The organism is Oscillibacter hominis (genome assembly GCF_014334055.1).
GTDB lineage: Bacteria > Bacillota > Clostridia > Oscillospirales > Oscillospiraceae > Oscillibacter > Oscillibacter hominis.
This window is the reverse complement of the sequence record NZ_CP060490.1, coordinates 2,217,473-2,275,143: the sequence shown is the minus strand read 5'-3', so window position 1 is coordinate 2,275,143 and position 57,671 is coordinate 2,217,473. Positions and strand designations below refer to the sequence as shown.

Below are 57,671 nucleotides of genomic sequence, written 5' to 3'. Positions count from 1 at the left end.
TAAGGAGGAGAGAAAATGACACAGGAAAAAGTGGCCCTGGCGCTGTTGGTGGAGAACAACACCGGCGTGCTGGCCCGGGTGGCCATGATGTTCGGCCGCCGCGGCTACAACATTGACTCTCTCACCGTTTCGGAGACCAACGACCCGGGCATCTCCCGCATCACCATCGCCACCCACGGCGAGGAGAAGGTCATCGACCAGATCGTGCTCCAGACCAAAAAGCTCATTGAGGTCCGCTCCATCCGGGTGGAGGACACCTCAGCCGCCATTCAGCGGGAGCTGCTGCTGGTGAAGCTGCGCACCACGGAGAACCAGCGCAGCCGCATCAAGGAGATCTGCGAGATTTACGAGGCGAAGATTGTGGATTTGACCCGGGACAGCCTGATCGTGGAGCTGACGGGCAAGCCAGGCAAGATCGACGCGTTTTTGGAGGTGCTGTCGCCCTATGACATCATCGAGCAGTGCCGCACCGGCATGACCACCATTGGCCGCGGCTCTGCGGTGATGCCCTACGACCACACGGAGAACCACCGGGCGTAAGCGCTGTATGATTCAAAAATCCATCCCTCTTCTTGAAGAGTGGAATTTGTAAAGGAGAAGAATTATGATCAACAAGTACTATGACAAGGACTGCAACTTAGGCGTGCTGGACGGGAAGACCGTGGCCGTCATCGGCTTCGGCTCCCAGGGCCATGCCCATTCGGAGAACCTGGCTGAGAGCGGCGTGAACGTGGTGGTGGGATTGCGCAAGGGCTCCTCCCACTGGGAAAAGGCCGCCGCCTTCGCCGCCAAGTGCCCCAATTTCAAGGTGATGGAAGTGGAAGAGGCGGCCAAGGCCGGCGATGTGGTGATGATGCTGGTGCCCGATGAGCTGTGCGCCGACATCTACAACAAGCAGGTGGCCCCCTACATCACCGAGGGCAAGACCCTGGCCTTTGCCCATGGCTTCAACATCCACTTCAAGACCATCGTGCCCCCCGCCAATGTGGACGTCATCATGGTCGCCCCCAAGGGCCCGGGCCACACCGTCCGCAGCCAGTATGTGGAGGGCAAGGGCGTGCCCAGCCTGATCTGCGTGGAGCAGGACTATACCGGCAAGGCAAAGGACACGGCCCTGGCCTACGCCTCCGGCATCGGCGCCGGCCGCGCCGGCATTCTGGAGACCACCTTCAAGGAGGAGACCGAGACCGACCTCTTCGGCGAGCAGGCCGTGCTCTGCGGCGGCGTCTGCGAACTGATCCACGCGGCCTTCGACACGCTGGTGGAAGCCGGCTACGAGCCCGAGATGGCTTACTTTGAGACCTGCCACGAGATGAAGCTGATCATCGACCTCATCAACGAGGGCGGCTTCTCTAAGATGCGCTACTCCATCTCCAACACCGCTGAATACGGCGACTACCGCACCGGCAAGCGGCTGATCACCGAAGAGACCCGCAAGGAGATGAAGAATGTCCTGCGGGAGATCCAGGACGGCACCTTTGCCTCTGAGTTCCTCACCGAGATGAGCCCCAACGGCGGCCGCAGAACCCGCTTCCTGGCCCAGCGTCGCATGGCCGCCGCCCATCCCATTGAGAAGGTGGGCGCCGAGCTGCGCAAGATGATGAGCTGGCTGAAGAAGTAATCTATGAGAAGCGATAATGTGACAAGAGGCGTGGAGCGGTCCCCCAACCGGTCCCTCTTCTACGCCTTGGGCTATACGAAAGAGGAGCTGGAGCGCCCCCTGGTGGGCGTGGTCAGTTCCTACAATGAGATCGTCCCCGGCCATATGCACCTTGATAAGATCACCGAGGCGGTGAAGGCCGGCGTGCGCATGGCCGGCGGCACCCCGGTGGTGTTCCCCGCCATCGCCGTGTGCGACGGCATCGCCATGGGCCACGTGGGCATGAAATACTCCTTGGTGACCCGGGATTTGATCGCCGACTCCACCGAGGCCATGGCCCTGGCCCACCAGTTCGATGCGCTGGTGATGGTGCCCAACTGCGATAAGAACGTGCCCGGCCTCCTCATGGCCGCGGCCCGGCTGAACGTGCCCACCATCTTCTGCTCCGGCGGGCCCATGCTCTCCGGCCGCTTGCAGGATGGGCGGCGCACCTGCCTGAGCCATATGTTTGAGGCGGTGGGCGCCTATAAGGCCGGAAAGATCGACGAGTCCGGCGTGGAGGATTACGAGCTCAACGCCTGCCCCTCCTGCGGCTCCTGCTCCGGCATGTATACCGCCAACTCCATGAACTGCCTGACGGAGGGCCTGGGCCTTGCCCTGCGGGGCAACGGCACGATTCCGGCCCCCTACTCCGCGCGGCTGCGGCTGGCAAAGCACGCGGGCATGCAGGTGATGGAGCTGCTGCGCCAGAACCTCCGTCCCCGGGACATCATGACCGAGGCGGCCTTCCACAACGCGGAGACGCTGGATATGGCCCTGGGCTGCTCCACCAACTCCATGCTGCACCTGCCGGCCATTGCCCACGAGTGCGGCATCGAGCTGGACCTGGAGTACGCCAACGACATCTCCCGCCGCACCCCCAACCTCTGCCACCTCGCCCCTGCCGGCGACACCTTCATGGAGGATTTGGACCGTGCCGGCGGCGTGTGGGCCGTCATGGCAGAGCTCAACAAGAAGGGCCTTTTGGACACCTCCGTGATGACCGTCACCGGAAAGACCCTGGCGGAGAACCTGGAGGGCGTGGAAAACTTAGACCCAGAGCTGATCCGGCCCATCGACAACCCCTACTCCTCCTACGGCGGCATCGCCGTGCTCAAGGGCTCCCTGGCCCCGGAGGGCTGTGTGGTCAAGCAGTCCGCCGTGGCGGAGGAGATGATGGCCCACCAGGGCCCCGCCCGGGTGTTTGATTCGGAGGAAGAGGCCATTGAGGCCATCTACCAGGGCAGGATCGTTTCCGGCGACGTGGTGGTCATCCGCTACGAGGGCCCCAAGGGCGGCCCCGGCATGCGGGAGATGCTCAACCCCACCTCCGCCATCGCGGGCATGGGCCTGGACAAGGAAGTGGCCCTCATCACCGACGGCCGGTTCTCCGGCGCCACCCGTGGCGCCTCCATCGGCCACGTGTGCCCCGAGGCGGCCCAGGGCGGTCCCATCGCCCTTGTGGAAGAGGGGGACCTGATCCGCATCGATATCCCCAACTGCAGGATTGAGCTGCTGGTGGATGAGGAGACCCTGGCCCGCAGAAGGGCTGCCTGGGTCTGCCCGGAGCCCAAGATCAAGACCGGGTATCTCGCCCGCTATGCCAAGCTTGTGTCCTCCGCGGCCCGTGGCGCGGTGCTGGAATAAGGGCGCTATTTGGCATTTGCCTCTGCCGCCGGACCGGCGAAAGACGCCGAAGGCATGGGCAGAAAACTTACATTGCTGTCATTCTTCTCCTCATTTGGGAGCCGGAGGCGCTTTGCGTTTCCGGCTCCCGCCCTTATGGCAAGAAAAAGCGCTCCGCACAATCTTGTGCGGAGCGCTTTTTCTTTACAGGTGGAGCACCCGGTCGCGGATTTCCTGGGTGCGGCCCTGGTTCCAGAACTGGGTGCCGATGTAGCCGCAGGTGCGCCGGGCCACATTCATCTTGGTCTGGTCCGTGTTGCCGCACTTGGGGCATTTCCACAGCAGCTTCCCGTCCTCCTCCACGATCTGGATTTCGCCGTCCCAGCCGCAGACCTGGCAGTAGTCGCTCTTGGTGTTCAGTTCGGCGTACATGATGTGCTCGTAGATGAACTTCATCACCTGGAGCACCGCCTCCAGGTTCTGCTGCATGTCCGGCACCTCCACATAGCTGATGGCCCCGCCGGTAGACAGGTGCTGGAACTGGGCCTCAAAGGCCAGCTTGTCAAAGGCGTTGATCTCCTCGGAGACATGGACGTGGTAGCTGTTGGTGATATAGCCCTTGTCGGTGATGCCGGGGATGACGCCGAAGCGGCGCTGGAGGCACTTGGCGAATTTGTAGGTGGTGGATTCCAGGGGCGTGCCGTAGATGCCGAAGCCGATGGTGGTCTCCTCCTTCCACCTGGCACAGGCCTCGTTCATATGCTCCATTACCCGCAGGGCAAAGGGCGTGGCAGTGGGGTCGGTGGGGCTCTTGCCGGTCATGTACTTCACGCACTCATAGAGCCCGGCATACCCAAGGGAGATGGTGGAGTAGCCGCCCACCAGGAGCTTGTCGATGGTCTCACCCTTTTTCAGCCGGGCGCAGGCGCCATACTGCCACAGGATGGGCGCCACATCGGAGAGGGTGCCCTTGAGCCGGTTGTGGCGGCACATCAGGGCCCGGTAGCAGAGTTCCAGCCGCTCGTCAAAAATCTGCCAGAACTTCTCCTGGTTTCCGCCGGAGGAGAGGGCCACATCCACCAGGTTCAGCGTCACCACGCCCTGGTTGAAGCGGCCATAGAACTGATACTCACCCCTCTCGTTTTTCCAGGGGGACAGGTTGGACCGGCAGCCCATCACCGGGAAGCAGTTGCCCTCCTTGAACTCCTTCATCTTCTTCTCGGAGATGTAGTCTGGCACCATGCGCTTGGCGGTGCACTTGGCGGCCAGGCGGGTCAGATAGTAGTAAGGGGAGTCGTCGCGGATGTTGTCCTCCTCCAGGACGTAGATCAGCTTGGGGAAGGCCGGCGTGACCCAGACGCCCTCCTCATTTTTCACGCCCTGGCAGCGCTGCTCCAGAGTTTCCTCGATGATCATGGCCAGGTCCTTTTTCTCCTGTTCGCTTTTGGCCTCGCCCAGGTACATGAACACAGTGACAAAGGGCGCCTGGCCGTTGGTGGTGAGCAGCGTCAGCACCTGGTACTGGATGGTCTGCACGCCCCGGCGCACCTCATCCCGCAGCCGCACCTCCACCAGCTTGGAGAGGGTCTCCTCCGAGGGGGCCGCGCCGATGATCTCCATCTCCTGCTCCACGATCCTGCGGATTTTCTCACGGCTGACCTGGACAAAGGGCGCCAGATGGGCCAGGGAGATGGACTGCCCGCCGTACTGGTTGGAGGCCACCTGGGCAATGATCTGGGTGGCGATGTTGCAGGCGGTGGAGAAGCTGTGGGGCCGCTCAATCATGGTGCCGGTGATGACGGTGCCGTTTTGCAGCATGTCCTCCAGGTTCACCAGGTCGCAGTTATGCATGTGCTGGGCATAGTAGTCCGTGTCGTGAAAGTGGATGATGCCCTCCCGGTGGGCCTCCACGATGTCGCCGGGCAGCAGGATGCGCTCGGAGATGTCCCGGGAGACCTCGCCGGCCATATAGTCCCGCTGGGTGGAGTTGACCACCGGGTTCTTGTTGGAGTTCTCCTGCTTGGCCTCCTCGTTGCAGCATTCGATGAGGCTGAGGATTTTGTCGTCGGTGGTGTTGCTGCGGCGGACCAGGGAGCGGGTGTACCGGTAGGTGATGTAGCGCTTGGCCACCTCAAAGGCGCCGTGGGCCATGATCTGATGCTCCACCAGGTCCTGGATCTCCTCCACTGAGGGCGAGCGGTTCATCTTCTCACAGTTGAGCGCCACAGACTCGGCGATGCGCTGAATCTGCACCGGCGTCATCCGGGCCTCTTCCTCCACAACGGCGTTGGCCTTGGTGATGGCGGCGATGATCTTGTCAATGTCAAAGGCGACCTCTGTGCCGTTTCTCTTCAGTACTTTCATAAGCGGATTCTCCCTCTGATTCCATTCTCACCGTTACAACATGTAGTGTGATCTTGCGATGCTTTCCCAGTATATACCGCAAGATGCTGTATGGCAAGTGCCAATTGCAACAGGGCGTGGAATGGCGGGCGGCCGCAGGCCCAAAACGGAGCAAAAAAGTGCACCGGCGGAACCGTTCCGCCGGTGCATGGGACATTAACGGGCCAAAAGCTTCGCATTTAATTTTTGATAGATCCGCTCCCGGAACCAGGGCTCGGAAGACATCTCCACGGCCTTTTGCAGGGGGAACCAGCTCACGGCGCTGTTTTCGTCGATCTTGGAGACAACTTGCTCCTCCGGGTCCGCCTCCAACAGATAGGTGACGTTGAGGTGCAGGTGGGAGGATACGTACCGGCCCCGCTTCTCGTGGCCGTCCACGGTGAGGGACTCCAGGGAAAAGGGCTCCTTTGAGACCGGCCGCACCGTGCGCACGCCGCTCTCCTCCCGGACCTCCCGCACCGCCACCGCCAGCAGGTCCCGTTCGCCGTCGGCGTGGCCGCCCAGCCAGGACCAGGAGCGGTAGATGTTGTGGTAGGCCATCAGCACCTGGGTCCGGTCGGGACTGACCACCCAGGCGGAGGCCGTCATGTGGTAGGCGTCGTTTTCACGGGAGAAAACAGTCTCATCCGTCCGCAGCAGCCGCAGCAGCAGCAAGCGGTCCCGCTCCTCCTGCTCGTTCCAGGGCTGGAAGCGCTCTAATTCGCCAATCAGGTCGTTCATGGGATCGTTCCTTTCTCTTTCGTGTTTAAGGGTAGAGTGCCTGGGCCAGCTGGTCCAGGCACTGCTGGACCAGGAGGCGCTCTTTCTCCGTGGAGGCCAGGTGGCCCAGGCGGCACTGGCGGGCGATCTCCACATGCAGGGGGGAGGCGGGGTCAAAGGGCGGTATGGCCAGCTTTTCCACCACGTGGGCGGAGATGCTGGTGGGGTTCATGTAACCCTCCACGCACCGGCGCACCGCCGTAAAGCTGAGCACGCCGCAGAGGTAGTAGGCCTCTTCCTCACATTCCACCGGGAGATACATCAGCTTTTCGTTGGGCAGGGGGATGGTGTGCCCCAGGTAGGGGTCGTCCCAGGGGGAGAGCACCGCGCAGAAAAAGCGCTTGGAGATGTACCGCCAGGCCACCTTGTAGGGGGAAAACGTGTAGGCACCCACCCGCAAAATGGCATGAAACTGGCGCTGCTGAATGAATTTTTCCCACCCGGCAAAGCCCCTGCGCTGATCCAGCACCTCCCGAAAGCGGCACAGATACGCCCAGGTCAGCGGGGAGCGGGCCCGGAGCGTCTCTCCATCCACCGGCATCTGGCGGGTCTGGGCCGTGTGGGGGCACAGGAGATAGGAGGAGGGGCGGACGCTCCACTGGTGAAGGTCGCTGCCCCGCACCAGGGGGTAGAGATGGTCCGGCTCTATCTCCGCGGTCACCTCCGCCGCCTGCCGCTTGCCTTGGCCGCTCAGATTGCGGACCAGCACTCCGCCCGGGGAGCGGCCCAGGATGCGCAGGCAGTAGACGCCGTTGGCCCCGCCAGTGAATACGCCGGAGCGGGCCCGGTAGGGGTTGGAGCCCAGGAGGCCCCTGAGCGAGTCCGCCTCCTCTGCCCGGACAATGATCCAGCCGGAGCAGGGGTCGGCGGCCTCACTGGGCCGGGCCAGGGCCTGCGTGCGTTCAGCGGCGGCGGACACCTCCGCCGCGGTGGCACCAGGGCGGTGCATCAGCCGGTTCACCTGCCCGCCCCAGAGAAAACAGGGCACGTCGTAGCGCTGGGGCCGCCCGGTCTCAAGGTAGGCGGCTGCCGCCGCCACCGCCACGTCCCGGAAGGGCTGAAGGGCGGAAAAGTCGTCTAAGCGCACCACGCAAAAAGGCGTGTCTCCCGCCTGAAAGCGGCGGAAGGAGGCGCCGTTTCGCTGGGACTTGAACAGGGCCTGGCGCAGCACCACAGCCGCCGCGCCGCCTGGGATCACCAGGCGGTCGAGACAGAGGCAGAGCATCAGCGCGGAGATGTCCTCGTTGGCAAAGCTTTTCTCGATCTTCCGGTGGGGAAAAAGGCCGTAGCGCCGCCACAGGGGCAGCGCCCGCTGCCGCTCCGCCGGAGAGAGGTACTCCCAGCTGACCCAGGGGAAGTTCCCGATCAGCAGGTTCGCGGGAGCCAGGGCGGCGGAGAGCACCCTATTTAGAAGCATCCGCGCCCGTACCCGGTCCGCCGTATCCTCCGGCGGGGGGAGGCCGCACAGGCGGCAGACGTCCTCCAAAGGGGCGTCCAGCCCACGCCGCGAAACCTCATCGACGGCCTCGCGGCTCAGCTGGAGCCGTCCGCCGGCACCGTCCTCCACCACAAGCACATTGCCTTCCCATTGGGGCAGCGCCAGCAGGTCGCAGTGGAGCACGGAGCGGGGGTTGCCACCGGCAAAGAGCAGGGCGGTTCTGGCGCCCAACACCGCGAAGGCGTTGATGTCGAGGCCTGTTAAATCGCAGCCTGGCGCGGCCCTGAGGGCGGCAAGGAGAAAAACGCCGCCCCCGCAGGTGGGGTCCAGGACGCGGCGGGGGCTGGGCCAGCGGCGGAGGGCTTCCTCCACCATCAGCTCCGCCATCCAGGGCGGTGTGTAGAACTCCCCCAGGGCGTGGCGGATGGGCTGGGGCAGCAGCTGCTGATAAAGCGCCTGGATGGCCTCCGGCCGCTCCGGGGCTTTGGAGCCGGGCAGCCCCTCCAAAAGGCCCCTCAGACCGGTGCAGGCGTCCGAGAGCTCCGCGTCCCAGCGGGCAAGGAGCCAGCAGCACCAGTCCTCCTCGTCGCAGCAGCCCCGGCCCAGCCGCCGGAAGCAGGAGCCGTCCAACAATTGCCGCCAGGGATACCGGGCGCCCGGGGCAAGGAAGTCCAGGGCCAACAGCCGGACAATCACACCGTAAGCGGTCAGAATGCCCTGGAGCAGATGGGTCAGTCCGCCGCCGCAGGAGACGCCGTAGGGACGGCCCAGGGCATCCGGGTCCACCCGGTTGTTCCGGCACAGCACCGGCCCGAGATCGCCGTAGAGGGCGGAAAGTTCCTGCTCCCACAGTGCCGTCAGGGGCCGCTCCGGTCCGGGCTGGTCCAGATGGCGGCAGAACACGCCCACCGCGCGGCGGATGGGCGCCCAGTGTGGACTGCTCTCCCGCCGAAGGGAGTTCACAAGAAAGCTGATCCGGTCCATAGGCCCTCCCCATCTTGAGAATACAGCTATTGTACAGCAGACGGGGCGGCGAATCAAGGGACGCGGGAAAAGCCGGGCGCATCTTGCCAGGATACGCCCGGCCCGCCTGGGGGAAAGATTCAGGATGTTTGGTCCGGCGTGTTCAAAACCTGGAATGTGGCGATCATGGCGTCAAACCGGGTGCCGTGCCCCTCCGTAGCCTCTGTATAAAGATAGGAGCAGATGCGGTAGGTCCCGCCCTTTCCGTCGTCCACAAGATGGCAGTCCACCTGCTCTGCATCCCATGCCGTCCCATTGCCGGCGTGGAGGAACAGGCCCTCCAACAGTTGGGACGGAGCGATGTCGGAGACGGTCTCGTAGGTGTCCCGCAACTCCGCCCGCAGGGCCTCCGCGTCCTCCTGAGGGGTCACGCCCTCCCAATGGGTGAGTTCGAGCCGGCACGGGGGAAGAAGGGACAGCGCCTCCTCCCGCTGGGCGATCCACAGGTCGATCTGCTCCTGGGCTTCCGGAGGGCTCAGGGCATCCAACTGGCTGGCCAGGTCCCGCTCCGCATCCTCCCGGGTAAAGGTGATGGGTATGGGGCGGATGACATAGCGCTCACCCTCCCAGCTTGCGGTATAGCGGGATTCATCCGAATAGAGCACAAAGCCGGGATGAGATGCGCTGTCCTCTGCCTGAGGCGTATGGAGGGGGTGTTCCTCCATACCCTCCGGAAGGACAGGGAGCTCCTTTGGGGGAAACAGCGTTTCCCAGAGGGCGGAGAGGTTCTCCCCTATCGAGCGGGCCAGGGCTCTGCCGGACGGTGTGAAGGACAGAAAGGACAGGATGAGAGCCACAGAGGCGGCTGCGGCCAACAGCCGGACCGGGCGCCGTCTTCGCGCTTTTTCCATACTCAGCTCATGCATCACGCCCTTTTTCACCGTCTCCTGGCGCTGGAGCGCGCGGTCGGTATACAAGGACAGACCTTGTTTCAGTTCAAGATCGGTCATGGCGTTCCTCCTCTTTCAACTGTTGGGCCAGTGCTTCTTTTGCATAGTGGATGCGGGATTTTACAGTGCCCACAGGCTTTTTCAGAATCTCGCTGATCTCCCGTTCACTCAGATCCAGTAAAAACCGCAGGACCAAAACGCTTCGGTGCTCTGGGGAGAGACGGTCCAGCGCTTCGGCAATGGCCAGGGACCGGTCGGAGCCCTCGGCAAACGAGGGGGTTGGAAAATCGGCGTCCAGTGCCGTCACCCCTAAGTTTTTCCGCAGGATGCGGCGGCTTTCATTGATGACGATGCGGAAAAACCAGGGCCGGAACCGGTCCGGGTCCGTGCATTGATGCCCTTTTCGGTAGGCCCGGAGAAAAGCCTCCTGGACAGCGTCTTCCGCAAGGTCCTGTCTGCGGGTGATGGCGGCGCTGAGCCGCAGTGCCGCCGGGGCAAACTGGTCATAGAGATAAGAAAAGGCCCGGTGGTCCCCCTTCAGGGCATCGGAGATGTAGTCTTCCACGGTGTGCCTCCTTTCAGATGCGCGCTTCTGCTCTTTATACCCCCGCGGAAAGAGGAAGGTTCACTCCAATATGAAAAAATCAAAACGCGTCGTGATGTGAATTCACACCACGACGCGCCTATGGAGCGGATCAGCCCAACATCACGTCAAGCAGCATCATCATCAGAAATCCAGCCATGACGCTGATGGTGCCGCTGTGGGAATGCTCCCCCAGATGAGCCTCTGGAATCAGCTCCTCCACCACCACATAGAGCATGGCCCCGGCGGCGAAGGAGAGGATCACAGGCATGAGGCCGGTGATGCTGCTGGCAACGAGAACGGTGATGAGGCCAAAGATGGGCTCCACCACGCCGGAGGCTGCGCCGCAGGCAAAGGACTTGGGCGCGCTCACCCCCTGGGACTTGAGGGGCAGGGATACTGCGGCGCCCTCCGGAAAGTTCTGAAGCCCCATGCCCAGCGCCAGCGCCAGCGCGCCGGAGAGGCTCCCGGCATCCTGGGCGGCAACGGAAAACGCCAGACCCACCGCCATGCCCTCGGGGATGTTGTGGAGCGTCACGGCCAGGACGATCATGGTGGTGCGCCTCCAGCGGGAGGGAAGCCCCTCCGCTTCATCGCTTCCAATGTGCAGGTGGGGCAGCAGCATATCTAACAGCATCAAAAATGCGCCGCCCAGCAAAAACCCGCCGCCCACGTGCAGCAAAACGTTCTGCCCCGCTGATTCGGCCATCTCCATGGCCGGAATCAGCAGCGACCAGACGGCCGCAGCGATCATCACTCCGGCGGCAAAGCCAAGGAAGACCTTCTGGGTGACAGGCCGCATCTCCTTTCGGAAGAAAAAGACCATGGCCGCGCCCAACACGGTGGCAAGACAGGTAAAGCCTGTGCCGATGGCGGCAAAATACAATTCTTTTTGCAGCATAGATGCTCTCCTTTATAAGACGCTTCCCATGGGAAAAACGGTTTCGAATCCCAAAACGGCCGCGTGAAAAATCGCCCAATCCCATGTGATTCATGCTGTGCAGCTCTAAAAAGAGTATACCGTAAATTTATAGTAAGTCAATGCCACGACACAATAAGCCCAAAAGTGAGAGGAACAGATTGCTTTTGATAACATTTCCACATATTTGGAGAATTTTTTAAAAATTCGCGAAAATCAGACAAAATTTGCGCTCGGAAAAAGGTAACATAAGACCAGCGAGGCGAGAGATGAGAAGGCAAATATAGAAAGGAATAAAAGAGACATGGATACGATCCCGAAAGAATACCTCATTTTGTTTAACGCGATCACCGCCGCAGAAGAAACTTTGCAAAAACTGCGCGAGGAACTCATTCACGCCCAACAGATTTCAGAGGAACTGTACATAGAGAAGCCTGAGCGTAAGGCAAACAGCGCTCCGCAAAAAAATGATTGAGGCAAAGAGGCTGTCCCCTGCAAAACCTGAGCAGGAGACAGCCTCTTTCTTGACACAGGGGGTATCCTGTGATATTTTTTAGAATAAGTGTTTTGACGCTTGCAGCCCCAGGGCAGCAACGATATCAGGAGGTAGCATCATGAAAACGGAAGAACTCTCCAGGATCTGCACGCAGGTGCGGCGGGATATTATCAATATGACCGCCAACGCCGGCAGCGGCCATCCCGGCGGCTCGCTGTCCGCGGTGGAGCTGATGGTGGCCACATTTTTTGAAAAAATGCGGGTGGACCCCAAAGACCCCCGCAATCCCGACCGGGACCGCTTTGTGCTGAGCAAGGGCCATGCGGCGCCCTGCTATTACGGGGTCCTTGCGGAAAAGGGCTTCATCAGCCGCGATGAATTCCAAAATTTCCGCCAGCTGCACAGCATCCTCCAGGGCCATCCGGACGCCAAGAAAGTGCCGGGCGTGGACGCCTCCACCGGTTCTCTTGGCCAGGGTGCCTCCATCGCAGTGGGCATGGCCCTGGGCGCCAAGCATCAGGGCAAGGACATCCAGGTCTATACCATCCTGGGCGACGGCGAGTGCCAGGAGGGCCAGGTATGGGAGGCCTTTATGGCCGCGGCCCACTATCAGTTAGACAACCTGACAGTGATGCTGGATAACAACGGACTGCAGATCGACGGCTCCAACGACCAGGTCATGAGCTTGGGCGATCTGGCCGCCAAGATGCGCGCCTTTGGCTTCACGGTGATCGAGCTTTCCGACGGCAACGACATCGCCGCCGTGGTGGAGGCGCTGAATGCCCCCGCCGAGCCCGGAAAGCCCAAGTGCATTCTGGCCCACACGATCAAGGGCAAGGGCGTCTCCTTCATGGAGGGCCAGGTGGGCTGGCACGGCAAGGCGCCCAACGAAGAGCAGCGCCGGCAGGCACTGAAAGAACTGGAGGACTGAAGAAATGGCTGAAAAAATCGCAACCCGCGCCGCCTATGGCGACGCTCTTGTGGAGCTGGGCGCGAAAAACGACAAGGTGGTGGTGCTGGACGCCGACCTGGCCCACGCCACCATGACACTGAAATTTGCCCAGGCCTATCCCGACCGGTTCTTCAATGCCGGCATTGCCGAGGCCAATATGGTGGACATGGCCGCCGGCCTTTCCACCATGGGGCTGGTACCCTTCTGCTCCACCTTTGCCATGTTCGGCGCCGGCCGGGCCTATGAGCAGGTCCGCAACTCCATCGCATACCCCAAATTCAATGTGAAGCTGTGCATGTCCCACGCCGGAGTGTCCGTGGGTGAGGACGGCGGCAGCCACCAGTGTATTGAGGACCTGGCCCTGATGCGGGTGATCCCCGGCATGACCGTCATCGTCCCCGCCGACGCCAAGGAGGCCCGCAAGGCGGTGATGGCCCTGGCGGAATTCAACGGCCCCGCCTATCTGCGCCTGGCCCGGCTGGCCAGCCCTGTGTTTGAGGAGGACTACCCCTTTGAGATCGGCAAGGCCAATGTGCTGCGTGAAGGCGGCGATGTGGCGGTGTTTGCCTGCGGCCTGATGGTGTCGGAGGCCCTGGAGGCCGCCAAGCTCTTGGAGGCGGACGGCATCCGCGCCTCCGTCATCAACGTCCACACCATCAAGCCCATTGACGCCGAGTGCGTGACCCGGTATGCGGAGCGGTGCGGCAAGGTGGTCACCGTGGAGGAGCACAGCGTGATCGGCGGCCTGGGCGACGCTGTGGCCGACGTGCTGATGGGCAAGGTGAACTGCACCTTCCGCAAGATCGGTGTGGAGGATCAATTCGGCCAGTCCGGCAAGGCGGCCGACGTGCTGCGGGAGTATGGCCTGACCGCGGACAAAATCGCGGCGCAGATCAAGTCGTCGCTGTAAAGATGTGCAACCGCTGCGGCGGCGCGGGAATCCCCGCGCCGCCGCTTTTTTGCCCGCTCGGGCCGGGATTTTGAGAGTGGGGATCAGTCCGCTGCCCTGCACATGGCTGCAAGCTGCTGAAACCGCTGCTGGGACGCAGTACCGCTGATCTTCTCCTTCGGCGGAAAGCCCTTGTCAAATGCTGCGACAGCCGCATCCTCCACTGCGTAGATGGGATCCTCCACATACCGGCCCGCCGCACCTGAGAGAGCGCCGTCCCACAGCTCGCAGTACTGAAGGGCCGCAGCGTACAGGTTGTCCGCCGTGCGGATATTCAGCCGCTCCGCCGGTAGAAAGCCCTGCCGGGAATAGTAGTCCGGATCCCCGCAGAGGAGGATGGCCCGGTATCCAAGGCGGCGGGCGGCGTCCTTGGTCCGCTGGATCAGCCTGGTTCCGATGCCCTGGCGCTGGTAGCCGGGCAAAACGGCGATGGGCCCCAGGGTCAGCACCTCGTATTCGCGTCCGTCGTCCCCAAAGATGGCAGCCTTCAGGGAGACAACAGCCCCTACGATTCTGCCCTCCTGCACGGCGACAAGGGCCAGCTCAGGCAAAAATGCCGGGCATTCCCGCATGATATGCAGCAAATAGTGTTCACAGCAGCCGGGGGCGTAGTGATTCCAAAATGCCTCCCGGGTCACCTCCTCCGTCTCGCGGTAATCTGAGGGCTGCTCGGGTCTGATGTTAAGTTCCATATAAGTCCTTTCTGCTGACTGATTTGTTTGGCGTTTACCGGGAAATCCGGGGCGGTTCTACCCCAAGGGAGGTTGTACCGTACCCATTGATGGGGTAGAATGGTGCTGGAAGCCGAACGCAGGTCAGCTGACCGTGCAAGCTGCCGTGAGCATCCCACGGCGCCTGTCTTCATAATAGCGTGTTTGAGGCGCGTTTTCACCTGTTTTTTCCCTGTTCATGAAAAAGTTCCAAGGAATTGAAAAAGGAGTGGATTCCATGAAAAAGACCATCGGCATCATCGGCGGCATGGGCCCGCTGGCCACGGCCGACCTGTTCCGCAAGATTGTCCTGATGACCGATGCGGCCAGCGACAACGACCACATCCGCATCTTCATCGACGACAACACGGCCATCCCCGACCGCACGTTGGCCATCCTCTCCGGCGGAGCGGATCCGGTGGAGGCCATGGCCGACTCCATCCGCAAGTTGGAGCAGTGCGGCGCCGACTGCCTCATTATGCCCTGCAACACCGCCCACTATTTCCTGCCCCGGCTGCGCCCGCTGACGGGAATCCCTTTTCTGAGCATGTTGGAGGCCACGGCAAAAGCCTGCGCCGCTGCGTTTCCCGGAAAGACCGCCGGCGTGCTGGCCACCCGGGGGACTCTCAGCTCCGGCGTATATGAGCGTGCCCTCCAGTCAGAGGGGGTGGACTACCTGCTGCCGGAGGAGGAAGACCGGGACCGGCTGATGCAGGTGATCTACAAGGGCGTCAAAAAGGGCGCGCCCATAGAGAGCGTGCGCGGGCCCATGGAGGAGGTTCTGAATCACATGTCCGGAGCGGACTACTTCATCCTGGGCTGCACAGAACTGCCCATCGCCGCCGAGGGACTTGCGCTGCCTCAGCGCTTTGTGGATCCCACGGCGGAGCTGGCAAAGGCGGCGATCCGCTTCTGCGGCTATCAGGTTAAGGACCCGGTTCAGTAAAGTGTCCTCACGAAACTGCACCCTGCGGCCGTAAGGGAGATCGGCCGACAAGAACTCTGCGCAATCACCGGGCAGGCTGCCGGCGGTAAAACCAGGGGTGCTGGTTCGTTGGAATACAGCTGGCTGAGCCCTACCCATCAAAGAGGGCGGCGGAGTATGCTCCGCCGCCCTCTTTGTGGAAAAACCCTACTGGGGGGATTCAAATTTCTCGTATTCTTTCAGCCGTGCGGCATACTTGCTGTCCAGGGAGTTCTGCTCGCCCGCCTGCTCCTTGTAGGAGCGGACGTTGAGCGCGGCGGTGGCCACGGGGGTGATGGTGCCGGCCCCGGCCACGCAGCCTCCGGGGCAGCCCATGCCCTCCAGGAGGTAGCCGTCCCGTTTGCCGGCTTTGGCCAGCATCAGCATCTTCCGGCACTCCCGAAGGCCGTCACCATAGTCGATCTTCACCTCTCGGCCCGGATCGATCCGGTTGATGGCGTCCTTCACAGCCTGGGCCACACCGCCGCCCACGGCAAAGCCGCGGCCGGAGCCAGTGCCGTCGGTGAACTCCTCGTCAGGATCGCCCGCAATCTCCTTGAAGTCGATATCCTTGGCGTCGAACATGCCCCGAAGCTCCTCAAAGGTCAGCACAAAATCCACATAGGAGCGGACGCTCTGGCGGGAGGCCTCCAACTTTTTGGCCGCGCAGGGGCCCACAAAGACGATCTTGGCATTGGGCTTGCGGCGTTTGACCAGCCGGGCGGTGAGCACCATGGGCGTCAGGGCCATGGAGATGTAATCCTTAAACTCCGGGAACAGCTTTTTGGCCATCACGCTCCACGCCGGGCAGCAGGAGGTGCCCATGAAGGGCTGGTTGGCGGGGACGTTCTCCAAAAAGTCGTTGGCCTCCTCGATGGTGCACAGGTCCGCGCCAATGGCCACCTCCACTGTCTCCGAAAAGCCCAGGATGCGCATGGCCTCCTTCAGCTTGGAGGGGGTGGCGTCAGGGCCGAACTGGCCCACAAAGGCCGGCGCCACGCAGGCAACCACCTCGGCGCCGGACTTGATGGCGTGGATCAGCTGGAAAATCTGGCTCTTGTCGGCAATGGCGGCAAAGGGGCAGTTCACCAGGCACATGCCGCAGGAGACGCACTTGTCGTAATCGATCTTGGCGTGGCCGTACTCGTCGGAGCCGATGGCATCCATGCCGCAGGCCGCGGCGCAGGGCCGCTCCAGCCTGCTGATGGCGTTGTAAGGGCACTGGCGCTGGCACTTGCCGCACTTGATGCACTTCTCCTGGTCGATGGAGCACCGGTTGTCCTTGCCGATGATCACGGCGTCCTTGGGACACACCGCCTTGCAGGGGTGGGACATGCAGCCCTGGCAGTTGTTGGAGATGCGGATTTCCTTGGGCGGGCAGGCGTTGCAGGCAAAGGAAATGATGTTGATGAGGGGGGGCTCGTAGTACTTCTCCGGCAGCGCGGCCTCCTCAATGCCGTCGCTGGCCGGGGAGTGGACGCTGGCCGGGCGCAGAGGGAGCCCGCAGGCCAGCCGCAGCCGCTCGGTGACAATGGCCCGCTCCAAAAAGATGTTGTGGCGGAACTTCCCCACCTCGCCGGGTACAATTTTGTAGGGGATCAGGTCAATCCGGGAATAGTCCCCGCCCTCATAGGCCAGGCGGGCGACCTCTGTGAAAACCTTCCGGCGGATGTCATCCACCGCGCTGTGAATTCCTCTCACGAATGTATCCTCCATTGATTCATCAGAAAGTGGCGTGAGCAAAGCAGGGAAGCTGCTGTGGACGCGCGCGGCGTGGAATCGGTGCGACCCGAAGGATGCAACGGCGGACAAACAGCAATTGGGCCGGTCAGGCGGCATCTTTGTGAAATCATTCACGTTAATCTGATTATAACAAAATGCATCATGTTTGCAAGAGGGAATCCCTGTATTTTTACAAAATAAGCCGTAAAAAAAGACGAAAATCAAAGCAAACTTAGGAATGCGGGAGTTTTTCCTGCGCGCCACTTGCCCAATGCATTGGAATTTGATATAATACTCTGCGCTGAATCAAGATAGCAGGAGGTGGCTTGTATCGCGGTTCTTTGGATTTTCTTGATTTCTTTCGCGCTGGTCAGTGTTTTGGTCTGTGGCTTGATGTTTGTACTCAAGGGACAGAGCTGGCGAACGGCGCTTTTTTTGGTGGCGGTGTTCATTGCGTTTTTGCTGGCGCTGATCAACGCCAGTGCGCAGCCGGACAATATGCGCTTCAAGGCCATCTGGGCCTGGATCTGCTTTCTGCCCGCCATCGCCGGTGTCACGCTGCGCTTCTGCCGCCCGGAGCGGGAGCAGATGGCGGGGCTTCTGGTGGTGTTTGCTGTGGCGCTGAACCTGCTGTTTGCATTTTTTTAACTGGAATTCAGCAAAAAAAGGAGGACCCTTTGAGGGCCCTCCTTTTTTGCGGCCTGGGCGGAGAATCCCAAGACCACAGAGAGAAACAAGAGAAAAGAAATGAAAAAAGTTTTGCCGCACCAGGTGCGGGGGGAGAACCCTTCCTGATGTTGGGGACAGTATATCAGGGAATTCTGAAAATAACCTTGAAAAATTATGAACAAATTAAAAGAATTCACTAAATTTTGGGGAGCAAACGATTATTCCGGGTAAAATGTATGGAGTCAAGCTTAAGCTTTCTTTAAGAAAGCACGCCTATACTATCCTCAAGCGATAGGGCGCCTGCGCCTGAAGGAGGATGGTAGTTTGATTGAAGTGAAAAATCTGGTAAAGCGATATGGGGACCACTGCGCGGTGGATCACCTGAGCTTTACAGTGGCCGACGGCCAGATTTACGGCTTTTTGGGGCCCAACGGAGCCGGGAAATCCACCACCATGAACATCATGACCGGGTACCTGGCCGCCACGGAGGGCGAGGTGCTCATCGAGGGGCACAACGTTTTAGAGGAGCCGGAGGAGGCCCGGCGCTGCATCGGGTACCTGCCGGAGATCCCGCCGGTGTATCCGGAGATGACGGTGCGGGAGTACCTGCACTTCTGCGCCCAGTTGAAAAAAATCCCCAAGGCGGAGCAAGAGAACCAGATTGCCCAGGTGGTGGCGCTGACCCACCTGGAGGAGGTGGCCGGACGGCTGATCCGGAACCTCTCCAAGGGCTACCGCCAGCGCCTGGGCCTTGCCCAGGCCATTTTGGGCTTTCCCAAGATCATTATCCTGGATGAGCCCACTGTGGGCCTGGACCCCAAGCAGATCATCGAAATCCGGGACCTGATCCGCCGCCTGGCCCGCGAGCACACGGTGATCCTCTCCTCCCACATCCTCTCGGAGGTGCGGGCCGTGTGCGACCATATCCTCATCATCCACAAGGGGAAATTGGTGGCCTGCGACACGCCGGAAAACCTGGAGGAGCACCTGTCCGGCGCCCACACGGTGGAGATAGAGGCCAAGGGCAGCTGTGAGCAGGTGGAGGAGATCCTGAGTGGGATTCCCAGCCTGACCGGAAAGACGGTGTCGCCCAAGACGGAGTCCACCGTGGCGGCAGAGCTCACCGCCGCCCAGGATGTGCGGGAGCAGCTGTTCCGCGCCTTTGCGGCGGCGGACTGCCCCCTGCTGGAGCTGACGCCCCGCATCGCCTCGCTGGAGGAAGTGTTCCTGGAGCTGACCCGGGGCGGCCGGGAGGAAAGCGCGGACGGTGTGCCTGGGGAAGTCCGCCCGCAGGATGAGGAAGGAGGCGGTCAGGCGTGAAAGCCATCTACAAGCGGGAGCTGAGCTCCTATTTCAATTCCATGATCGGCTATCTCTGCATTGCGGTGATGGTGGCCTTCATCGGCGTCTACTTCATGGCCTACAACCTGTTTTCCGGTTATCCCTATTTCTCCTATTCCCTGGCCTCCACCCTGTTTATCTTCATGGTTATTGTGCCCATACTGACCATGCGTTCCATGGCGGAGGAGCGCCACAGCCGCACGGACCAGCTGCTTTTGACCGCACCGGTCAGCGTGACGGAGGTGGTGATGGGCAAGTATCTTGCTATGCTCACCGTGTACCTGATCCCCGTGCTGGTCTCCTGCCTGTGCCCGCTGATCATCGCCATGAACGGCACGGCCTATCTGAAGGCGGACTACAGCGCTGTGCTGGCCTTTTTCCTCTACGGCGCGGTGGAAATCTCGGTGGGGCTGTTCATCTCCGCCCTGACGGAGAGCCAGATTATCGCCGCCGTGGGCACCTTCGGCGCGCTGCTGGTGCTGTATTTGTGGGATGGGCTGATCGACTACCTGCCCGTCACCGCCTCCGGGTCCCTTGTGGGCCTTCTGGTGATCCTGATCCTGATTTGCCTGCTGCTTCACTCCCTCTCCAACAGCTACAAGGTGTCTGGCTCCGTGCTGGCAGTTGGAGCCGCGGCCATTGTGGGCTTTTATCTGAAAGACTCCTCCTCGTTTGCATCACTGCTGCCCAACGCCCTGGGGAAGTTCAGCCTGAGCGGGGTCTTCACCAATTTTGTCAACAACCAGGTCTTTGACGTGGCGGGCCTCGCCATGTATGTCTCCGTTGCGGCACTGATGGTCTTCCTGACGGTTCAGGTGGTCCAGAAGCGGCGCTGGAGCTGAGGAGGTGCGGACGATGAAACTTCAGAAAACGGAGAGCCGGGCCTCCCGGCGGGGCGCGTTTTCCGCCGGAGCGGCCGCGCTGGCCGTGGCCGTGGTGATCGCCTTCAACCTGCTGGTGGCCCAGATCCCCACACGCTACACCCAGCTGGACATCTCGCCCAACAACATCTACCATATCACAGACACCTCCGTGGACTACATGGCGGCCTTAAGCGAGGACGTATCCATCCATGTGCTGGCCAACAAGGACGCCATGGACCAGCGGATCGTCCGGTTTTTGGATCAGTACGGGGAACTCAGCGGCCGCCTGAGCGTGGAGTACACCAACCCCACCACCTATCCCTCCGTGCTCTCCGCCTACGGCGTGGAGGCCAATACCATCGTGGTGTCCTGCGAGGCCACCGGACGGCAAGAAACCATTGCCATTGACGATCTGATCGAGTATGATATCTATACCTACATGATGAGCGGCCAGCGCAACGAAACCGCATTTGACTGCGAGGGCCAGCTGACCTCCGCGGTGGACCTGGTGGTTTCCGAATCCTCCCGCAGGGCTTACACCATCAACGACCATGGAGAGCAGGGCCTGTCCGCCTCGGTGGAGGACCTGATGAAAAAGAGCCACTTCAGCGTGGAGGAGGTCAATGTGCTGATGGACGGCGTGCCGGAGGACTGCGATCTTCTGATCTCCAACGCCCCCGCGTCCGATCTGGCCGACGATGAGGCCGAGATGATCCTCAGCTATTTATCCGGCGGCGGACAGCTGATCTACCTGATGGGCGCGGACCTGACGGAGATGCCCAATTGGAACAGGGTCCTTTCCCAGTACGGCATCTCCCCCACCACCGGCCTCATCGCCGACACCCAGCGGTACTATCAAAATAATCCCTATGCGATCTTCCCGGAGGTCGACCTGAGCGTGGACGCGGCCCAGAGCCTCACCGGCGATTCCACGGTGCTGCTCTTCTCCTCCCGGGGCATGACGCTCACCGCCCCCGCCCGGGACACCGTCACCGTCTCCCCCTTCCTGACCACCTCCGACCACGGCGTCAACGTGGTGGATGATTCGGATCAGGCCCAGGGCACCTACGTGGTGGGCGCCGTGGCCACCGAGGAGACCGATGGCGGCACAGCCCGGCTGACCGTATTCGGCTGCAGCAACATGATCAGCGAGCAGATCACTGGAAGCTTCACCAACATCGCTAACCTGGACCTCTTCCTGAATGCGGCCACTGTGGGCTTTGACGACATCACCAACCTCTCCATCGAGCCGGTGAGCCTCCAGGTGCCCAGCAACACCATCACCACAGGCGGAATCTGGAGCGCGCTGTTCGTCTTCGTCATCCCGCTGGCAGTGGTAGCGGTGGGCTTTGTGCATTGGATGCGCCGCCGCAAACTCTAAGGCAAGGAGGATTCCCCCATGAGACAGAAAAAGACGCTGGTGGCCCTGGCCGCAGTACTGGTTGTGTTGGCGGCCTTGACATGGCTTCTCCGCTCCTGCAACGCAAAAGAGGAGCGGCGCCAGCAGGAGGAGCAGCAGAATCTGGCCGATACCCGGGTGCTGGAGACCGAGGAGGACCAGACCTACAGCGCCATCTCCTACGACAACGGGCAGGTGAACCTGTCCTTTGCCCGGGACGAGGCCGGGGAGTGGTACTGGGTGGACGATCCGGACTTCCCCCTGAACGGATACTACCTGGAGAGCCTCTCCAAGCAGGTCATCGCCCTGCACCCGATGCAGACCATCACCGAGGGGGATACCCTGGAGGCTTACGGCCTGGAGGAGCCCGCCGCCTCACTGAAGGCCACGGCGGACGGCGGCAAGGAAACGGTGCTGCTGTTCGGCAAGACCACCTCCGATGGGTCCTACTATATGAAGCTGGCGGACTCCGACACGGTGTACGTGGTGTCCAGCGAGCTGCGTGAGAGCATGAATAAAGGCATCTACGACATGGCGGAAATTCCCGATATTCCCACCTTTACCGGCGCGAACCTGCGCACTGTGCGTGTGAAAGGGCCCACCCAAGACCTAACGCTCTCCGTGGAGGCGGGAGAGGAGGACGGCGCCGCGTCCTGGATTTTCGGCGATGCCGACGTGACGGATCATGAGACGGTGAGCGCCCTGGCCGATGAGCTGGCCAGCCTCCGGTTCACGGCCTGCGTGGACTATCGGCCCACCGATGAGGCGGTGACGCTGTGCGGCCTGGGCAGCCCCCAGGTGACCATGACGGTTTACTATGTGCCTGACGGAAGCGCTGAAACCACATTTAAGATGTCCGTGGGCAACGCCACCGCCGACGGCGAGGGCTACTATGCCCGGATGGAGGGAGACACCACCATCTACAGCGTGGCCAAGGACTCGGTGGAGACGCTGCTGGCCCTGGCCGCGGGCGGCCTGACCGCCTGAGCATTGCAAGCGGGCGATGGCAGTGATACAATCGGGAAGGGGAATCCCTTCCCGATTTTCATCGGAGGATATTCGCTGAGACGGGAGAGGGAGCGGTTCTTTTACGGGCTGTCCCGCATGGAAGACCAGACTGAGAGGAGAAACGCCTATGCGCATCCTGATTGTGGAAGATGAAGTCCGCCTGGCCGCCACGCTCCAGGACATTGTGGAGATGGCCGGCTATACCGCCGACGTCTGTCACGACGGTGAGTCGGGGGCGGACAACGCCCTCTCCGGTATTTACGATGTGATTTTGCTGGACGTGATGCTGCCCAGGCTGAGTGGGTTCGACGTGCTGCGGCGCATGCGCTCAGAGGGGGACACGACCCCGGTTTTGATGCTCACCGCCCGGTCCGACACGGCCGATAAGGTGGAGGGCCTGGACGCGGGGGCGGACTACTATCTCACCAAGCCCTTTGAGCCCCGGGAGCTGCTGGCCTGCATCCGGGCGCTGTGCCGCCGTCAGCCGGAGCTGCGGGAGGAGGGCGTATTGACCTGCGGCGACCTGAAGTTAGAGCAGTCCTCCTTTTCGCTGCTGTGCGGCGGACAGTCCATCCGCCTCTCCCGCAAGGAATATGACATCATGGAGCTTTTGATGCAGAATCAGAAGTTAGTGGTGCCCAAGGAGAAGCTTCTGCTGAAGGTCTGGGGTTATGAGTCCGAGGCTGAGGACAACAACGTGGAGGTCTACATCTCCTTTTTGCGCCGCAAGCTGGCCCACTTGGGCTCCGGTGTGAAGATCAAGACCATCCGGATGGTGGGCTATTGTCTGGAGACCGGGGAATGAAGCGCCAGGACAGTATGATCCGCAAGCTCCGGATCAAGTTTGTGGCCATCTGCATGGCCCTGGTGACGCTGGTCCTGGGGGCGGTCTTTTTCTCCGTGGTCTCCGCCACGGAACAGAACATCCGCTCCAACACCATGGAGGTGCTGGAGCGGGTGATCGACCAGGAGGGCATCGTGGGCCGGCCCTCAGCGGGCGGGCCCACGGTGCAGATGCCCTATTTCACTGTGGCCGTCATGGGCTCCACCGCTTACATCACCGGCGGCACCTACAGCGACCTGGAGAACACCACCGAGCTCCAGGAGATCATCACCATTGCCCTGCGCGGCGGGGCCGCCACCGGCGTGGTGGCCAAGTATTCCCTCCGCTATCTCATTCAGGACAACGGGTTTTATCAGCGCATGGCCTTTGCGGACATGTCCATTGAGCGGACCATCATGGAGGACCTGCTCCGCTCCTCCTTCCAAATCGGCATTGCCGCACTGCTGGTGCTCTTTGCCGTCAGCTGCCTGCTGGCCTGGTGGGCCACCCGGCCGGTGGAGCAGGCCATCAGACAGCAAAAGCAGTTCCTCTCCGACGCATCCCATGAGCTGAAGACGCCCCTGACGGTGATCCTCTCCAACGCGGAGATGCTCTCCGCCGCCCAGCTGGAGGACCGAAGCGCCCGCTGGGCCGACAACATCCACTCCGAGGCCGGACAGATGAAAACGCTGGTGGAAGAAATGCTGACGCTGGCCCGGTCGGACAATATGAGCCGCATCGCGATCCTCACGGAGCAGGACCTGTCCACCCTGGTGACGGACTGTGCGCTGTCCTTTGAGCCGGTGGCCTTTGAGCATGGAAAGGAGCTTCAGTGGGAATGCGCACCGGAGATCATAATCCTGGGCGACGGAGACCAGCTGCGCCGTTTGGTGGGGGTGCTGTTGGACAACGCGGTGAAGTACGGGGCGTCGGACGCGCCAATCCGCGTCTTATTGAGCCGGGACGACAAGCGGGCGCGGCTGGAGGTTTCCAACCAGGGGCCGGTTATCCCGCCTGAGCAGCTGCGGCGGCTCTTTGAGCGGTTTTACCGGGCCGACGACTCCCGGGGGGAAAAATCCGGATTCGGCCTGGGGCTGCCCATCGCCGCCGCCATTGCCTCCGAGCACAAGGGCACCATACGGGCCGAGAGCGACCAGCGTTCCACCCGGTTCATCGTATCCATCCCATTAAAGAAGTAAAAAAGGCGCCTGGCTCCCAATGGGCCAGGCGCCTTTTCCCTGGGAAGTGTTGACTATTGGGAAAAATCAGAATATAGTAATAAACAAGTGTGCAGAATTTAGATCATTAGATATAGTGTCGCCTCTGGGAAAGCGCCGGAGGCCGCTGCTTTCAAAAGGAGGGAGCCAATGGGAGAGTACGGGGAGAAGAGGACAGAAGCCATTTCCATCAGCTGGAAGCCGGATCGACAGTCCAAAATCCCTCTATACAGCCAGATCGTCAGCTATTTCAGCGAGAAGATTTCCTCCGGCGACTGGGTGAGCGGCCAGGTGCTGCCCTCTCAAAGAAAGCTCTCTGAACTGTTTGAGGTCAACCGCAGCACCATTGTGGAGGCCATGGACGAACTGGCCTCCCTGGGGATGATCGAAAGCGGCTTTGGCGGCGGAACCCGCATCGCCAACGACAGCTGGTCGCTGCTGATGCAGGACAAGGCGCCGGACTGGCAGAGCTATATCAAGGCCAGCGGCTTCCGGGCCAACGTACCCACGGTGCAGATCATCAACCACCTGGAATTTGAAGAGGGGATCACCCGGATGAGCACCGGCGAGCTGTCGCCGGACCTGATGCAGCTGGACCTGACCCGAAAGGTGCTGAGCAGTCTTTCCAGCCGGGACCTCTTTATGAACTACCCCGACCCGCTGGGCATGCCCGGGCTGCGCGCCGCGCTCCAGGCCCATCTCAGGGAGATCGGGATTGACGCGCCGCTTTCCTGCATCCTCATTGTCTCCGGCGCATTGCAGGCCCTGCAGCTCATTTCCATGGGCATTGTCCAGGCCAAATCCACGGTCTATGTGGAGTCGCCGTCCTATCTGGGGTCGCTGAATATCTTTCAGTCTGTGGGGGCAAAGCTCCAGGGTGTGCCCCTGGATGCCAGCGGAATACTGCCCTGGATGATCCGGGAGCCCCAGTCCAACGGCTGCCATTCCCTGCTCTACACCATCCCCACCTTTCAAAATCCCACCGGCTGCGTGATGCCGGTGAGCCGCCGCAAGGAGGTCCTGAAATACTGTAAGGAAAACCACATGCCGGTGATCGAGGACGATGTATTCCGGGATCTGTGGCTGGACGAGATGCCGCCTCCACCCATCAAGGCGCTCGACCAGAGCGGCAGTGTGGTCTATATCGGAAGCCTGTCCAAGTGCTTCTCTCCGGGGCTGCGGCTTGGGTGGCTGGTGGGCCCGGAGTCGGTGGTGCAGCGGCTGGCCGATGTGAAGATGCAGATGGATTACGGCGTCAGTGTGCTGACCCAGCAGGTGGTGGAGGAGCTTTTCCGGAGCGGCCTCTACTACACGGGAGTCAACACCATCCGCCAGCAGCTCAGGGAGCGCCGGGACCTGATGATGCGCCTGCTGGAGAAGTATTTCGGCGACCTTGCGGAGTGGAACCGGCCCGCAGGAGGGTTCTTCATCTGGGTCCGCCTGAAAAACAGGGTGCTGTCGGAGCAGCTTTTCAACCGGGCGCTGAAGGAGGGGCTGCTGATCCTGCCCGGCAGCGTGTACGACATGGGGTACTCCTCTTCCCTACGGCTGACATACGGCTATCTATCGGCCGAAGAAATGGAGCTTGGCATGAGACGCCTGTCCGAAATCTTGCGGGATATGAACCGAAAGTAAATAGAAAAAGGGGAGGGAACAGATTCAATCTGTTCCCTCCCCTTTTATAAACGAAGAAAGGAAAAAACCACCTAATATTTGGTTGTTTGAATTCCAGATGCTTGGTTGGTTACAAATGAAATCAATGTCGATATAATAAGGGCATCCGTTAGATCGGAGTCAATTCTGCCCTGCCCGGAACCGGGAGGGCTTTTGAAGGAGAAAAGATAAAATGGGTAAACTGGATGGAAAAATCGCAATTGTAACCGGCGCTGCCCAGGGCATCGGCAACGGCAGCGCCAAGGTGCTGGCCAAACACGGCGCCACTGTCATCCTGGTGGACTTCGCGGAGTCCGTGGCAGATGCCGCGGAGGAAATCCGGAAGATGGGCCTGAAGGCCGACAGCCGCCGGGTGGACGTCAGCAAGCTGGAGGATGTGCAGAAGGTTGTGGACGATATCGTCGCCCAGTACGGCAAGGTCGATATCCTGCACAACAACGCCGGCGTCAACCGCCGCGTCAAGTTCGAGGACATGGATGTCAAGACCCTTAATTTTATTTTCGGCGTCAACATCTATGGCGTGTGGAACATGGCCAAGGCCGTGTATCCCTATATGATGAAGGCGGGCTACGGCCGCATCATCAACACCTCCTCCGTCACCGGTACAAAAGTGGTTGACGAGGGTCAGACGACTTACTCCATGACCAAGGGCGCCGTTTCCGCCCTGACCCGCGCTCTGGCCTATGAGGCCGGTCCCCATGGCATCACCGTCAACGCGGTGCTCCCCGGCTGGGTCCGCACCCCCAAGGTGGAGCAGGTTGCCGCTGACAGCCGCCCCGAGGATCCCGAGAGCGCTCTGCGGGACATGGCGTCCTTCATCCCCCTCAAGCGCCTTTGCAACATTGAGGAGATCGGCGACCTGGTGGCCTTCCTGGCCTCTGACGACGCCAAGTACATCACCGGCACTGAAGTGATCATCGACGGCGGCAGCACGCTGCCCGAGACCTTCGACATCCTCCACGCATAAGAGGTGGACGTCGGACTGCTGGCCCGGACGCTGATTCAGCTCTACGGCATGATGGCCCTGGGATTTGTGCTGGCAAAGGCAAAAATCCTGGATGACCATGTCAACCGGAAGCTCTCCGCCATGGTGGTTACAGCGGTTTATCCCATGATGCTGCTGTGCTCCATGATGGGTCAGCCCGGGGACAGGCTGGAGGCACTGGCCCTGTTGGGAGCGGGCTTCGGCATGTACATCGCCATGATCCTTTTCGGCAAGGCCGCAGGGTGGCTGCTGCGGGTCCCACCGGAAAAGCGGCGGGAGTTCGAGTGCCTGATGGTGTTCGGCAACACAGGGTTCATCGGCGCGCCCCTGGCCCAGTCCCTGTATGGGGACGCGGCCTTCTTCCAGATGACGCTGCTGAACTTTGCCTACTACTTCTTCTACAACACCTATGCCGTCAGCACGCTGTCCCCGGACACCGGGGAAAAACGGAAGTTCCGCCTGAAAGACCTGATGACGCCGGGATTTGTGATGACCCTTCTGGCGGTGGTGCTGTACCTTGTGAGCTTTGACGCGCCGCCCATTGTCAGCGACATGCTCTATATGGTGGGCAGCATGACCACACCGCTCTCCATGATCATCCTGGGCTCCTCGCTGGCCATGTATCCCTTCCTCCAGTCCATCACCGACCCTTGGTCCTACGTGTACTGCGGGGCAAAGCTGCTGATCCTGCCGGCCATCACCTTTTTCCTCTGCCGCCTGCTTCAGGTAAACGCCTACTTCGGCGACCTGGCGGTTTTAAGCAACGCCATGCCGGCCGGGTCCATGGTGCTGATGCTGGCGCTGCAGATGAAGCGGGACAGCGGCTTTATCAGCAGGAGCATCTTTGTCTCTACCCTTCTTTCCGCACTGTCACTGCCCATTCTGGCGATTTTATTCCTGCATTAAGTTCAACTGGCGGCAATGCCGCGAATGTTACATAGGAGGCGAACGAAATGACGCAATATCCTTACATCCCCAACAGCAACGAGGCTGTCCGCAAGGAAATGCTGGATTTCATCGGCGCCAAGTCTGTTGAGGAGATTTACTCTTTCATCCCCGACGAGGTGCGCATGAAACGGCCCCTGGACCTGCCCAAGGCCTTTACGTCCGAAATGGACCTGAAACGGCACATGGACGGCATCCTGGCCAAGGACAGCACCTGCGACGAGAACATCAGCTTCTTGGGTGCCGGCTGCTACAACCACTATGTGCCCGCTGTGTGCGACGAGATCAACGGCCGCAGTGAGTTCCTCACCGCCTACAGTGGCGACACCTATGCCGACCACGGCAAGCTCCAGACCTTCTTTGAGTTCACCAGCATGATGGGCGAGCTGCTGGATATGGACGTGGTCAGCTTCCCCACCTACGACGGCGGCCAGGCCGCGTCCACGGCAATCATGATGTCCCGCCGCATCAACGGCCGGTCCACCGCTCTGGTGCCCGCGGCCATGAACCCCAGCCTGCTCTCCCAGCTCAAGTGCTACTGCGAGGGCATGAACCTGGTGGGCGTGGCCAGCTGCCCCAACGGCCAGCTGGACCTGGAGGACCTCAAGAGCAAGCTCACAGACGATGTGGCCTGCGTTTTCATCCAGAACCCCGCGTTTTTGGGCTTCTTTGAAGAGCAGGGCGAGGAGATCGGCAAGCTCTGCCACAGCGTGGGCGCGGAGTACATTGTCTACGCCGACCCCTCCATCCTGGGCATTGTCCAGCCCCCCGCCGACTACGGCGCGGACATCGCCTGCGGCGAGATTCAGCCCCTTGGCATCCACATGAGCTACGGCGGCGGCCTGGGCGGCTACCTGGCCACCCGCCAGGAAGAGAAGTACGTGATGAACTATCCCCATCACCTCTACAACATCTTCAAGAACTCCAAGGGTCAGTTCGGCTATGCCCGCGCCCTGCCTGAGCGCACCAGCTACTATGTCCGTGAAAAGGCCATCGAGTACCTGGGCACCTGCGTGGGCTTGTGGGCAGTGACCGCGGCCACGTATCTTGCCGTCATGGGCCCCGACGGCATGCGTGAGCTGGGTGAAAACATCCTCTACAAGAGCAACTACGCCCAGAAGAAGCTCTCCGCACTGCCCGGCGTCAAGCTGCCCTACAGCGCCAGCCACAGCTTCATGGAGTTTGTGCTGAACTTCGACGCTGCGGGCAAGACCGTGGCCGAGATCAACAAGGCGCTGCTGGCCAAGGGCATCTTCGGCGGTTACGACCTGAGCGGCCAGATGCCGGAGCAGGGCCAGTCCATGCTGGTCTGCGTCACTGAGAAGACCGAGCTCTCCGACATTGACGCTCTGGTTGATGCACTGAAGAACATTCTGTAAGGAGGGAACGAACGTGTCTGATACGAAACTGCGGAACTTCCACGAAGCCCAGTGGGATGAGTCCCTGATTTTTGAACAAAGCGTACCGGGCAGCCGCAGCCTGCTGGTGCCCGACGTATCCGAGCAGGTCAAGGGCGTCACCGGAAAGGTGGAGACCCTGCTGCCCAAGAACCTCAAGCGCAAGGAGAAGCCCGCCCTGCCGGAGCTGGCCCAGCCCCAGGTGCTGCGCCACTACCTGCGTCTTTCCCAGGAGACCATTGGCCAGGACATCAACATCGACATCGGCCTTGGCACCTGCACCATGAAATACAGCCCCAAGATCAACGAGCAGTTCGTCCGCTCCCCCAAGTTCACGGAGATGCACCCCTATCAGGACGACGATACCGCTCAGGGCATCCTGAAGATCATCTATGACTTTGAGCAGATCATGAAGGAGATTTCCGGCCTGGACGCCGTGTCCTTCCAGCCCGGCGGCGGCGGACAGGGCATCTACTCCAACGCGGCCGTGCTGAAGAAGTACTTTGAGGAAAAGGGCGAGGCGGAGCAGCGCACCCAGATCATCACCACCATCCTCTCCCACCCCCTGGACTCCGCGGCTCCCGCCACCAAGGGCTTTGAGGTCATCAGCCTCTTCCCCAACGAGAATGGCTATCCCAGCCTGGAAAACCTGAAGGCCGTGGTCAGCGAGAAGACCGCCGGCATCTTCATCACCAACCCCGAGGACACCGGCGTCTTCAACCCCATTGTCCGTGAGTTCGTGGACGTGGTTCATGAGGCGGGCGGCCTGGCCATCTGCGACATGGCCGACTACAACGGCCTTTTTGGCCTGGTCCGCGCCAAGGAACTGGGTGCCGATATGTGCCATTTCAACCTGCATAAGGCATTCTCCTCCCCCCACGGCTGCATGGGCCCCGGCTGCGGCGCCCAGTGCGTCACCGAGGAGCTGGAGAAGTACCTGCCCCGTCCCCGTGTCCGCTTTGACGGCAAGCGCTATTACACCGATTATGACGGCCCCGCCTCCGTGGGCAAAATCCGTCAGTTCCAGGGCTCCCTGGCCGCTGTGATGCGCGCCTATGCCTGGGTCATGAGCCTGGGCCGCGACGGTCTGGAGACCGTGGCAGAGACCGCTATTTTGAACAACAACTACATGATGAAGCGCGTCCTGAACGAGGTTAAGGGCATTTCCATGTCCTGGGCCGAGGAGGCCCCCAACCGCCTGGAGCAGGTCCGCTACAGCTTTGAAAAGCTGCTCAAGGACACCGGTGTGGGTGCCGAGGATGTGAACCGGCACCTGCTGGACTTCGGCTTCCAGCGCTTCTTCCCCAGCCACCATCCTCTGATCGTTCCCGAGCCCTACACCCCCGAGCCCACCGAGTCCTACTCCAAGGCGGACATCGACGAGTATGTGAGCGCCCTGAAGAAGATCAGCGACGAGGCTTACTCCACTCCCGAGGTGGTGTTGGGCGCGCCCTACAACGGCCCCATCTCCAAGCTGGAGTGCGACCACATCACCGACGTCTCCGAGCTGGCGGTGACCTGGCGTGCTTATAAGAAGCAAAATGGCCTCGCTTAAGACCTTTGGCCTGATCGTCAACCCCATTGCGGGCATGGGCGGCAAGGTGGCGCTGAAGGGCACCGACGGTGCCGCAACGCTATCCGCCGCCCGGGCCCGGGGCGCCCGGCCCGAGTCCGGAATCAAGGCGGAGCGGGCGCTGAACATGCTGCTGCCCTTCCGGGAGAACGTCCAGGTACTGACGGCTTCCGGTGACATGGGGCAGAGCCTTTGCGAGAAGTTAGGCATTCCCTTCCGGGTGGTCTACTGTGCGGAGGGAGAGGAGACCTCTCCCTCCGACACCATGGCGGCCGCCCGGGCCATTGCCGACCAGGGCGTGGAGCTCCTCCTGTTCGCCGGCGGCGACGGGACGGCCCGCAACATCTGCGAGGCTGTGGGCGAGCGGGTGAGCGTGTTGGGCATTCCCGCCGGCGTGAAAATTCAGTCCGCGGTGTTTGCCCTGAACCCGGAGGCCGCCGGAACGGTGGCCGCCACGCTGGCCCGCGGGATTCCCATGAGCTCCAGCCGCCGGGAGGTGGTAGACCTGGACGAGGACGCCTACCGCACCGGCCACGTCAGCGCCACGCTGTACGGCGCCATGCTGGTGCCCGATCAGCCTGAGCAGCTCCAGTCCATGAAGCAGAGCGGATTCTCCACGGAGGCGGATCAGATGGCGGCTATCGCCGGTTATCTGCAGGAGCATCTGGAACCCGGCGTCACCTATGCCATCGGCTCCGGCTCTTCCGCCAAGTGCATCTCCCAGCGGCTGGGGATTCCCTATGAGCTCCTGGGCGTGGATGTAATCGGGGACGGTAAGCTGATCGCCAGGGACGTGACGGAGGAGCAGCTTTGGCAGTATGCCAAAGACGGCACGATGCGCATCATTGTTTCTCCCATCGGCGGCCAGGGCTTCCTGTTCGGCCGGGGCAACCACCAGTTCAGCGCCCGGGTCCTTCGGGCGGTGGGGAAGGAGCGGATCATGGTGATCTCCCCGGAGTCCAAGATCCTCTCCATTCAAAACCATACACTGCACATCGACTGCGGCGACCCGGAGGTCAACAAGTCCCTGCAGGGATTTTACAGCGTCCTGTGCGGCTACGGATATTTCCTGTCCCTGCCCTGCCGGTGACGGAACGCATAAAAAAGAGAGCTCCTGCCTTCTGGCAGGAGCTCTCTTTTCATTTCTTTTGCGCTGTAAGCAGTCTGCTTACGCCTTGCCCACGGCCTTGAGGACGGTATCCATGAACTCATCGCCGTAGATGCCTCTGAACTGGTCGTACACGCTCTGGGTGGCCTCAATGAAGGAACTCTTATCTTCGATGCGGGTAACCTTGCAGCCGGATTCGTCGATCTCCTTCAGATCGGCTTCCTCCAAGGCGCGGGTCTCTTCACGTTTCTGCTTGCCGCCGAATTCCTCACCGGCATAGAGAACGATTTCCCGCAGGTCATCAGGCAGGGATTCCAGCCAGTCTTTGTTGGTGACAAAAATGGAGACGTTCATGTTATGGCCGATGGTGCTGTAATATTTCTGAACTTCGTTGAACTTGTTGGCAAGGGTCAAGCTGGCGGGGTTGTCCTGGCCCTCCACCACGTTCTGCTGCAGGGCTGTGTAGACCTCGGAGAAGGACATGGGGGTGACATTGCAGCCCAAAGCGGTGAATGTAGCAACGGAAATATCGCTCTGCATGACACGAACTTTCAAACCCTTCATGTCTTCTGCGGTCAGCACCTCGCGAACGTTGTTGGAGAATCCACGCTGGCCGTCATACTGGAAGCCTAAAATATAATACCCAGCCTTATTGGCCTCTTCCTGATAAAGCTTGTGCAATTCTCCGTCGGGGTTCCATACCAGATCTACAGCCTGCTCGTAATCATCAAAAAGGAAGGGCAGGCACAGGAAGGAGAGCTTGTCATTGTAGGTGGCCAGGATATCACTGCAGAAGCTGGAGGCCTGGACGCTGCCCATGCCGATCATATTGGCCATGGTGGCTGCATCGCCCAACTCACCGTTGGCGTGAAGCTCCACAACAATACGGCCGCCGGATTCCGCTTCCACGTATTCCTTGAAGGCCTCCATAGCCCTCTGCTGAGGGCTGTCCAACACTTCATCGTGCGCCACTACCATGGTGATGGGATGTTCGGCGGTGATATCATCACCGTTGTTGCCGGCGGTGCCGGAGCCGCTGTTGCCGGAGCCGTTGTTGCCGCAGGCAACCAGGGGGAGAAGCATGCAAAGGGACAGAACGAATGCCAATACCTTTTTCATAAGTAATCCTCCTCATATTTACCGTTCAAGACGGCTGTGAACGTTGACAGGCTTGACTTATTTGAACCAGATGGTCAGCCAGGGGACATATGTAGTCAGCAGTAAGCAGATAATCAGCGTAATCAGGGGAACCGCGATGTGTTTGAGCATTTCTCCCATCTTTACGCCGCACACCGCAGAGGCCACGAACAAAGAGCAGCCGTAGGGCGGGGTGACCAGGCCGATCAGCAGGTTGATGGTCATGAACACACCGAAAGTGACCGGATCCACGCCGAACGCCATCATGGCCGGCAGCAGCATAGGCGCCAGAATGGTGGTAGCAGGAATATTGTCGATGACACAGCCAACCAGCAGCAGGACAATATTGACCAGCAGCAAAAAGATGTATTTGTTGTCCGTAAAGGAGGTGATGGCGGCGGTCAGCGCGGTCGTGACCTGCTCAAAGGACAGCAGGGCCGCAAAGCCGGTGGACAGGCCCAGCAGGAAGGTGGTCACACCGTTGGTGACAGCCGTGCGGACAATGGCCTGATAGAGGTCCTTGAGGGTGATCTCCCGATAGATCAACAGGGCCACCACGGCGGAGTAGACCACGGCCACCACGGAGGCCTCGGTGGGGGTGAAGATGCCGCTGTAGATGCCGCCTAAGATAATGACCGGGGCAAAGAGGGCCCACTTGGCTTCCCAAACCGCCTTGAGAATTTGGCGCAGAGACTTGCGCTCCTCACCTTTATAGCCTTTTTTCTTACAGACAAGAAAATTTGAGATGATGAGACCGATGCCGATGAGGATACCGGGCAGAATTCCGCCCACAAAGAGATCGCCCACGGAGGTGCCGGTGCATACGCCGTAGACAACGAGGGGGATGCTGGGCGGGATCACCGCTCCTATGGTGCCGGCGCAGGCGGTGAAGACCGCGCTGTAGCCCAGGTCGTAGCCCTTTTCCTGCATCTGGGGGACCATGATGCTGCCGATGCAGGACACAGTGGCCATGGAAGAGCCGGAGATGGCGCCGAAAAACATGGAGGCCAGGGAGACCACGGCTCCCAGTCCACCCACCATCCAGCCCACCAGGGACGCGGCCACGTCCACCAGGCGCCGGGCCAGGCCGCCCACACTCATGATAACGCCGGACAGGATGAAAAACGGAATGGCCATCATCGGAAGGGAATCAATACCCGAGACAGCGTAGGCAGCCACCATGGATAAGTCCAAATTGGTAAACAGGGCCATGGCGGCGATGGTGGCGCCGCCCAAGGCAAAGCCAACGGGGACACCAAGCGTAATCAGTAAAAACAACAGGGCAAACAGAATAATGGCAATCATTCCGCACTGACCTCCTCTCCGGAAGCGGGTTTGAAGATTTCAAAGAATTTTGCGACAACGCGAAGCCCCATTACCGTGCAGCTGATGGGAATGCAGGAATAGATGAACCACTGGGGGATGTGGTACATGGGAGTCCGGTTGCTCATGGAGTAATACTTACCCACCACGACCATTCCGAACCAGACCAGCAACGCCAAAATAGTAAGCGTGATCAGATTGGAAATGATTTTGATCACCTTTTCGGAGATGCCTTTCAACCGGCTTGTCAGCAGGTCGATCTTGATGTGCTCGCTCTCCCGTTCGCCGATAGAAATTCCCAGCCAGGACATCCAGATGAACAGCACCCTGGCCAGTTCGTCAGCGCCGTAAAGGGAGCTGTTGAAAATATAGCGCAGGATTACGTTGATAAACAGCACCAGCACACTGGCTGTGATCATAATGACCAACAGGGTCTCTTCCACTTTGTTATATACATTGACAATCTTTTTTAAGGCTGTCATAACTTCCTCCTACCTTCAGCGGGCTCAAAACAATGGAAGTCCGCTGAATAACCGATCTCTTTCTCTTTCCTTAACCTTTTTTGTGCAGCTTTTGGTATGCAATGATCGAAACCCATTCAAACAGAATAGTTGCTGCCATAAGGCTTGTAATTTGAGAGTTGTCATACTGTGGTGCAACCTCTACAATGTCGTATCCTACAAAATTGATATCCCGCAGCCCACGCAGTATTTTTAAAGTCTCCCTTGATGTGAAGCCGCCAATTTCCGGGGTACCCGTCGCGGGAGCATATGCTGGCTCCAAAAAGTCAATATCAAAGGTAAGAAATACTTTTCTGTTTCCGACACGATTTTTGATGCGTCCGATGAGTGCGTCAATACCCATGTCCTCAATATCCATGTTCGTGACCATATCAAGCCCTAAATCCGGGGAGGTTTTCATATCATCCGAATTATAGAACGCTGAGCGCATACCCGCCTGGATGGAGCAGGCAGGATCAATAAGGCCCTCGTCCAGCGCTCTTTTAAAAGGCGTCCCATGCATATACTTTTTGCCGTAATACGAATCACCGGTATCCGTGTGGGCATCAAAGTGAATGAGGGCAAGAGGGCCGTGTACCTTGGCCAGGGCGCGGAGTTCCCCTAAGGTAACGCTATGATCACCACCGACGCCGATCGGGACAACACCTGCTTGGGCCAAGGGAGTAAACGTATCCTCTATGTTTTTCAGCGTGTCTTCAATGTAGCCGGTAATGACAGGAACATCACCGTAGTCTACTCCGGAGAGGAGGTCAATGAACTGCACATCATGTACAAAATGATAAGGCTTCAGTGTTGAAGAGATGTCTCTAATGGCTGACGGGCCAAATCGTGCGCCGGGACGATAGGTAGTAGCAGTGTCAAATGGAATTCCTACTATCGCATAATCAATATTCTCTGTTGTTTTCACATAGGGCAGCCGAAAAAAGGTCTTAATATCTGCGAATCTTGGTACTTTGGTAGAATCAATTGGCTGATACTTCATATGCTTTCCCTTTCTCTTCTCTTACAAAAGTGAAAACCATGTTCGCGCCGGAAATACTCTGCGTGGGGTAGCTGTACATCCCTCCTGTCAGGCCCCCCCCTGCCTGCATATGACTCAGCAATGCATAAAACTTGCATCGATGCTCACCCCCCAAATAATTTCCCCGTATCAACTGATGAAAAATTGGAAATTATTAAGTATGTGGAAAACAGATAAAAAAACCAAAATTTCCAAAAAATGAGAAAATCTTTGGGGGGGGGGCACAAATATTTGAATTAATCATAGATCAATTTTGTGTATATTGACACAACCAAACAAAAACATTCTAACCAACCAAAATTAAAAAACTGGAAAAGTTATATAAAAGACATTTTCTGCCTGTTTCACTAAGGAAACTTGGTTGGTTTGATGACGAGAAATTGGTTGTGGCAAAAAAACGACAACAGTGGTATTTTTGATGAAAGCCGATTGATTGTTTTCCAAGGATTTTGTTAGATTCTACAAAATACAGTCAAATTATTTAGCATAAAAGTGCAATGCAAGCTATTTGCATGTGAAAGTAGTACAAATTGCATCTTTGATATTTGTGTATAACCCATAAAAACTGAAGGGAAATGGAAGCCAGCCGGTTTCATTGGACTGGCAGATGCCGTCCGGTGAAACGCGGATGGTAAGGAAAGGGGTTTTACCAATGGCAACAGCGTATATCAACGGAAAAATCTATACCATGAAAGCCGAGGGCGATCTGTGCAGCGCAATTGTAGTGGAGGATGGAAAATTCCTTTACTGCGGCACGGATGAGGAGGCCAAGCGGATCGCCGAAGGCGGAGAAGTGGTGGACCTGCACCAGGCTCCGGTGCTGCCCGGTATGATCGATACCCATCAGCACCTGTTCGCCTATGCCCGGGACCGCCTCAAGCTGAATCTGAAGAAGGCTGAATCCCTGGAGCAGTTGCTGGAGATGATCCGCCAGCGGGCGGAGGAGACGCCTGACGGCCAGTGGATCGTGGGCGCGGGCTTTGACCATGAGCGCTTTATCGACCGCAAAGAGTTGCCCACCAAGGAGGAACTGGATCGGGTCTGCCCCAACAACCCCCTGATCATCACCCGCTACTGCTTACATATCAATGTGGCCAACTCCCTGGCTCTGAAGGCCGGCGGCATCGGCCCCGGCTTCCAGCCCAAGGTACCCGGCACTGTGGAGTTTGGTCCCGACGGCCAGCCCACCGGAACGCTGCGGGATGCCGCGGGCGCCGATATTGTGGCCCTGGCTCCCGACCCTTTGGCTACCCAGGAGGGCAAGAAAGACGCGGTGGAGGCGGCCTGCCACGAGCTCAACCGCCACGGCCTTACCGGCGTCCATGCCATCCAGGGACTGCACTGCAATCTGCCGGAGTACACCGACGTCTATCAGGACCTGGCGGACGAGGGGCGCCTGACCGCCCGCGTCTATCTGGGCTTTGACCGCTTTCCCGGCTGCAACATCCGCACAGGCCTGGGCAACGACATGGTCAAGTACGGATTCTACAAACTCTATGTGGATGGCAATATGGGCGGCCGCACCGCGCTTTTGACCGAGCCCTATGAGGACGATCCCAGCACCTGCGGCATTCCCAACTACACCCAGGAAGAACTGGACGCCCAGGTGAAAAAGGCCTATGACATGAATCTCCAGGTTGGCGCCCACGTCATCGGCGACAAGGCCGCCGAGATGCTCACCACCGCCATTGAGCATGCCCGGGCCGATCGGCCCAACACCGATCCCCGCTGCTTCCGGATGATCCATATGTCCCTTCTCAATCAGGACGTGGTGGACAGAATTGCCAAACTGCCTGTAGTGGTGGATATCCAGCCCATGTTCGTATCCACCAATGTCCGCTGGTCCGAGACCCGTGTGGGACACGAGCGCTCCAAATACCATTACTGTTGGCGTAAGCTCTTGGACAATGGTATGATACTCTCTGCCGGCTCTGATAACCCCTGCGAATCCTATGACCCCATGCATGGCACATACGCCATTGTCACCCGCCAGGGCATGGACGGTTATCCCGACGGCGGCTGGTTCCCTGAGGAGCGGGTCAGCGTCTACGAGGCTATCTCCATGTATACCCGCAACGCCGCCTATGTTTCCTATGAGGAGGACCTCAAGGGCACCATCGAGGCGGGCAAGCTGGCCGATTTTGTGATTCTGGACGCTGATGTGTTCCATATTGAGCCAGAGAAGATCAAGGACATTACTGTGGAAAAGACATACTTGGGCGGAAAGCTTGTGTATGCCAAGAACTGAGAGGGAAACCATGGTTCAAATCAACAACCGCGTGACTGCCTTCATCAACGGTCGGTTCTACACCATGCGGGAAGAGGGCGAAACCTGCCAGGCCGTGGCCGTCCGGGATGGTAAATTCATCTACTGCGGCAGCAATGAAAAGGCTGCTGAACTGGCAAAGGGCAATGTGGTGGATCTGAAGGGAAAGACCGTGTTGCCTGGATTCATCGACGATCACCAGCATGTTCAGGCCTATGCAAGAAACCTTCTGAAGGTGGATTTAACGGATGCCTGCTCCATTGAGGATGTAAAGGAAAGGGTCCGTGTCCAAGCCGCTAAGGTCGGTCCGGGGAAACTGATTTTAGGCAGTGGGTTTGATCAGACCAAATTTTCTGAAAAGCGCCTGCCTACCCGCTGGGACCTGGACGCGGCTGCACCGCAGAATCCGGTGGTCGTCACCCGCTACTGCCTCCACGTGAACGTGGCCAACTCCATGGCACTGGAGCGGGGCGGCATCCGCCGGGAGATGGAGCTGCCGGAGGGGATTGAGCGCAGCGAAGACGGGGAACTCACCGGCTGCATGCTGGAGCGGGAGGCCGCCGAACTGGTCAACGCCATCACCGACGGCGCAGACCTTTCTTACGAAGAGCTGAAGGACGCGGTGTGCGGCGCGCTGCACCAGGCCAATTCTTTTGGCATCACCGGGGTCCATCCCATTCAGGGCAAGCTTTGCAACCTCTTTGAACAAACCTATCTCTATCAGGACCTGCGGGACGAGGGGCGCCTCACCTGTCGCATCTGCCTGGGCGACGACGAACTGACCGGCTGCTCCATCCGCAGCGGCTTGGGCGACGAGATGGTCCGCTTCGGATTCTATAAGATATACACCGACGGTTCTTTGGGTGGCCGCACCGCTCTGATGACCCGGCCCTATCACGACAGCCCCTCGGAAACCGGCGCCTGCCACTACAACCAGGAGCAGCTGGACGAGATGGTGAAGGCGGCCTATGACCGCCACCTCCAAACCGCGGTCCACGCCATCGGAGACAAGGCTGTGGAGATGACGCTGACAGCCCTGAAGCGGGCCTATGACGCCAATCCCCGTCCCTGGGATCAGATCCGCTTCCGCCTGACCCACTGCTCCCTCATCAATGATAAGATTCTGGGGATGCTCAAGGAGATGCCCATGATCATCGACATGCAGCCCGGCTACGTCTCCACCAACATCCACTGGAGCGACGACCGGGTGGGCAAGGAGAGGGCTCCGTACCTCTTTGCCTGGAAGACACTGATGAACGCCGGCCAGACCCTTTGCGGCTCTTCGGACTTGCCCTGCGAAAACCTGAACCCTATGGTGGGCGTTTACGCGGTGGAGACCCGCAGCGGCTACGACGGATATATGCCCGAGGGCTGGCAGCCCCAGGAGCGGCTGAGCCGGTATGAGGCCGTCTGCCTCTACACCAAAAATGCCGCCTACGCATCCTTTGAAGAAACGCGCAAGGGTACCATTGAAGTAGGGAAACTGGCAGACTTTGCGGTGTTTGACCAGGATGTGTTTTCCGTGGCCGCGCCGGAGCTGCTCAAACTCCGCGTGGAGAAAACCTATCTCTCCGGAAAAGAGATCTATTCCCGCAAGTAAGGCGTATTGAACGTGAGTTGACACGTTTGATAAATAAAAAGGAAACCGATTTAAAGGAGGATCACTACTCATGAAGAAACTGTTTTGTCTGTTGCTGAGCGCCGTTATGGCATTTTCCCTGGTAGCCTGCGGTGATTCCGGAAGCGGCTCCGCCGGCGGAAGCGCCAGCGGAAGCGCTGGTGGCAACTCTGCCAATCCCGCCGACTGGGGTCTGACCACCGAGGTCACCTCTACCGACAAGATCACCATCCGCCTGGCTTATGACTGCTCCGACACCCATCCCTCCCATAAGGCCTTTGTGGAGAAGTTCCAGGAGCCCCTGCAGGGCATCAGCAACGGCAACATCACCGTGGAGCTGTACCCTAACTCCCAGCTCGGTTCCCTGGCTGAGAACATGGAGTCCATGCGTATCGGCGACCTGGAGATGGCCGGCCTGACCGACGCCACACTGGCTGCCACGGTTCCCGAGTTCAACCTGATCGGTCTGCCCTTTATGTGGACGTCCATCGACGCAGTACATGAGGCACTGGACGGCGACTTCGGCGACTATCTGAACAACCTGCTGAAAGAGCAGACCGGCATCATCAACCTGGGTTATCTGGACGTGGGTTTCCGCAACATCACCAACTCCAAGAAGCCCGTCAGCACTCCTGATGATCTGAAAGGTCTGAAGATCCGCACCATGACCAACACCCTGCACGTTGAGTATTTCGACGCTCTGGGTGCCATTCCCACCCCCATGTCCTTTACCGAGCTGTTCACCGCTTTGCAGCAGAAGACCGTGGACGGTCAGGAGAACCCCACCGCTATGATCTACAACAACGCCATCTATGAGGTTCAGAAGTACATGACTGTCAGCGAGCATGTCTGGACCTCCACTCCCCTCTGCATCGCCGGTGACTTCTACAACAGCCTGCCCGCCGACTATCAGGCTGTGATCGCCGAGGCTGCTGCCAACACCGTTGAGTATCAGCGCGAAATGATCACCGAACAGAACGCCAGCCTGGTCACCGACATCGAGGCCGCCGGCACCGAAGTAATCACCCTGGATGCCGATCAGAAGGCTGCCTTCCAGAAGGTCGCCGAGGACAGCGTCTACAAGACTGCCGCCGCCGAATACGGCCAGGATCTGATCGACATGGCTGCTGCGCACAACAAGTAATCCTGCGATTCCCAACGCCTGAACAGTAAAGGCTGAGTGTCCTGCACAGGGACTGCTTCCTGTGCAGGACACCCTATAAGAGAGAGGAGATTCCACTTTTCATGAAAGTCCTGAAGTTTTTGAATGAAAGGTTGGAGGAAGTTTTCCTGGTAATCCTGATGGTGGCTGCCGTAATCATCGTTACGATGCAGGTCATTACCCGTTACCTGCTGAAGATTCCCCTGCCTTGGAGCGAAGAACTGGCCCGCTACATTTTCCTGTGGCTGACCTGGGTGGGCGCTTCCTATGCAACCAAAGAGCGTAAGCACGTTTGCATCGACGTGGTTTATGAGAGACTGCCCCAGATGGGCAAGAAAGTCTGCAACATCATCTCCACCATCGTGTGGATCGCATTTTTGTGTGTTATGGTGTTCATCTCCGTTAAGTTGACCAGCAGCGTGTACAGCGGCGGCCAGATCGCGGTGGGCAGCGGTATTCCCATGTGGATTCCCTACGCCTCCATTCCCACCGGTATGACACTGATGCTGATTCGTCTGCTGCAAAACTGCTATCACGACATCAAAGCCTCCAAAGCAAAAAAGGAAGAGGGTGAGTGCTGATGGCATTAAAGATTATTGTTTTGTTCGGCGTCATGTTTTTCCTGATGGTCATCGGCGCTCCCATTGCAGTATCCCTTGGCGTTGCCACTATCACCACGATGGTGACTACCACAAACATTGGTCTGACCTCTATTGCGACCGCCTGCTTCAGCGGCCTGGATTCCTTCCCGCTGATGGCAATCCCGTTCTTTATGCTGGCCGGCAACCTGATGAAGTCCGGCGGTATCTCACGAAGGATACTGGACTTTGCCGATGCCCTGGTGGGTTGGATCACTGGCAGCACCGGTATGGTTACGGTTGTGGCATCTATGTTCTTTGCCGCTCTCTCCGGCTCTTCTCCCGCGACGGTGACCGCCATCGGCGGCATCACCATTCCCGAGATGAAGAGAGAGGGCTATGACCCCGCCTATGCGACCGCCATCACCGCGGCCGCCGGCACCATCGGCGTCATCATTCCCCCCAGCATTCCTTTTGTCATCTACGGTGTGGCAGCCCAGTGCTCCATCTCCGATTTGTTCCTGGCCGGCGTTATCCCCGGCATTATGATCGGTGTTGTGCTGATGGCCGTGAACTATTTCACCGCCAGGAAGAACCACTACGGCAGCAAGAAGAAGTTTGCTCTGAAGACGCTGTGGAACACTCTGAAGAGCTCCATTTGGGCGCTGCTGGTGCCGGTCATCATCTTGGGCGGCATCTACGGCGGTATTTTTACCCCCACCGAGTCCGCCGTTGCAGCCATTGTTTACTCCATCATCATCGGCCTCTTTGTCTACCGTGAGCTGGATATGAAGAGCCTTTATGAGGCCTTCCGTGATACTGTCCTGATCAATGGCCAGACCACGTTCCTGGTTGGTATCTCCATGTCCTTTGCCCGGTTCCTGACCATGTCCCAGGTGCCCACCACCATCGCCAAGGGCATCCTGAACATCAGCAACCCCATTGCGATTCTGCTGGTCATCAACCTGTTCCTGCTGATCGTGGGCTGCTTCATCGACAACATCTCCTCTACGGTCATTCTGACCCCCATCCTGCTGCCGATTATCCTCGGCATCGGCATGAGCCCTGTCCAGTTTGGTATCATCATGACCGTCAACTTGGCAATCGGTTTCATCACCCCGCCCTATGGCTGCAACCTGTTCTTTGCCTCTGCGATTTCCGGTGTTTCCGTGGTAGATATCGCAAAGAAGATTTTGCCTATGATCGGCGTGATGCTCATTGTCCTGATGCTGCTGACCTTTGTTCCTGTCCTCAGCATCGGCATCCTGGGCTAAGTTTAAAGCGAACTTTTTAACCGGTCGTCACATTTATTTTCCCTATCTTAGGGACATTTTGGAGGCTCTCAATGGAAATTCAGGATAAGTATCTGTCTTTGGAAGGCAAGGTGGCCATCATCACCGGTGCCGGCTCCGGCATCGGCCTGGCGGTTTCCCAGTTGTATGTCAAGTACGGCGCCAAGGTAGCCATGGTGGACATCAGCGACAAGTGCCAGGAGGAGGCAGACAAGATCGGCGATTCCGCCAAGTTCTTTAAGTGCAATGTGTCCAGTGAAGCGGACGTCAAGGCCACCGTGGAAGCGGTCAAGGCCGCGTTTGGCCGGATTGATATTCTGGTGAACAACGCCGGTATCATCGTGCGCAAGACTGTGCTGGACACCACGGAAGAGGAGTGGGACCGCTGCCTGGATATCGGCCTGAAAGGCGTATTCCTGTTCTCCAAGCACACAGTGCCCATCATGATCGAGCAGGGCGGCGGCGTGATTGTCAACACGGCCTCCGGCGCGGCCATCAAGGGCGTGCCCGATTCCGCACCATACAATGCCTATAAGGGCGGCGTGGCGGCCCTGACCCGCGGCATGGCCGTGGACTTCGGCAAGTACAACATCCGCGTCAACTGCGTCTGCCCCGGCGACATCATCACCCCCATGCTCATCAGCGAGGGCATCCAGACCGGCAAGATCACCACCGCCGATCCCAAGACCCCCGAAGAGAAAGAGGCCATGGAGAAGTTCCTGGAGTCCTGCGGCAGCTATCGCCCGCTGCGCCGGATCGCCACCGCCGAGCAGATCGCCTACACCTTCCTGTTCCTGGCCACCGACATGAGCGTCTACGCCACCGGCGGAAGCTTTGTGGTGGACGGCGGCCGCTGCAGCTGATTCAACCTGCATACAGCATCGGTTCTTAGGCTTTGGAAAAAGCGGAGCGTTTTGCTCCGCTTTTTCCGCATACGCCCTCCGCGATGGTTCTTTACAATGTGCCGGATGATCTGATATACTGGAGCGAACCACTTAGCGAGAGCAATATAGACTTTTTGAAACATGGAAGAAGGGTGAGTGTGAAGGCGAAGGGAATCCTCTATATCATTCTCTCTGGGGTGATTTTCGGCATGATGCCCATTGGTGCCAAGGTCATTTACGCCAACGGGGGAAATTCTTATTTTTTGACGCTGGTACGCTTTTCGCTCAGCCTTTTACCGCTATACCTCCTGGATCGGATGGACTGCCGCCGCTGCGGGATAGAGGGGCGGACCCGCCTCAGCCGGCGCCAGATCGGGCAGTTGATACTTTTGTCCGCCGGCTTTACCGCCACACCCGCGTTCCTCTTCCTCTCCTATAATTACATTTCTTCCGGCCTATCCACCACGCTCCACTTTGTCTATCCGGTGCTGGTGCTGGTGGGATGCGCGCTGTTTTTCCGGGAGAAGATCGGCCGCAGGGAACTGGTCTGCTGCGCTCTTTGCATGGCGGGCGTGCTGTCCTTCTATACGCCCGGCGACAGCGGCAACATATTTGGAGTGTGCATTGCGCTTCTCTCTGGGATCACCTATGCCCTCTACATCATCATTCTCGCCAAGTCCGGATTGCAGATGGTCCTGCGGCGCTACCAGCTCACTTTCTGCGTCCAGGGGGCAGGTGCTGTGGCACTTCTGGTGGTAAGCACAGCCGTGGGAGCGCTGCATGTGCACGTGACGCTGCTGGGCTGGGTGTTGATTTGCTTTTTCACTTTCGGCACCACAACGGCCACCATATTCTTCCAGATGGGGACCAAGCTGTGCGGCCCCCAGTATGCGTCGCTCTTGAGCACCTTTGAGCCGCTGACCAGTGTGGTGGCCGGCGTTGTGCTGCTCCATGAGGGGATGACGCTGCGCTCGGGCCTTGGAATTGCCTGTGTGCTTGCTTCCGTGCTGCTCCTTGCGTGGAAAAAGGGGGCCAAATCGGAGGGCGATCAGGCTGCTGAGGAGCCGCCCGCCGTCATTGATGGCAAAGACGAGCAAATATAAGTAAAAAAGGGACGGACACTATGTGTCCGTCCCTTTTCTATTTCCTGCTTTATTTGATAATCAACGTTTTACCGTCCATCTCCGGCGGGCACTGAAGGCCCATCACATCCAGGATGGTGGGGGCGATGTCGGCCAGCTTTCCACTGCGCAGTTCCGCGCCGGCGCCGCAGAGGATGAAGGGCACCGGGTTGATGGAATGGGCGGTCATGGGGCTGCCGTCGGGCTGCTTCATCTGCTCGGCATTTCCGTGATCCGCAGTGACCATGGCGATGCCGCCCATCTTCAGAGTGGCGTTCACCACCCGGCCCACACACTCATCCACAGTCTCCACCGCCTTGACAGCCGCGTCAAAGACACCGGTGTGGCCCACCATGTCGCAGTTGGCAAAATTGAGGATGATGACGTCATAGGCACCGGACTCGATCCGCTCCACGCATTTGTCACAGACCTCCACGGCGCTCATCTCCGGCTGCATGTCGTAGGTGGCCACCTTGGGGGAGGGCACCAGCACCCGGTCCTCTCCGGGAAACACGGTTTCCACGCCTCCGTTGAAAAAGAAGGTGACATGGGCGTACTTTTCCGTCTCGGCGATGCGCAGCTGGGTCAGCCCCAGCTTGCTCAGATATTCGCCCAGGCCGTTTTCCACACGGATGCGGGGGAAGGCAACCTCCACATTGGGCATGGAGGCGTCGTACTCGGTATTGCACACAAAGGTCACAGGGAAATACTGGTGGGTAAAGCCGTCAAACTCCGGGTCCACAAAGGCACGGGTGATCTCGCGGGCACGGTCGGGGCGGAAGTTGAAGAAAATGATGCTGTCGTTGTCGCCCACGCAGCCGTCGCTGTCGCAGACCACCGGCTCCACAAACTCGTCGGTGACTCCCTTTTCATAGGAGGCCTTCACAGCCGCCACGGGATCGGGGTTTGTGACGGCGCCCTCGCCGTAAACCATGGCGTCATAGGCGGCCTCCAGCCGCTCCCAGCGCTTGTCACGGTCCATGGCGTAATAGCGGCCCATCACAGTGGCCACCTTGCCCACGCCGATTTCCCCACACTTGGCGACGCACTCCTCCAGAAATTCTGCGCCGGCGGTGGGAGAGGTGTCCCGTCCATCCAAAAAGGCGTGGATATAGACCTTCTCCAGCCCCTTCTCCTTGGCCAGCTTCAAAAGGGCCCACAGGTGGTTCAGATGGGAATGTACGCCGCCGGTGGAAAGGAGGCCGAACAGGTGGAGCGAGGTGCCCTTGCTGAGGCACTGGTCCATGGCGTGGAGATAGGCTTCGTTCCGGAAAAAGGAGCCGTCCTCAATGGAGCGGGTGATGCGGGGCAGGTCCTGAAAGACCACCCGGCCGCCGCCGATGTTGGTGTGGCCCACCTCGCTGTTGCCCATCTGGCCTTCCGGCAGTCCTACATCCAGCCCGGAGGCGGAGAGGGTGGTGTGGGCATACTCGGCGAACAGCTGATCCAGGCAGGGGGTCTTGGCGGCGCGGATGGCATTGCCGTCCACGGCGTCGGACAGGCCGAACCCATCCATAATAATCAATGCGGTAGGTGTTTTATTCATGATTCCACTATCCTCATTCTGTCTGCAAAGGGCAGACTCCATCGAACTTGTTGGGAGCGCTCTTCCGACCGCTCCGTTCAGACTGGATTGCTTACTCCTGGTTTGCAGCGTTGATGATATCCACGAACTTCTGGGGCACCAGGGCGGCGCCGCCGATCAGGCCGCCGTCCACGTCGGGCTGGGCCAGGAGTTCCGCCGCGTTGGAAGGATTCATGGAACCGCCGTACTGGATGGTGACGCTGCGGGCCACACGGGCACCATAGAGGGAGCGAATGGTGGCGCGGATGGCGGTGCAGACCTCGGCCGCCTGCTCGGCGGTGGCGGTTTTGCCGGTGCCGATGGCCCAGATGGGCTCATAGGCGATGACGCACTTGCGGAGCTTGTCGGCGCTGACGCCTACCAGAGCGGATTTCACCTGCAGGGCGATCCACTCGGCGGTGATGCCCGCCTCCCGCTGCTCCAGGGATTCGCCCACGCAGATAATGGGCAGCAGGCCCGCGTCCAGGGCGGCGTGCACCTTCTTGCTGACGGTGGCGTCGGTCTCGCCGAAATACTGCCGCCGCTCGGAGTGGCCGATGATGACATATTTCACGCCCAGATCCTTCAGCATGTCGGCGGATACCTCTCCGGTGTAGGCACCGCTTTTTTCATAGTAGAGGTTTTCCGCGCCGATGGACACCCGCATATCCTTAAAGGCCCGGACCGCCGTGGAGATGTTGCAGGCAGGCACACAGACCACCACATCGCACCACTTGGCCTTGGGCAGGATGGGCTTAAGCTCTTCGGCGAACTGCTTGGTCTCCGTGGCGGTTTTATTCATCTTCCAGTTGCCGGCGATGATTGTTTTACGATATCTGCGATTCATGAATTCTGATACTCCCTTATCTAATATGTGATGCGGCCCACTAACCGCTAAGAGGATACAAATGAGTGGTTGGTTCAGGCCGGGGGCGACCCGCTGATCGGCGGGAACCGGTGCTTACTTGTCCAGCAGGCAGGCCACGCCGGGAAGCTCCTTGCCCTCCATGAACTCCAGGCTGGCTCCGCCGCCGGTGGAGATGTGGGTCATTTTATCAGCATAGCCCAACTGCTGCACGGCGGCGGCACTGTCTCCGCCGCCGATGATGGTAATAGCGCTGGTCTTGCTCAGCGCCTCGGCCACAGCCTCGGTCCCTTTGGCAAAGGCGGGGAACTCAAAGACGCCCATGGGGCCGTTCCAGATCACGGTGCCGGCGTCGGCCACGGCGGCGCAGTAGAGGGCGATGGTCTCGGGCCCGATGTCCAGGCCCTGCCAGCCGTCGGGGATTTCACCGGCTTTCACCACCTGGCACTTGGCGTCCGGGGCGAACTGGTCGGCGCAGACGGTGTCGACAGGAAGCAGCAGCCGGACGCCCTTGTCCGCCGCCTTTTGCACCATCTCGTTGGCATATCCCTCCCAGTCGGCCTCCAGCAGGCTGTCGCCCACCTTGCCGCCCTGTGCGGCAGAGAAGGTGTAGGCCATGCCGCCGCCGATGATGATGGTGTCGGCCAGTTCCAGCAGGTTGTTGATGACCCCGATCTTGGAGGACACCTTGCTGCCGCCCAGGATGGCCACCAGGGGACGCTTGGGGCTCTTCAGGGCGCCGCCGATGACCTCCAGCTCCTTTTCAATCAAAAAGCCGGAGACGGCGGGCAGAAACCCGGCCACGCCGGCGGTGGAGGCGTGGGCCCGGTGGACGGCGCCGAAGGCGTCGGAGACATAGAGGTCCGCAAGGGAGGCCATGGCCTTTGCAAGGGCCGGGTCGTTCTTGGTTTCGCCGGGTTCAAAGCGTGTGTTTTCAAGGAGCATGATCTGCCCGCCCCGCAGCGCGGCGGCCTTGGCCTGGGCGTCGGGGCCCACCACGTCGCCGGCCATGATGACCTCCCTGCCCAGCAGTTCGCTGAGCCGGGCGGCCACGGGCTTCAGGGAAAGCTCCGGCTTCACCTCGCCCTTGGGCTTGCCCATGTGGGAGCAGGCAATCACCGCGGCGCCCTGGTCCAGCAGGTAGGTGATGGTGGGAAGAGCCGCCCGGATGCGCTTGTCGTCGGTGATGACGCCGCTGCCGTCCTTGGCCATGGGCACGTTGAAGTCGCAGCGCAGCAGCACCTTCTTGCCGCGGACATCCACGTCCCTGACCGTCTTTTTATTGTAGTTCATATGATGATATCTCCTTTATGCGACTGGATGATTTGGAATCAGGATATGCATAGTATGGCCGGAGAATCAAAAAATTTCCCAAAACCTGAGCCGCTATCTGGCCATTTCCCCGTGATCCAGAAGGCCGGGAAAGCCTATCTGGCGCAGCGCCTCATAGACGCATACGGCCACTGTGTTGGCGAGGTTCAGGCTCCGGGCCTCCGGGCGCATGGGCAGACGAATGCACCGGGCGGCAAATGCCTCCCGGAAGTCCTTGGGAAGACCTGCGGTCTCCTTGCCGAAAAACAGCCAGCACCCGTCGGTAAAGACGGCCTCGCTGTACGGACGGGGCGCTTTGGTGGTGGTGAGGTAGAGATTGCCCGCCGCCTCCGGATGAAGCCGGAACAGCGCCTCCAGGTTTTCATAGACCGACACATCCACCAGGTGCCAGTAGTCCAGGCCCGCCCGGCGCACAGCCCGCTCGGAGATGTCAAAGCCCAGGGGCTCAATGAGATGCAGGTGGCTGCCGGTGGCGGCGCAGGTGCGGGCGATATTGCCGCAGTTTTGCGGAATTTCCGGCTCCACCAGGACAATATGCAGCATAGAATAACCTCCGTCCAAATGAACGCACCCTATTGTAATGCATTCGAATCGCAAATTCAACCGCAAAGTGAGAATTTTATCAGAAATTCGAAAGAAACTACAACAATTTCACAGTTCTGCCTGAAAAAACAACATAAAATGACAAAATTTCATGTCTCCCATTTGGAAGAGGATGGACTGTGTTTCAAAAACCGTTCAATCTGTCCAAAAACCAGGTAGAAAATTCTATTATTTATTTTACCGCAACCTCTGGATTTTCCCTTTTTGTTTGTTATAATGTGGGTAAGACTTGACGACGGGAGGGATTTCCGATGAATCAGACAAGAGCAGTTCTCTTTTTGCCTGACGATGCCTCCTGTGAGGGAGTGGACCGGCCGCTGATGCTGCAATCCGTTTTATTTTGTCCCCTTTTGACCTGGGTGGGCAAGACATTGATGGCGCGCAGCATCCAGCGGTTTTTTATTGTCTGGGGCAAAGAGGAGTACGCTGCGGAGCTGCGCGGGTGCTTCCCTGCGGAGGCGGATGTTCTGGTCTCCGGCAGCCGTGAGGCGCTGATGGACTTTTTATCCCAGGAGGGGGAGGTGGCGGTCTTCCCCTGTGAGATGCTTCCTCTGGAGCTGCCCGGCGGGAGCAGCTACGCCTATACCGCAAAGGCCTCCGCCCTGCGCGAAAGCTGGACAAATGGCAGCGACGCCGTCCCCGGCGCCCGGGAGCTTTCCGGCTTCAGTGCTGTATACGACCTTCCCCGCCTGCGTGAAATGGAGCTTGCCTGCCGGGATGAGATTGTACGGCGCCATGTGGCCGCCGGCGTCCACATCCTGGACGGTTCCTCTGTATATATCGACCCCCGGGTGGAGATCGGAGCGGGCACGGTGGTGCTGCCGGGCACCATTTTGCGGGGAGAGACGACCATCGGCCGGGACTGCGAGATCGGGCCCAACGCCATGATCCGGGACTGCACAGTGGGGGATGGGACCACGGTCAACGCATCCCAGGCCAACGAGAGCACCATCGGCAGCCGGGTGAAGATCGGGCCCTTTGCCTATATCCGCCCGGGCTGCACCATCGGCAATGACATCAAGGTGGGCGATTTTGTGGAGGTGAAGAACTCCGTCATCGGCGACGGCACCAAAATCTCCCACCTGACCTATGTGGGAGACAGCGATGTGGGCCAAAAGGTCAACTTCGGCTGCGGCACCGTGACCACCAATTACGACGGGTTCAAGAAATACCGCTGCACCATCGGCGACCATGCCTTTATCGGCTGCAACACCAACCTGATCGCACCGGTAAAGGTGGGCGACGGCGCCTACACCGCGGCGGGCAGCACCATCACAGACGAGGTGCCGGCCGACGCGCTGGCGGTGGCCAGGGCGCGGCAGAAGAACCTGGAGGGCTGGGCCGCCCGGCGGCGGGCACTCCACGCGGAGAAGAAAGACTGAATCTGGGACCAAAGCCGCCGGCGGGCTGCCGCCGTGGCGGGGTTTAATGCGGAGCGATAAAATAATAACGATAGATTACAGAAAGAGGGCGCTTAAAATGATCGCACACGGCAAAGATATCAAAGTGTTCAGCGGCAATGCGAACCACAAACTGGCGGAGGAAGTCTGCAAAATCATGGGCACCAAGTTAGGTGAGTCTGAGGTTGGGACATTTTCCGACGGTGAGATTTTTGTCTCGCTGTATGAGACTGTCCGAGGCTCCGACGTGTTCGTCATCCAGTCTACCTGCAATCCTGTGAACCGGAACCTGATGGAGCTGCTCATCATGATCGATGCGCTCAAGCGGGCCAGCGCCGGACGCATCACCGCGGTGATGCCCTATTACGGCTACGCCCGCCAGGACCGCAAGGCCAAGGCCCGGGACCCCATCACCGCCAAGCTGGTGGCCAACATGGTCACGGCCGCCGGCGCGGACCGTGTGCTGACCATGGACCTGCACGCCTCCCAGATCCAGGGCTTCTTCGATATCCCCGTGGACAACCTGGCCGGCAACCCCATTTTTGTGGACTACTATGCCAAGAAGTTCGGCTCCCAGTGCGAGGACATGATGGTGGTCTCCCCCGACGTGGGCTCCGTGGCCCGCGCCCGCGCCTTTGCCCAAAAGCTCCACATGTCCCTGGCCATTGTGGATAAGCGCCGCCAGAAGGCCAACTCCTGCGAGGTCATGAACGTCATCGGCGACGTGGAGGGCAAGGACTGCATCATCTTCGACGACATGGTGGACACCGGCGGATCCCTCTGCAACGCCGCCAAGGCGCTGATCGACATCGGCCACGCCAAGAGCGTCCATGCCTGCGCCTCCCACGGCGTCCTCTCCGGCCCCGCCATCGAGCGGATCAACAACAGCGTGATCACCGAGCTTGCCCTGCTGGACACCATCCCCCCCATTGCCGAGGGCGCCAGCGACAAGATCAAGTACCTCACCGTGGCCCCCATGTTTGCCGAGGCCATTGAGCGTACTTACCAGGAGATTTCCATCTCCAAGCTGTTCCGCTAAGACAAATGGATGGAAGCGGGGCGGGGATTTTCCCCGCCCCGCCGTTACACTTTTCTGGAAAGGGATACGTTATGTTTGGAAAACCCTCCGGCGTGGAGTGGATCGTGGCCTGCCTCGGAAACCCGGGCAGCGAGTACGCCAACACCCGCCACAACATGGGCTTCCTCACCGCCGATCTGATCGCGGAGCGGGAGCACGTCAAGATCAACAAGATCAAGTTCAAGTCCGCCTACAACATCTTCCCCTTCGGCGGCGCCAAGGTGCTGCTGATGAAGCCCCAGACCTATATGAACCTCTCCGGCGAGGCGGTCGTGGAGGCGGTGAAGTTCTACAAGGTGCCCCTGGACCACCTGCTGGTGATCTTCGACGACATCTATCTGCCGGTGGGCAAGATCCGCATCCGGCCCTCCGGCAGTGCCGGCGGCCACAACGGCATCAAAAACATCATCGCCCACTTGGGCAGCGACCAGTTCCCCCGGATCAAGATCGGCGTGGGTTCGCCATCCAACCCCGATTACGACATGGCCGACTGGGTTTTAGGCACGCCAAGCATGGAGGACCGTAAAATCCTCCTGAACTCCTTTGCCCGGGCTGCCGACGCGGCGGAGGCCATCTGCTCCGGCGAGGAGCTGCGCAAGGCCATGGGGCGCTTCAACTAAGCGCGCCCCTTCGCCTTGACAGCCGGCGTATACTATAAATCAGGATAAATTTGGAGGCACACCCCTCCCCGCAAGGGGCGGAGTGCGCCCCCATATGCGTACAACTGGCAAATTTTAACAAATTATGACAAGGAGGCCGACATGGAGGCCCTGACGAACGCACTGCTGAACATACCGGAGATCGAGGAGCTTGCCCGGCGGATTGAGGGCGGCCGCTGCCCTGTGGCGGTATCCGGCACGGCCTCGGTGCACCGCTCCCAGATTTCCGCATCCCTTGCCCAGCGCCTCAGCCGGCCGCTGGTGATGGTCTGCGGCGATGAAAAAGAGGCTCTCAGGCTGTGCCTGGACCTGAAGACGCTGATGGGGCGAGAGCCGCTGCGGCTGCTTGGCCGCGACTTCCAGCTTACCTCCGCCGCCTTCTCCCGCAGCTGGGAGCACCGGCGCCTGGCCGCACTCTACGCGCTTGCCAAGGGCAGGGAGAGCGTGGTGGTGGCCACGGTGGACGCCCTGATGCAGCGCTCTATCCCCCGCGAGGTGCTCCTGGACGCGGCTTTTACGGTGAAGGTGGGCGGCCGGGCAGACCCCCAGGCCCTGGCGGAGAAGCTGACTGCGGCGGGCTACACCCGCTCCGACCAGGTGGAGGGTGTCGGCCAGTTTGCCCTCCGGGGCGGCATTTTGGATGTGTTTTCCCCTATGATGGAACGGCCGGTACGCTGCGAGTTTTTCGACGACGAAATCGACTCCTGCGGACTGTTTGACACAGCCACCCAGCGCCGGATCAAAAATGTGAAGTCCGCCCTGATCCTCCCGGCCTCGGAATTTCTTCCCGCCTATGGGGAGGGGGGCGTCTTGGCGCTGGCAAAGGCGCTGGAGGCCCTGGCGGCCAGGTCGGAGAAAAAGCATGAGAAGCTGGCCCAGACCCTCCGCGCCGACGCGGAGCGCCTTGGCGCCGGCGCCATGCCCGACGGGCCGGACCGGTATCTAACGGCACTGTATGGGAAGATGACGTCGGGGGCGGACTACCTGCCGCCGGATGCGCTGGTGTGCATCAGCGAGAGCGCCCGGGTGGACGAGGCAGCCAAGGGCAGGGCGCTCCAGTGCAAACAGGACACGGAGACGCTGCTTTCCGCCGGCGTGCTGGCTGGGGAATGGAGCAAGCTCTATCTGAGCCCGGAGGAGCTCTTCACCCAGCTGGAGGAGTTCCCCACCATGATGATGGACGCGCTGCCCACCTCCCGATACCCCATGCGGCCCAGGGGCCTTTTGTCCATCTCCGCGAAACAGCTCAGCTCCTATGGCGGCAGCCTGGAGACCGCTGTGTCCGACATGGCTCACTACCGCTCCACCGGCAGCGGCGTACTGGTATTCTGCGGCAGCGAAACCCGGTGCAAAAACCTTCAGAGGCTGCTGGAGGAGCGGGAAATCCCTTCGGTGCTGGATCTGGAGGGGACGGGGCCGCTGGAGCCGGGGCAGGTGCGCATCACCGTGGGCGCCCTCTCTGCCGGCGCCGAGTACCCCCAGCTTCGGCTGGCCGTTTTGACGGAAGGCCAGCTGATGGCCCCGGCGCGGAAAAAGCAGCGGGTGAAGAAGGAGGATTCCAACCGCCAGAAAATCCAGTCCTACACCGACCTCTCCCCCGGTGACCTGGTGGTCCATGTCCACCACGGCGTGGGGCGGTTCGTGGGCATGCAGCGCATGCCTGTGGACGGTGTGGAGAAGGACTATATCAAGATCGCCTACGCCGGCGGAGACTGCCTCTATGTCCCGGCCACCCAACTGGACCAGGTGAGCAAGTACATCGGCGGCGGCGAGGATACAGAGCGGCAGAAGCTCAACAAGCTGGGCGGTACCGAGTGGGCCAAGCAGAAGAGCAGGGCCAAGGCGGCGGCCAAGGACCTGGCCAAGGGCCTCATCGCCCTCTATGCCGAGCGGCAGAAGCGGCCCGGGTTCGCCTTCTCCCCCGACTCCCCCTGGCAGCAGGAATTTGAGGAGTCTTTCGACTACGCGGAGACCGACGACCAGCTGCGCTGCATCGCGGAGATCAAGGCGGACATGGAGCGCCCCCGGCCCATGGACCGGCTGCTGTGCGGCGATGTGGGCTACGGCAAGACGGAGGTGGCGCTGCGGGCGGTGATGAAGTGTGTCCTGGACGGCAAACAGGCCGCCATCCTGGTGCCCACAACGGTCCTGGCCCAGCAGCACTACGCCACCGCGGTCAGCCGCTTTCGCAACTTCCCGGTGAAAATCGAGGTGCTCTCCCGGTTCCAGACCGGCCGTGTAAGCAAGCAGGTCCTCCAGGACGCCCGGGACGGCAGCGTGGACCTTCTGATCGGGACCCACCGGCTGCTGCAGAAAAACATCGCCTTCAAGGATTTGGGACTCCTCATCATCGACGAGGAGCAGCGCTTCGGCGTCACCCACAAGGAGCGGCTCAAGGAGATGAGCAAGCAGGTGGACGTGCTGACCCTGACGGCAACGCCCATCCCCAGGACGCTGAACATGGCCCTCTCCGGCATCCGGGACATGAGCACCATTGAGGAGCCGCCCATGGACCGCCAGCCGGTGCAGACCTATGTGCTGGAACACGACTGGGCGGTGGTGGAGGACGCCATGCGCCGGGAGCTGGCCCGGGGCGGGCAGGTCTATTACCTCCACAACCGGGTGGAGTCCATCGACGCCACCGCCTCCCGCATCCGCAAGATGTTGGGTGAGGACGCCCGGGTGGTGGTGGGCCATGGGAAGATGAGCGAACAGGAGCTCTCCGACGTGATGCAGCAGATGGTGGACGGGTCCGCCGACGTTCTGGTGTGCACCACCATCATCGAAACAGGCATTGATATCCCAAACGTGAATACACTTGTGATAGAGGATGCGGACCGGATGGGCCTGGCCCAGCTCCACCAGATCCGCGGCCGAATCGGCCGCAGCTCCCGCCGGGCCTATGCCTATCTCACCTACCGCCGGGGCAAAATCCTGACGGAGACGGCCTCCAAGCGGCTCAGCGCCATCCGGGAATACGTGGAGTTCGGCTCCGGTTTTAAGATCGCCATGCGGGACCTGGAGATCCGGGGCGCCGGCAATCTGCTGGGCCCGGAGCAGTCCGGATATATGATGAGCGTGGGCTACGACATGTACCTGAAGCTGCTGGAGGAGGCGGTGCTGGAGGAGCAGGGCCGGGAGAAGGCCATCGAGACCGAGTGCTCCGCCGATCTGACCATCTCCGCCAACATCCCGGAGTACTATGTGCCCTCGCCGGAGCAGCGGATGGACCTCTACCGGCGCATTGCGGCCATCCGCAGTGCCGAGGACTCATCGGACCTTATGGACGAGATGATGGACCGCTACGGCGATCCTCCCAAGCCGGTGCTGGCGCTGTTGGACGTGGCACTGCTGCGCTCCGCCGCGGCCAGGGCCGGCGTGGCCGACATCTCCCAGAAGGGAGAGCGTCTGGTGCTGACCCTTGCAAACTTTCGGCCGGAGGCCATCAGCGCCGTGTGCTCCATGCCAAAATACCGCCGCAGCCTGACCCTCTCCGCCGGGGAGACCCCGGCCCTCAGCCTCCGCCTCACTCCAAAGGCCGACGTGCTGCAGTGTGCCCTGGACCTGGTGGAGGAGCTTCGTTTGGCGGATACAAAGGAGAACGAAAATGGATGAACAAAAGAACGAACCCGTAAAGAAGGAGAGCACCCTGCACCGGCTGTGGAAAAACTACGGCTATTTGGTGGTGACTGCGGCTGTGGTCATCGTGCTGTTCCGGGTGATCCTGGCGCTGGCCTATGTGCCCACCGGCTCCATGGAGCCCACGCTGCCCACCCGCTCCATGTTCCTTGGCGTGCGGCTGCCCTATATCGTGGGCGATCCCCTGCCGGAGCGGGGGGACATTGTCATGTTCCGCAGCGAAGAGCTTGACGAGGTCATGGTCAAGCGGGTGATCGGCCTGCCCGGCGATACCATCGCCTTTGACGGCGGCGCCGTGGTGCGCAACGGAGAGAAGATCAAGGAGGAGTATCTTGCCGATGGGGTGCAGACCTATCCTGCGGTGGACGGGGCGGAATTCACCGTGCCGGAGGGCTGCGTCTTCCTCTTAGGCGACAACCGGGAGAGCTCCCTGGACAGCCGCTGGTGGGGCAACCCCTATATTCCTTTGTCTGCCATTCAGGCCAGGGCGCTGGTGAGCCTGTCCCTGCTGCCGAAGAATACCTGGATCGGCGTCCGGACGCTGTCTTAGTGCGGCCAGTCCGCGCCGGATCGATCTGGAAGGAGCGGAATCAAGCATGAAACGATTTCTGGCGTGTGCACTGGCGGCGGTGCTTTGCCTGAGCGCCTGCGGGGCCTCCGGCGGCGGTACGGTCAAAGAAGGGCTTTACTACGATGCCTCCGGAATCTGCCCCGATGCGGTGCTGCTGACGGTCAACGGGCAGGATGTGGCGGCGCAGCGGTACTTTTACTGGCTGACCTACACCTGCGACTACGCGGCCCAGGCTCTGGGCGGCGGCCTGGACTGGAGTGAGGAGCGGGAGGGCGGCACGCTGGCGGACTACGTAAAAGAGGAGGCCCTGCGCCGCACAACCCTCTACGCCGTGGTGGAACAGTGGGCCCGCCAGGCGGGCTGCGAGCTGACGGCGGAGGACAGGACCGCCATCGACAACCAGTTTGCGGCCAACGCCCAGCAATACGGAGGCGAGGAGCAGTACCTTGCCCAGCTGGCCTCCATGGGCCTGGATCGGGAGAGCGCCGACGCCCTCAGCTCGGACTACTACCTCTACGGCCATCTGAAAGAGGCCTACCCCACCTCACCGCTCTGCCCCGAGGGCAGCAGCCTGGAGGAGTACAAGGCCCGCTGCGCCACCGTCAGCTGGTGTGCCGTACCTGCCGCCGAGGGGAAAAGCGCACGGGCCCGGGCTGACGAGATCGCCGCGTCGGTCAACGGCGGGAAGCCCTTTGCGGAGGCCACCGCCGCCCTGGGAGGCGACGGCGCCCAAAGCGTCACGCTGACGCCGGAGGATGAGCTTTGCGCCCAGGCCGTTGCGATCGCCGAGGGAAGCTGCGGGGCGGCGGAGACGTCGGAGGGTGCCTTTGTGCTGCTGCGCCAGCCCCTGGAAGAATCGGCTGCGGCAGGCGCCTTTTTCGATGAGGCCCTGAGCCGTGCCGCTTCAGAGGCGGAGATCACCTATGCCGACACCTGGGACACCATTGACGCCGCTTCCTACT

General features: G+C 60.1%; 50 protein-coding genes (2 of these 50 running past the window's edge). 34 read left to right on the top strand and 16 right to left on the bottom strand.

Going from position 1 to position 57,671, the window contains the following annotated elements; all coding sequences use genetic code 11:
- From ilvB to ilvD, 4 genes are all read left to right on the top strand, one after another.
- Positions 1-3 carry the 3' end of a biosynthetic-type acetolactate synthase large subunit gene (gene ilvB, locus H8790_RS11300; RefSeq protein ID WP_187332600.1) on the top strand. Its footprint begins 1,662 nt before the window's first position, so the window shows 3 of its 1,665 coding nt (coding positions 1,663-1,665); its start codon lies beyond the left edge, outside the window; it ends in the stop codon at positions 1-3.
- A 12-nt stretch (positions 4-15) separates the two neighbouring features.
- On the top strand, positions 16-540 hold the full coding sequence (gene ilvN, locus H8790_RS11295; protein WP_187332599.1) for an acetolactate synthase small subunit: 525 nt from the start codon (positions 16-18) through the stop codon (positions 538-540).
- 64 nt (positions 541-604) lie between these two features.
- A complete protein-coding gene (gene ilvC, locus H8790_RS11290) occupies positions 605-1,621 on the top strand; it encodes a ketol-acid reductoisomerase (protein ID WP_187332598.1) in 1,017 nt (338 codons plus the stop codon).
- A gap of 3 nt (positions 1,622-1,624) precedes the next feature.
- A complete protein-coding gene (gene ilvD / locus H8790_RS11285; protein ID WP_187332597.1) occupies positions 1,625-3,286 on the top strand; it encodes a dihydroxy-acid dehydratase in 1,662 nt (553 codons plus the stop codon).
- Between the two features lie 183 nt (positions 3,287-3,469).
- Here the strand turns inward: ilvD and nrdD are convergent, their stop codons facing one another.
- From nrdD to H8790_RS11255, 6 genes are all read right to left on the bottom strand, one after another.
- The gene (gene nrdD / locus H8790_RS11280) at positions 3,470-5,629 is read right to left on the bottom strand and encodes an anaerobic ribonucleoside-triphosphate reductase (protein ID WP_187332596.1); all 2,160 of its coding nucleotides are present in this window, start codon (positions 5,627-5,629) and stop codon (positions 3,470-3,472) included.
- 195 nt (positions 5,630-5,824) lie between these two features.
- Positions 5,825-6,388: an NUDIX hydrolase gene (locus H8790_RS11275; RefSeq protein ID WP_187332595.1), complete on the bottom strand. Its 564-nt coding sequence runs from the start codon at positions 6,386-6,388 to the stop codon at positions 5,825-5,827.
- Positions 6,389-6,413: 25 nt separating this feature from the next.
- Positions 6,414-8,849 (bottom strand): TRM11 family methyltransferase, encoded by a 2,436-nt coding sequence (locus H8790_RS11270; protein ID WP_187332594.1) that lies wholly within the window; start codon positions 8,847-8,849, stop codon positions 6,414-6,416.
- Positions 8,850-8,968: 119 nt separating this feature from the next.
- Entirely contained in the window at positions 8,969-9,838 is an 870-nt protein-coding gene (locus H8790_RS11265; RefSeq protein ID WP_187332593.1) for a hypothetical protein, read from the bottom strand.
- Positions 9,825-10,343 carry an RNA polymerase sigma factor gene (locus tag H8790_RS11260; protein WP_187332592.1) on the bottom strand — a complete coding sequence of 173 codons (519 nt, stop codon included), beginning with the start codon at positions 10,341-10,343 and terminating at the stop codon, positions 9,825-9,827. The genes H8790_RS11265 and H8790_RS11260 overlap by 14 nt, the downstream gene beginning before the upstream one ends.
- A 130-nt stretch (positions 10,344-10,473) precedes the next feature.
- The gene (locus tag H8790_RS11255; RefSeq protein ID WP_207724188.1) at positions 10,474-11,262 is read right to left on the bottom strand and encodes a ZIP family metal transporter; all 789 of its coding nucleotides are present in this window, start codon (positions 11,260-11,262) and stop codon (positions 10,474-10,476) included.
- A 322-nt stretch (positions 11,263-11,584) separates the two neighbouring features.
- Here H8790_RS11255 and H8790_RS11250 point away from each other — a divergent pair, with 322 nt between their 5' ends.
- The 3 genes from H8790_RS11250 to H8790_RS11240 all read left to right on the top strand — a co-directional run bounded on the left by H8790_RS11250 (position 11,585) and on the right by H8790_RS11240 (position 13,638).
- Complete coding sequence (locus H8790_RS11250) at positions 11,585-11,755, top strand: hypothetical protein (RefSeq protein ID WP_187332591.1); 171 nt, start codon at positions 11,585-11,587, stop codon at positions 11,753-11,755.
- Between the two features lie 139 nt (positions 11,756-11,894).
- On the top strand, positions 11,895-12,707 hold the full coding sequence (locus tag H8790_RS11245) for a transketolase (RefSeq protein ID WP_187332590.1): 813 nt from the start codon (positions 11,895-11,897) through the stop codon (positions 12,705-12,707).
- Between the two features lie 4 nt (positions 12,708-12,711).
- A complete protein-coding gene (locus H8790_RS11240) occupies positions 12,712-13,638 on the top strand; it encodes a transketolase family protein (protein ID WP_187332589.1) in 927 nt (308 codons plus the stop codon).
- A gap of 83 nt (positions 13,639-13,721) precedes the next feature.
- On the opposite strand, the gene H8790_RS11235 is transcribed toward H8790_RS11240, so the two are convergent.
- Positions 13,722-14,369: a GNAT family N-acetyltransferase gene (locus H8790_RS11235; RefSeq protein ID WP_187332588.1), complete on the bottom strand. Its 648-nt coding sequence runs from the start codon at positions 14,367-14,369 to the stop codon at positions 13,722-13,724.
- 256 nt (positions 14,370-14,625) lie between these two features.
- Between H8790_RS11235 and H8790_RS11230 the strand changes: the two genes are divergently transcribed.
- Positions 14,626-15,333 carry a cysteate racemase gene (locus H8790_RS11230; RefSeq protein WP_187332587.1) on the top strand — a complete coding sequence of 236 codons (708 nt, stop codon included), beginning with the start codon at positions 14,626-14,628 and terminating at the stop codon, positions 15,331-15,333.
- A gap of 186 nt (positions 15,334-15,519) precedes the next feature.
- Here H8790_RS11230 and H8790_RS11225 read toward each other — a convergent pair whose 3' ends face one another.
- Entirely contained in the window at positions 15,520-17,052 is a 1,533-nt protein-coding gene (locus tag H8790_RS11225; protein WP_187332586.1) for a 4Fe-4S dicluster domain-containing protein, read from the bottom strand.
- Positions 17,053-17,466: 414 nt separating this feature from the next.
- Between H8790_RS11225 and H8790_RS11220 the strand changes: the two genes are divergently transcribed.
- From H8790_RS11220 to H8790_RS11160, 13 genes are all read left to right on the top strand, one after another.
- Complete coding sequence (locus tag H8790_RS11220; RefSeq protein WP_187332585.1) at positions 17,467-17,721, top strand: hypothetical protein; 255 nt, start codon at positions 17,467-17,469, stop codon at positions 17,719-17,721.
- A gap of 354 nt (positions 17,722-18,075) precedes the next feature.
- Entirely contained in the window at positions 18,076-19,062 is a 987-nt protein-coding gene (locus H8790_RS11215) for an ABC transporter ATP-binding protein (RefSeq protein WP_404821720.1), read from the top strand.
- Positions 19,059-19,925, top strand: coding sequence for an ABC transporter permease (locus H8790_RS11210; protein ID WP_187332583.1), 867 nt, complete (start codon positions 19,059-19,061; stop codon positions 19,923-19,925). Before H8790_RS11215 ends, H8790_RS11210 begins: the two co-directional genes overlap by 4 nt.
- 13 nt (positions 19,926-19,938) lie before the next feature.
- Entirely contained in the window at positions 19,939-21,327 is a 1,389-nt protein-coding gene (locus tag H8790_RS11205) for a Gldg family protein (RefSeq protein WP_187332582.1), read from the top strand.
- Positions 21,328-21,345: 18 nt separating this feature from the next.
- Entirely contained in the window at positions 21,346-22,332 is a 987-nt protein-coding gene (locus H8790_RS11200) for a DUF4340 domain-containing protein (RefSeq protein ID WP_187332581.1), read from the top strand.
- 148 nt (positions 22,333-22,480) lie between these two features.
- Entirely contained in the window at positions 22,481-23,158 is a 678-nt protein-coding gene (locus tag H8790_RS11195; RefSeq protein ID WP_187332580.1) for a response regulator transcription factor, read from the top strand.
- On the top strand, positions 23,155-24,375 hold the full coding sequence (locus H8790_RS11190) for a sensor histidine kinase (RefSeq protein WP_243208494.1): 1,221 nt from the start codon (positions 23,155-23,157) through the stop codon (positions 24,373-24,375). The genes H8790_RS11195 and H8790_RS11190 overlap by 4 nt, the downstream gene beginning before the upstream one ends.
- Positions 24,376-24,543: 168 nt before the next feature.
- Positions 24,544-26,028 (top strand): aminotransferase-like domain-containing protein, encoded by a 1,485-nt coding sequence (locus tag H8790_RS11185; RefSeq protein ID WP_187332579.1) that lies wholly within the window; start codon positions 24,544-24,546, stop codon positions 26,026-26,028.
- 211 nt (positions 26,029-26,239) lie between these two features.
- The gene (locus tag H8790_RS11180) at positions 26,240-27,034 is read left to right on the top strand and encodes an SDR family oxidoreductase (RefSeq protein WP_187332578.1); all 795 of its coding nucleotides are present in this window, start codon (positions 26,240-26,242) and stop codon (positions 27,032-27,034) included.
- A 3-nt stretch (positions 27,035-27,037) separates the two neighbouring features.
- Entirely contained in the window at positions 27,038-27,958 is a 921-nt protein-coding gene (locus H8790_RS11175; protein ID WP_187332577.1) for an AEC family transporter, read from the top strand.
- 47 nt (positions 27,959-28,005) lie between these two features.
- The gene (gene gcvPA, locus H8790_RS11170) at positions 28,006-29,376 is read left to right on the top strand and encodes an aminomethyl-transferring glycine dehydrogenase subunit GcvPA (protein ID WP_187332576.1); all 1,371 of its coding nucleotides are present in this window, start codon (positions 28,006-28,008) and stop codon (positions 29,374-29,376) included.
- A gap of 13 nt (positions 29,377-29,389) precedes the next feature.
- A complete protein-coding gene (gcvPB, locus tag H8790_RS11165; protein WP_187332575.1) occupies positions 29,390-30,949 on the top strand; it encodes an aminomethyl-transferring glycine dehydrogenase subunit GcvPB in 1,560 nt (519 codons plus the stop codon).
- The gene (locus H8790_RS11160; protein WP_187332574.1) at positions 30,936-32,057 is read left to right on the top strand and encodes an ATP-NAD kinase family protein; all 1,122 of its coding nucleotides are present in this window, start codon (positions 30,936-30,938) and stop codon (positions 32,055-32,057) included. Before gcvPB ends, H8790_RS11160 begins: the two co-directional genes overlap by 14 nt.
- A 78-nt stretch (positions 32,058-32,135) precedes the next feature.
- Here the strand turns inward: H8790_RS11160 and H8790_RS11155 are convergent, their stop codons facing one another.
- The 4 genes from H8790_RS11155 to speB form a co-directional block, all read right to left on the bottom strand.
- On the bottom strand, positions 32,136-33,194 hold the full coding sequence (locus tag H8790_RS11155) for a TRAP transporter substrate-binding protein (protein ID WP_187332573.1): 1,059 nt from the start codon (positions 33,192-33,194) through the stop codon (positions 32,136-32,138).
- 57 nt (positions 33,195-33,251) lie between these two features.
- Entirely contained in the window at positions 33,252-34,517 is a 1,266-nt protein-coding gene (locus H8790_RS11150) for a TRAP transporter large permease (protein ID WP_187332572.1), read from the bottom strand.
- On the bottom strand, positions 34,514-35,017 hold the full coding sequence (locus H8790_RS11145) for a TRAP transporter small permease (protein ID WP_187332571.1): 504 nt from the start codon (positions 35,015-35,017) through the stop codon (positions 34,514-34,516). The genes H8790_RS11150 and H8790_RS11145 overlap by 4 nt, the downstream gene beginning before the upstream one ends.
- Positions 35,018-35,087: 70 nt before the next feature.
- A complete protein-coding gene (gene speB, locus H8790_RS11140) occupies positions 35,088-36,038 on the bottom strand; it encodes an agmatinase (RefSeq protein WP_187332570.1) in 951 nt (316 codons plus the stop codon).
- A 691-nt stretch (positions 36,039-36,729) separates the two neighbouring features.
- Between speB and H8790_RS11135 the strand changes: the two genes are divergently transcribed.
- The 7 genes from H8790_RS11135 to H8790_RS11105 all read left to right on the top strand — a co-directional run bounded on the left by H8790_RS11135 (position 36,730) and on the right by H8790_RS11105 (position 44,980).
- Positions 36,730-38,325, top strand: a complete 1,596-nt coding sequence (locus tag H8790_RS11135) for an amidohydrolase (protein WP_187332569.1) — start codon at positions 36,730-36,732, stop codon at positions 38,323-38,325.
- A 10-nt stretch (positions 38,326-38,335) separates the two neighbouring features.
- Positions 38,336-39,943: an amidohydrolase gene (locus H8790_RS11130; protein WP_187332568.1), complete on the top strand. Its 1,608-nt coding sequence runs from the start codon at positions 38,336-38,338 to the stop codon at positions 39,941-39,943.
- 70 nt (positions 39,944-40,013) lie between these two features.
- Entirely contained in the window at positions 40,014-41,105 is a 1,092-nt protein-coding gene (locus H8790_RS11125; protein WP_187332567.1) for a TRAP transporter substrate-binding protein, read from the top strand.
- A gap of 101 nt (positions 41,106-41,206) precedes the next feature.
- Complete coding sequence (locus tag H8790_RS11120; RefSeq protein ID WP_187332566.1) at positions 41,207-41,704, top strand: TRAP transporter small permease; 498 nt, start codon at positions 41,207-41,209, stop codon at positions 41,702-41,704.
- Complete coding sequence (locus tag H8790_RS11115) at positions 41,704-42,975, top strand: TRAP transporter large permease (RefSeq protein WP_187332565.1); 1,272 nt, start codon at positions 41,704-41,706, stop codon at positions 42,973-42,975. Before H8790_RS11120 ends, H8790_RS11115 begins: the two co-directional genes overlap by 1 nt.
- Positions 42,976-43,046: 71 nt before the next feature.
- Entirely contained in the window at positions 43,047-43,856 is an 810-nt protein-coding gene (locus H8790_RS11110) for an SDR family NAD(P)-dependent oxidoreductase (RefSeq protein WP_187332564.1), read from the top strand.
- 179 nt (positions 43,857-44,035) lie between these two features.
- Complete coding sequence (locus H8790_RS11105; protein WP_187332563.1) at positions 44,036-44,980, top strand: DMT family transporter; 945 nt, start codon at positions 44,036-44,038, stop codon at positions 44,978-44,980.
- Positions 44,981-45,029: 49 nt separating this feature from the next.
- Here the strand turns inward: H8790_RS11105 and gpmI are convergent, their stop codons facing one another.
- The 4 genes from gpmI to H8790_RS11085 form a co-directional block, all read right to left on the bottom strand.
- Entirely contained in the window at positions 45,030-46,544 is a 1,515-nt protein-coding gene (gene gpmI / locus H8790_RS11100) for a 2,3-bisphosphoglycerate-independent phosphoglycerate mutase (protein ID WP_187332562.1), read from the bottom strand.
- Positions 46,545-46,635: 91 nt separating this feature from the next.
- The gene (gene tpiA / locus H8790_RS11095; protein ID WP_187332561.1) at positions 46,636-47,409 is read right to left on the bottom strand and encodes a triose-phosphate isomerase; all 774 of its coding nucleotides are present in this window, start codon (positions 47,407-47,409) and stop codon (positions 46,636-46,638) included.
- 114 nt (positions 47,410-47,523) lie between these two features.
- Positions 47,524-48,720, bottom strand: a complete 1,197-nt coding sequence (locus H8790_RS11090; protein ID WP_187332560.1) for a phosphoglycerate kinase — start codon at positions 48,718-48,720, stop codon at positions 47,524-47,526.
- Positions 48,721-48,813: 93 nt separating this feature from the next.
- Complete coding sequence (locus tag H8790_RS11085; RefSeq protein ID WP_187332559.1) at positions 48,814-49,302, bottom strand: tRNA (cytidine(34)-2'-O)-methyltransferase; 489 nt, start codon at positions 49,300-49,302, stop codon at positions 48,814-48,816.
- Between the two features lie 311 nt (positions 49,303-49,613).
- Here H8790_RS11085 and H8790_RS11080 point away from each other — a divergent pair, with 311 nt between their 5' ends.
- The 6 genes from H8790_RS11080 to H8790_RS11055 form a co-directional block, all read left to right on the top strand.
- On the top strand, positions 49,614-50,744 hold the full coding sequence (locus tag H8790_RS11080) for a DapH/DapD/GlmU-related protein (RefSeq protein ID WP_187332558.1): 1,131 nt from the start codon (positions 49,614-49,616) through the stop codon (positions 50,742-50,744).
- Between the two features lie 97 nt (positions 50,745-50,841).
- Positions 50,842-51,801 carry a ribose-phosphate pyrophosphokinase gene (locus tag H8790_RS11075; RefSeq protein WP_187332557.1) on the top strand — a complete coding sequence of 320 codons (960 nt, stop codon included), beginning with the start codon at positions 50,842-50,844 and terminating at the stop codon, positions 51,799-51,801.
- Between the two features lie 71 nt (positions 51,802-51,872).
- Positions 51,873-52,460, top strand: a complete 588-nt coding sequence (pth, locus tag H8790_RS11070) for an aminoacyl-tRNA hydrolase (protein WP_187332556.1) — start codon at positions 51,873-51,875, stop codon at positions 52,458-52,460.
- A gap of 141 nt (positions 52,461-52,601) precedes the next feature.
- Entirely contained in the window at positions 52,602-56,114 is a 3,513-nt protein-coding gene (gene mfd, locus H8790_RS11065) for a transcription-repair coupling factor (RefSeq protein ID WP_187332555.1), read from the top strand.
- The gene (gene lepB / locus H8790_RS11060) at positions 56,107-56,688 is read left to right on the top strand and encodes a signal peptidase I (RefSeq protein ID WP_187332554.1); all 582 of its coding nucleotides are present in this window, start codon (positions 56,107-56,109) and stop codon (positions 56,686-56,688) included. Before mfd ends, lepB begins: the two co-directional genes overlap by 8 nt.
- A 46-nt stretch (positions 56,689-56,734) precedes the next feature.
- Positions 56,735-57,671, top strand: partial view of a hypothetical protein gene (locus tag H8790_RS11055; RefSeq protein WP_187332553.1) — the 5' portion only. The gene runs 35 nt beyond the window's last position; only the first 937 of its 972 coding nucleotides appear in the window; its start codon is at positions 56,735-56,737; the stop codon falls past the right edge of the window.

Coding starts and splice junctions, on each gene's coding strand:
- H8790_RS11130 (WP_187332568.1), top strand. CDS start 38,336: ATGGTTCAAATCAACAACCGCGTGACTGCCTTCATCAACGGTCGGTTC.
- H8790_RS11145 (WP_187332571.1), bottom strand. CDS start 35,017: ATGACAGCCTTAAAAAAGATTGTCAATGTATATAACAAAGTGGAAGAG.
- lepB (WP_187332554.1), top strand. CDS start 56,107: ATGGATGAACAAAAGAACGAACCCGTAAAGAAGGAGAGCACCCTGCAC.
- H8790_RS11240 (WP_187332589.1), top strand. CDS start 12,712: ATGGCTGAAAAAATCGCAACCCGCGCCGCCTATGGCGACGCTCTTGTG.
- tpiA (WP_187332561.1), bottom strand. CDS start 47,409: ATGAATCGCAGATATCGTAAAACAATCATCGCCGGCAACTGGAAGATG.
- H8790_RS11180 (WP_187332578.1), top strand. CDS start 26,240: ATGGGTAAACTGGATGGAAAAATCGCAATTGTAACCGGCGCTGCCCAG.
- ilvN (WP_187332599.1), top strand. CDS start 16: ATGACACAGGAAAAAGTGGCCCTGGCGCTGTTGGTGGAGAACAACACC.
- nrdD (WP_187332596.1), bottom strand. CDS start 5,629: ATGAAAGTACTGAAGAGAAACGGCACAGAGGTCGCCTTTGACATTGAC.
- H8790_RS11245 (WP_187332590.1), top strand. CDS start 11,895: ATGAAAACGGAAGAACTCTCCAGGATCTGCACGCAGGTGCGGCGGGAT.
- H8790_RS11190 (WP_243208494.1), top strand. CDS start 23,155: ATGAAGCGCCAGGACAGTATGATCCGCAAGCTCCGGATCAAGTTTGTG.
- gpmI (WP_187332562.1), bottom strand. CDS start 46,544: ATGAATAAAACACCTACCGCATTGATTATTATGGATGGGTTCGGCCTG.
- H8790_RS11135 (WP_187332569.1), top strand. CDS start 36,730: ATGGCAACAGCGTATATCAACGGAAAAATCTATACCATGAAAGCCGAG.
- H8790_RS11235 (WP_187332588.1), bottom strand. CDS start 14,369: ATGGAACTTAACATCAGACCCGAGCAGCCCTCAGATTACCGCGAGACG.
- H8790_RS11150 (WP_187332572.1), bottom strand. CDS start 34,517: ATGATTGCCATTATTCTGTTTGCCCTGTTGTTTTTACTGATTACGCTT.
- H8790_RS11255 (WP_207724188.1), bottom strand. CDS start 11,262: ATGCTGCAAAAAGAATTGTATTTTGCCGCCATCGGCACAGGCTTTACC.
- ilvD (WP_187332597.1), top strand. CDS start 1,625: ATGAGAAGCGATAATGTGACAAGAGGCGTGGAGCGGTCCCCCAACCGG.
- H8790_RS11220 (WP_187332585.1), top strand. CDS start 17,467: ATGTTTGTACTCAAGGGACAGAGCTGGCGAACGGCGCTTTTTTTGGTG.
- H8790_RS11085 (WP_187332559.1), bottom strand. CDS start 49,302: ATGCTGCATATTGTCCTGGTGGAGCCGGAAATTCCGCAAAACTGCGGC.
- H8790_RS11090 (WP_187332560.1), bottom strand. CDS start 48,720: ATGAACTACAATAAAAAGACGGTCAGGGACGTGGATGTCCGCGGCAAG.
- H8790_RS11195 (WP_187332580.1), top strand. CDS start 22,481: ATGCGCATCCTGATTGTGGAAGATGAAGTCCGCCTGGCCGCCACGCTC.
- H8790_RS11200 (WP_187332581.1), top strand. CDS start 21,346: ATGAGACAGAAAAAGACGCTGGTGGCCCTGGCCGCAGTACTGGTTGTG.
- H8790_RS11250 (WP_187332591.1), top strand. CDS start 11,585: ATGGATACGATCCCGAAAGAATACCTCATTTTGTTTAACGCGATCACC.
- H8790_RS11270 (WP_187332594.1), bottom strand. CDS start 8,849: ATGGACCGGATCAGCTTTCTTGTGAACTCCCTTCGGCGGGAGAGCAGT.
- H8790_RS11110 (WP_187332564.1), top strand. CDS start 43,047: ATGGAAATTCAGGATAAGTATCTGTCTTTGGAAGGCAAGGTGGCCATC.
- pth (WP_187332556.1), top strand. CDS start 51,873: ATGTTTGGAAAACCCTCCGGCGTGGAGTGGATCGTGGCCTGCCTCGGA.
- ilvC (WP_187332598.1), top strand. CDS start 605: ATGATCAACAAGTACTATGACAAGGACTGCAACTTAGGCGTGCTGGAC.
- speB (WP_187332570.1), bottom strand. CDS start 36,038: ATGAAGTATCAGCCAATTGATTCTACCAAAGTACCAAGATTCGCAGAT.
- mfd (WP_187332555.1), top strand. CDS start 52,602: ATGGAGGCCCTGACGAACGCACTGCTGAACATACCGGAGATCGAGGAG.
- H8790_RS11275 (WP_187332595.1), bottom strand. CDS start 6,388: ATGAACGACCTGATTGGCGAATTAGAGCGCTTCCAGCCCTGGAACGAG.
- H8790_RS11120 (WP_187332566.1), top strand. CDS start 41,207: ATGAAAGTCCTGAAGTTTTTGAATGAAAGGTTGGAGGAAGTTTTCCTG.
- H8790_RS11230 (WP_187332587.1), top strand. CDS start 14,626: ATGAAAAAGACCATCGGCATCATCGGCGGCATGGGCCCGCTGGCCACG.
- H8790_RS11185 (WP_187332579.1), top strand. CDS start 24,544: ATGGGAGAGTACGGGGAGAAGAGGACAGAAGCCATTTCCATCAGCTGG.
- H8790_RS11155 (WP_187332573.1), bottom strand. CDS start 33,194: ATGAAAAAGGTATTGGCATTCGTTCTGTCCCTTTGCATGCTTCTCCCC.
- H8790_RS11080 (WP_187332558.1), top strand. CDS start 49,614: ATGAATCAGACAAGAGCAGTTCTCTTTTTGCCTGACGATGCCTCCTGT.
- H8790_RS11115 (WP_187332565.1), top strand. CDS start 41,704: ATGGCATTAAAGATTATTGTTTTGTTCGGCGTCATGTTTTTCCTGATG.
- H8790_RS11125 (WP_187332567.1), top strand. CDS start 40,014: ATGAAGAAACTGTTTTGTCTGTTGCTGAGCGCCGTTATGGCATTTTCC.
- H8790_RS11265 (WP_187332593.1), bottom strand. CDS start 9,838: ATGACCGATCTTGAACTGAAACAAGGTCTGTCCTTGTATACCGACCGC.
- gcvPA (WP_187332576.1), top strand. CDS start 28,006: ATGACGCAATATCCTTACATCCCCAACAGCAACGAGGCTGTCCGCAAG.
- H8790_RS11075 (WP_187332557.1), top strand. CDS start 50,842: ATGATCGCACACGGCAAAGATATCAAAGTGTTCAGCGGCAATGCGAAC.
- H8790_RS11160 (WP_187332574.1), top strand. CDS start 30,936: ATGGCCTCGCTTAAGACCTTTGGCCTGATCGTCAACCCCATTGCGGGC.
- H8790_RS11205 (WP_187332582.1), top strand. CDS start 19,939: ATGAAACTTCAGAAAACGGAGAGCCGGGCCTCCCGGCGGGGCGCGTTT.